The organism is Luteitalea sp. (assembly GCA_009377605.1).
Classification (GTDB): Bacteria; Acidobacteriota; Vicinamibacteria; order Vicinamibacterales; family Vicinamibacteraceae; genus WHTT01.
Map to the genome: position 1 here is coordinate 28,490 of WHTT01000016.1, position 57,671 is coordinate 86,160.

55 protein-coding genes and 1 tRNA gene (1 of these 56 cut by a window edge) are annotated in these 57,671 nt (G+C 64.6%); 26 read left to right on the top strand and 30 right to left on the bottom strand.

The features are described from left to right. Positions 1–212: 212 nt before the first annotated feature. From GEV06_07515 to erpA, 5 genes are all read right to left on the bottom strand, one after another. Positions 213–310: transfer RNA gene (locus tag GEV06_07515), tRNA-Sec, on the bottom strand. A gap of 80 nt (positions 311–390) precedes the next feature. After that, positions 391–1,083 (bottom strand): HAD hydrolase-like protein, encoded by a 693-nt coding sequence (locus tag GEV06_07520; protein MPZ17743.1) that lies wholly within the window; start codon positions 1,081–1,083, stop codon positions 391–393. A gap of 45 nt (positions 1,084–1,128) precedes the next feature. Continuing rightward, positions 1,129–1,953: an ATP-binding cassette domain-containing protein gene (locus GEV06_07525; protein ID MPZ17744.1), complete on the bottom strand. Its 825-nt coding sequence runs from the start codon at positions 1,951–1,953 to the stop codon at positions 1,129–1,131. Further along, positions 1,859–2,833 carry a hypothetical protein gene (locus tag GEV06_07530; GenBank protein ID MPZ17745.1) on the bottom strand — a complete coding sequence of 325 codons (975 nt, stop codon included), beginning with the start codon at positions 2,831–2,833 and terminating at the stop codon, positions 1,859–1,861. Before GEV06_07530 ends, GEV06_07525 begins: the two co-directional genes overlap by 95 nt. Before the next feature lie 119 nt (positions 2,834–2,952). Further along, positions 2,953–3,282, bottom strand: a complete 330-nt coding sequence (gene erpA / locus GEV06_07535) for an iron-sulfur cluster insertion protein ErpA (protein ID MPZ17746.1) — start codon at positions 3,280–3,282, stop codon at positions 2,953–2,955. Between the two features lie 399 nt (positions 3,283–3,681). Here erpA and aspA point away from each other — a divergent pair, with 399 nt between their 5' ends. Then, complete coding sequence (gene aspA, locus GEV06_07540; protein MPZ17747.1) at positions 3,682–5,226, top strand: aspartate ammonia-lyase; 1,545 nt, start codon at positions 3,682–3,684, stop codon at positions 5,224–5,226. Continuing rightward, positions 5,201–5,968, top strand: a complete 768-nt coding sequence (locus GEV06_07545) for a methyltransferase domain-containing protein (GenBank protein ID MPZ17748.1) — start codon at positions 5,201–5,203, stop codon at positions 5,966–5,968. Before aspA ends, GEV06_07545 begins: the two co-directional genes overlap by 26 nt. 37 nt (positions 5,969–6,005) lie before the next feature. On the opposite strand, the gene GEV06_07550 is transcribed toward GEV06_07545, so the two are convergent. Continuing rightward, on the bottom strand, positions 6,006–6,620 hold the full coding sequence (locus tag GEV06_07550) for a biotin transporter BioY (GenBank protein MPZ17749.1): 615 nt from the start codon (positions 6,618–6,620) through the stop codon (positions 6,006–6,008). A gap of 16 nt (positions 6,621–6,636) precedes the next feature. On the opposite strand from GEV06_07550, the gene thiD reads away from it, so the two are divergent. From thiD to GEV06_07620, 14 genes are all read left to right on the top strand, one after another. Continuing rightward, positions 6,637–7,428 carry a bifunctional hydroxymethylpyrimidine kinase/phosphomethylpyrimidine kinase gene (gene thiD, locus GEV06_07555; GenBank protein MPZ17750.1) on the top strand — a complete coding sequence of 264 codons (792 nt, stop codon included), beginning with the start codon at positions 6,637–6,639 and terminating at the stop codon, positions 7,426–7,428. Beyond that, the gene (locus GEV06_07560) at positions 7,376–7,957 is read left to right on the top strand and encodes a hypothetical protein (protein MPZ17751.1); all 582 of its coding nucleotides are present in this window, start codon (positions 7,376–7,378) and stop codon (positions 7,955–7,957) included. The genes thiD and GEV06_07560 overlap by 53 nt, the downstream gene beginning before the upstream one ends. After that, entirely contained in the window at positions 7,936–8,193 is a 258-nt protein-coding gene (gene moaD / locus GEV06_07565; protein ID MPZ17752.1) for a molybdopterin converting factor subunit 1, read from the top strand. The genes GEV06_07560 and moaD overlap by 22 nt, the downstream gene beginning before the upstream one ends. Before the next feature lie 68 nt (positions 8,194–8,261). After that, positions 8,262–9,350: a peptide chain release factor 1 gene (gene prfA / locus GEV06_07570; GenBank protein MPZ17753.1), complete on the top strand. Its 1,089-nt coding sequence runs from the start codon at positions 8,262–8,264 to the stop codon at positions 9,348–9,350. 199 nt (positions 9,351–9,549) lie between these two features. After that, positions 9,550–10,428, top strand: coding sequence for a peptide chain release factor N(5)-glutamine methyltransferase (prmC, locus tag GEV06_07575; GenBank protein ID MPZ17754.1), 879 nt, complete (start codon positions 9,550–9,552; stop codon positions 10,426–10,428). A gap of 104 nt (positions 10,429–10,532) precedes the next feature. After that, positions 10,533–10,877 carry an HIT domain-containing protein gene (locus GEV06_07580; protein ID MPZ17755.1) on the top strand — a complete coding sequence of 115 codons (345 nt, stop codon included), beginning with the start codon at positions 10,533–10,535 and terminating at the stop codon, positions 10,875–10,877. 45 nt (positions 10,878–10,922) lie between these two features. After that, the gene (ileS, locus tag GEV06_07585) at positions 10,923–13,766 is read left to right on the top strand and encodes an isoleucine--tRNA ligase (protein MPZ17756.1); all 2,844 of its coding nucleotides are present in this window, start codon (positions 10,923–10,925) and stop codon (positions 13,764–13,766) included. A gap of 8 nt (positions 13,767–13,774) precedes the next feature. Next, positions 13,775–14,281: a signal peptidase II gene (gene lspA, locus GEV06_07590; GenBank protein ID MPZ17757.1), complete on the top strand. Its 507-nt coding sequence runs from the start codon at positions 13,775–13,777 to the stop codon at positions 14,279–14,281. Continuing rightward, entirely contained in the window at positions 14,262–15,104 is an 843-nt protein-coding gene (gene lgt, locus GEV06_07595; GenBank protein ID MPZ17758.1) for a prolipoprotein diacylglyceryl transferase, read from the top strand. Before lspA ends, lgt begins: the two co-directional genes overlap by 20 nt. A 115-nt stretch (positions 15,105–15,219) precedes the next feature. After that, positions 15,220–16,185, top strand: a complete 966-nt coding sequence (locus tag GEV06_07600; protein MPZ17759.1) for an RluA family pseudouridine synthase — start codon at positions 15,220–15,222, stop codon at positions 16,183–16,185. 75 nt (positions 16,186–16,260) lie between these two features. Further along, positions 16,261–17,532 carry an amidohydrolase family protein gene (locus tag GEV06_07605; protein MPZ17760.1) on the top strand — a complete coding sequence of 424 codons (1,272 nt, stop codon included), beginning with the start codon at positions 16,261–16,263 and terminating at the stop codon, positions 17,530–17,532. A 65-nt stretch (positions 17,533–17,597) separates the two neighbouring features. Further along, complete coding sequence (locus GEV06_07610) at positions 17,598–18,776, top strand: amidohydrolase family protein (protein MPZ17761.1); 1,179 nt, start codon at positions 17,598–17,600, stop codon at positions 18,774–18,776. Positions 18,777–18,782: 6 nt separating this feature from the next. After that, positions 18,783–19,304, top strand: coding sequence for an NUDIX domain-containing protein (locus GEV06_07615; protein ID MPZ17762.1), 522 nt, complete (start codon positions 18,783–18,785; stop codon positions 19,302–19,304). Between the two features lie 258 nt (positions 19,305–19,562). Beyond that, complete coding sequence (locus tag GEV06_07620) at positions 19,563–20,603, top strand: DUF418 domain-containing protein (protein ID MPZ17763.1); 1,041 nt, start codon at positions 19,563–19,565, stop codon at positions 20,601–20,603. Positions 20,604–20,636: 33 nt separating this feature from the next. Here the strand turns inward: GEV06_07620 and lon are convergent, their stop codons facing one another. The 4 genes from lon to GEV06_07640 all read right to left on the bottom strand — a co-directional run bounded on the left by lon (position 20,637) and on the right by GEV06_07640 (position 24,915). Beyond that, on the bottom strand, positions 20,637–23,075 hold the full coding sequence (gene lon / locus GEV06_07625) for an endopeptidase La (protein MPZ17764.1): 2,439 nt from the start codon (positions 23,073–23,075) through the stop codon (positions 20,637–20,639). Positions 23,076–23,183: 108 nt separating this feature from the next. Next, the gene (locus tag GEV06_07630) at positions 23,184–23,642 is read right to left on the bottom strand and encodes a hypothetical protein (protein ID MPZ17765.1); all 459 of its coding nucleotides are present in this window, start codon (positions 23,640–23,642) and stop codon (positions 23,184–23,186) included. Between the two features lie 380 nt (positions 23,643–24,022). Continuing rightward, a complete protein-coding gene (locus GEV06_07635) occupies positions 24,023–24,310 on the bottom strand; it encodes a hypothetical protein (GenBank protein ID MPZ17766.1) in 288 nt (95 codons plus the stop codon). Positions 24,311–24,318: 8 nt separating this feature from the next. After that, positions 24,319–24,915 (bottom strand): hypothetical protein, encoded by a 597-nt coding sequence (locus tag GEV06_07640; GenBank protein MPZ17767.1) that lies wholly within the window; start codon positions 24,913–24,915, stop codon positions 24,319–24,321. A gap of 159 nt (positions 24,916–25,074) precedes the next feature. Between GEV06_07640 and GEV06_07645 the strand changes: the two genes are divergently transcribed. After that, complete coding sequence (locus tag GEV06_07645; protein MPZ17768.1) at positions 25,075–25,773, top strand: hypothetical protein; 699 nt, start codon at positions 25,075–25,077, stop codon at positions 25,771–25,773. Between the two features lie 84 nt (positions 25,774–25,857). Beyond that, positions 25,858–26,049, top strand: coding sequence for a 50S ribosomal protein L28 (rpmB, locus tag GEV06_07650; GenBank protein MPZ17769.1), 192 nt, complete (start codon positions 25,858–25,860; stop codon positions 26,047–26,049). A gap of 491 nt (positions 26,050–26,540) precedes the next feature. On the opposite strand, the gene fabH is transcribed toward rpmB, so the two are convergent. The 8 genes from fabH to GEV06_07690 all read right to left on the bottom strand — a co-directional run bounded on the left by fabH (position 26,541) and on the right by GEV06_07690 (position 36,528). Next, on the bottom strand, positions 26,541–27,581 hold the full coding sequence (fabH, locus tag GEV06_07655; GenBank protein ID MPZ17770.1) for a beta-ketoacyl-ACP synthase III: 1,041 nt from the start codon (positions 27,579–27,581) through the stop codon (positions 26,541–26,543). Continuing rightward, a complete protein-coding gene (ruvB, locus tag GEV06_07660; GenBank protein ID MPZ17771.1) occupies positions 27,581–28,603 on the bottom strand; it encodes a Holliday junction branch migration DNA helicase RuvB in 1,023 nt (340 codons plus the stop codon). The genes fabH and ruvB overlap by 1 nt, the downstream gene beginning before the upstream one ends. A gap of 110 nt (positions 28,604–28,713) precedes the next feature. Then, positions 28,714–29,325 carry a Holliday junction branch migration protein RuvA gene (gene ruvA, locus GEV06_07665; protein MPZ17772.1) on the bottom strand — a complete coding sequence of 204 codons (612 nt, stop codon included), beginning with the start codon at positions 29,323–29,325 and terminating at the stop codon, positions 28,714–28,716. Next, the gene (gene ruvC, locus GEV06_07670) at positions 29,322–29,873 is read right to left on the bottom strand and encodes a crossover junction endodeoxyribonuclease RuvC (GenBank protein MPZ17773.1); all 552 of its coding nucleotides are present in this window, start codon (positions 29,871–29,873) and stop codon (positions 29,322–29,324) included. The genes ruvA and ruvC overlap by 4 nt, the downstream gene beginning before the upstream one ends. Next, a complete protein-coding gene (locus GEV06_07675) occupies positions 29,870–30,619 on the bottom strand; it encodes a YebC/PmpR family DNA-binding transcriptional regulator (GenBank protein ID MPZ17774.1) in 750 nt (249 codons plus the stop codon). Before GEV06_07675 ends, ruvC begins: the two co-directional genes overlap by 4 nt. Before the next feature lie 146 nt (positions 30,620–30,765). After that, positions 30,766–33,537, bottom strand: a complete 2,772-nt coding sequence (locus tag GEV06_07680) for an FtsX-like permease family protein (GenBank protein MPZ17775.1) — start codon at positions 33,535–33,537, stop codon at positions 30,766–30,768. Next, positions 33,489–36,179 carry an FtsX-like permease family protein gene (locus GEV06_07685; protein ID MPZ17776.1) on the bottom strand — a complete coding sequence of 897 codons (2,691 nt, stop codon included), beginning with the start codon at positions 36,177–36,179 and terminating at the stop codon, positions 33,489–33,491. Before GEV06_07685 ends, GEV06_07680 begins: the two co-directional genes overlap by 49 nt. A gap of 16 nt (positions 36,180–36,195) precedes the next feature. Beyond that, the gene (locus GEV06_07690; protein ID MPZ17777.1) at positions 36,196–36,528 is read right to left on the bottom strand and encodes a PadR family transcriptional regulator; all 333 of its coding nucleotides are present in this window, start codon (positions 36,526–36,528) and stop codon (positions 36,196–36,198) included. 46 nt (positions 36,529–36,574) lie between these two features. Between GEV06_07690 and GEV06_07695 the strand changes: the two genes are divergently transcribed. Next, entirely contained in the window at positions 36,575–37,564 is a 990-nt protein-coding gene (locus GEV06_07695) for a hypothetical protein (protein ID MPZ17778.1), read from the top strand. A gap of 25 nt (positions 37,565–37,589) precedes the next feature. Next, positions 37,590–39,986, top strand: a complete 2,397-nt coding sequence (locus GEV06_07700) for a glycoside hydrolase family 95 protein (GenBank protein MPZ17779.1) — start codon at positions 37,590–37,592, stop codon at positions 39,984–39,986. On the opposite strand, the gene GEV06_07705 is transcribed toward GEV06_07700, so the two are convergent. The 4 genes from GEV06_07705 to GEV06_07720 all read right to left on the bottom strand — a co-directional run bounded on the left by GEV06_07705 (position 39,886) and on the right by GEV06_07720 (position 42,729). Next, complete coding sequence (locus GEV06_07705) at positions 39,886–40,143, bottom strand: hypothetical protein (GenBank protein MPZ17780.1); 258 nt, start codon at positions 40,141–40,143, stop codon at positions 39,886–39,888. The two genes, GEV06_07700 and GEV06_07705, sit on opposite strands and share 101 nt — an antisense overlap. 82 nt (positions 40,144–40,225) lie before the next feature. Continuing rightward, on the bottom strand, positions 40,226–41,023 hold the full coding sequence (locus GEV06_07710; protein MPZ17781.1) for a methyltransferase domain-containing protein: 798 nt from the start codon (positions 41,021–41,023) through the stop codon (positions 40,226–40,228). After that, a complete protein-coding gene (locus GEV06_07715; protein MPZ17782.1) occupies positions 41,020–41,904 on the bottom strand; it encodes a methyltransferase domain-containing protein in 885 nt (294 codons plus the stop codon). The genes GEV06_07710 and GEV06_07715 overlap by 4 nt, the downstream gene beginning before the upstream one ends. An 87-nt stretch (positions 41,905–41,991) precedes the next feature. Further along, a complete protein-coding gene (locus GEV06_07720; GenBank protein MPZ17783.1) occupies positions 41,992–42,729 on the bottom strand; it encodes a hypothetical protein in 738 nt (245 codons plus the stop codon). 117 nt (positions 42,730–42,846) lie between these two features. Between GEV06_07720 and GEV06_07725 the strand changes: the two genes are divergently transcribed. Beyond that, positions 42,847–43,038, top strand: coding sequence for a hypothetical protein (locus GEV06_07725; GenBank protein MPZ17784.1), 192 nt, complete (start codon positions 42,847–42,849; stop codon positions 43,036–43,038). Between the two features lie 186 nt (positions 43,039–43,224). Here GEV06_07725 and GEV06_07730 read toward each other — a convergent pair whose 3' ends face one another. Further along, positions 43,225–43,578: an RNA-binding protein gene (locus GEV06_07730; protein MPZ17785.1), complete on the bottom strand. Its 354-nt coding sequence runs from the start codon at positions 43,576–43,578 to the stop codon at positions 43,225–43,227. A gap of 521 nt (positions 43,579–44,099) precedes the next feature. On the opposite strand from GEV06_07730, the gene GEV06_07735 reads away from it, so the two are divergent. The 5 genes from GEV06_07735 to GEV06_07755 all read left to right on the top strand — a co-directional run bounded on the left by GEV06_07735 (position 44,100) and on the right by GEV06_07755 (position 50,958). Then, entirely contained in the window at positions 44,100–46,514 is a 2,415-nt protein-coding gene (locus GEV06_07735) for a hypothetical protein (protein MPZ17786.1), read from the top strand. After that, entirely contained in the window at positions 46,459–47,973 is a 1,515-nt protein-coding gene (locus tag GEV06_07740; GenBank protein MPZ17787.1) for an aminotransferase class I/II-fold pyridoxal phosphate-dependent enzyme, read from the top strand. Before GEV06_07735 ends, GEV06_07740 begins: the two co-directional genes overlap by 56 nt. A 172-nt stretch (positions 47,974–48,145) precedes the next feature. After that, complete coding sequence (locus GEV06_07745; protein ID MPZ17788.1) at positions 48,146–49,420, top strand: methyltransferase domain-containing protein; 1,275 nt, start codon at positions 48,146–48,148, stop codon at positions 49,418–49,420. Further along, positions 49,417–50,595, top strand: a complete 1,179-nt coding sequence (locus GEV06_07750) for an FAD-dependent oxidoreductase (GenBank protein MPZ17789.1) — start codon at positions 49,417–49,419, stop codon at positions 50,593–50,595. The genes GEV06_07745 and GEV06_07750 overlap by 4 nt, the downstream gene beginning before the upstream one ends. A gap of 36 nt (positions 50,596–50,631) precedes the next feature. Next, positions 50,632–50,958, top strand: coding sequence for a hypothetical protein (locus GEV06_07755; protein ID MPZ17790.1), 327 nt, complete (start codon positions 50,632–50,634; stop codon positions 50,956–50,958). Between the two features lie 6 nt (positions 50,959–50,964). On the opposite strand, the gene GEV06_07760 is transcribed toward GEV06_07755, so the two are convergent. The 7 genes from GEV06_07760 to GEV06_07790 all read right to left on the bottom strand — a co-directional run. Beyond that, positions 50,965–51,378 (bottom strand): hypothetical protein, encoded by a 414-nt coding sequence (locus tag GEV06_07760; protein MPZ17791.1) that lies wholly within the window; start codon positions 51,376–51,378, stop codon positions 50,965–50,967. A gap of 126 nt (positions 51,379–51,504) precedes the next feature. Next, a complete protein-coding gene (locus GEV06_07765) occupies positions 51,505–51,828 on the bottom strand; it encodes a hypothetical protein (GenBank protein ID MPZ17792.1) in 324 nt (107 codons plus the stop codon). 80 nt (positions 51,829–51,908) lie between these two features. Further along, complete coding sequence (locus tag GEV06_07770) at positions 51,909–52,919, bottom strand: sugar phosphate isomerase/epimerase (GenBank protein ID MPZ17793.1); 1,011 nt, start codon at positions 52,917–52,919, stop codon at positions 51,909–51,911. A 318-nt stretch (positions 52,920–53,237) separates the two neighbouring features. After that, positions 53,238–54,191 carry a hypothetical protein gene (locus GEV06_07775; protein MPZ17794.1) on the bottom strand — a complete coding sequence of 318 codons (954 nt, stop codon included), beginning with the start codon at positions 54,189–54,191 and terminating at the stop codon, positions 53,238–53,240. After that, positions 54,170–56,596 carry a fimbria/pilus outer membrane usher protein gene (locus tag GEV06_07780; GenBank protein ID MPZ17795.1) on the bottom strand — a complete coding sequence of 809 codons (2,427 nt, stop codon included), beginning with the start codon at positions 56,594–56,596 and terminating at the stop codon, positions 54,170–54,172. The genes GEV06_07775 and GEV06_07780 overlap by 22 nt, the downstream gene beginning before the upstream one ends. Next, positions 56,556–57,383, bottom strand: coding sequence for a fimbria/pilus periplasmic chaperone (locus tag GEV06_07785; GenBank protein ID MPZ17796.1), 828 nt, complete (start codon positions 57,381–57,383; stop codon positions 56,556–56,558). The genes GEV06_07780 and GEV06_07785 overlap by 41 nt, the downstream gene beginning before the upstream one ends. Next, on the bottom strand, positions 57,289–57,671 hold the 3' portion of the coding sequence (locus GEV06_07790) for a spore coat U domain-containing protein (GenBank protein MPZ17797.1). It continues 115 nt past the right edge of the window; only the last 383 of its 498 coding nucleotides appear in the window; its start codon lies off the right edge, out of view; its stop codon occupies positions 57,289–57,291. Before GEV06_07790 ends, GEV06_07785 begins: the two co-directional genes overlap by 95 nt.

The following is a 57,671-nucleotide window of genomic DNA, read 5'->3' on the forward strand; positions in this document are numbered from 1 at the left end:
GGGCAGCGCGTCGAGTTCACGCCGGAGGACTCCCAGAAAGGTCCGCGCGCCGGCGACGTTCGTCTCATCGAGAGCTAACGCCTCTCACCGGGCACCTATCCTCGAGAAACCCGGACATCCACCAACGCCACGTTTCCCAACAGGAGATCGAGAGGGCACTCTCGATCTCCGTTGGCTCAGGCGCGGGCCGGCTATTTTTCTGTTCTCCATAATGGCGGAAGCGCCTGGGAGTCGAACCCAGCCCTCCCGCTCGTGGCAGGAGGCAACCGGTTTTGAAGACCGGGAGAGCCACCGGGCCCCGTTCGCTTCCATTGACTGCGCGCGTGCAGTACAGGCGTAGCGCAGGCCTTCAGGCCTGCCTATGCCACATGGCAGGGCTAAAGCCCTGCGCTACGTACTCTCCAAGTTGGCGAGCGTCAGAAAGCCGGGCGTATCACTGAGATCATCGAGCACCACGTCTGCTCCGCACGCACGCAGGTCGTCAGCCGAGTAGATGCCGGTCGCCACCGAGATGCATCGCGCCCCGCCAGCACGCGCGCAGGCGACGTCGCGCGGCGTGTCGCCAATGATCAGCACGGCGTCCGGCTCAATCGAGGTCGACGTTCGGCGGCGGTACCGCTCGAGCGCCACCGGCAACAGCTCGTTTCGATCATACGCGTCGTCGCCAAACGCTCCCCAGCCGAAGTAGCGCCACAGGTCGTAGAAGCGAAGCTTGATCTCGGCGGCTTCGGGGAAGTTTCCCGTCAACAAGCCCAGCGTGACGTCGTCACGTGTGCCGAGGGCCGCGAGGAGCGACGGGACGCCTGGCAGCACGCCTGGGGCGCCGTCGCTTGCCGAGAGCTCGTCGCGCAAGAACGTGCGGTACGTGTCGCGGATCCGTGCAAGCAGCACGGCATCGAGCCGGCGTGCGGTTGACGACAGGACATCGCGCAAGATGATGCTGTCGGTGCGGCCAGCGAGCGCCACACGATTGATCTGGTCGGGAACCTCGCACACCGTCTGGAGCGCGCGCGTCATGGCGCGTAAGCCCGCGCCGCCGGTGGCGATCAAGGTGCCGTCGATGTCGAAGAGAAGGAGCTTCACGAGTTTGAGTCTTGAGTCGTGAGTCGTGAGTCGTGAGTTCTCAGGTTACCGCCAGAGTCGCCATCCTCGTGACGCCGGCGTTATTCGACCGGTGCTCGGATTGAGCTTCAGTCGCCGCCGCGCAATGGCATTCGCAAACGCGTGGTCCTCGCTCACGGCAACGACGGTGAGGCGACGTTCGGCGGCCCCGGCGACAGTCCGGACGAGGGCCCCAAAGGCAGCGCTGTCGGCTGCTTCGAGCGAAAGCGTCGGGTGCTCGAGCAGCAACAACGACGGCGCGAGCGCCAGGGCTCGTGCCAAGTGCAGGCGCATTCGATCGAATGGCCCGAGCTGAGCGGCTGGACGCTCGAGGGCCTCGCCGCCGAGTCCGACGTCGGCGCCTGCGGCCTCGGCACGTGCCGCATCCGCGGCGCCTAGCGGCTCGATCTGGACCGTGAACGGAAGCGCCAGGTTTTGCCGCACCGACAGGCGCTCGAGCAGCACATTGCGCGGCGTGACCAGGCCGAGTCGATCGAGCGAGGCGAGCCAGGCGTCACCATCGCCGATGTCCCTCGTGGACTGACCGAAGAGACGCACATTGCCGGTGTCCGGGATGACGAAGCCATTCAGGAGGTTGACGAACACTTCACCCGCCGCGGCGTCTAGGCCTGACAGCGCCACGCGCGCACCATGCTCCACCTCCAAGGCTTCGACGCGGAGTGGCCGGAGGCCGTGATAGTCCTTGACGAGATCGCGAATCTCAATGACGAGTGGCGTGTCCACGCGTGAAGTCTGGTCACGCGTTTGCCCGCGCAGCCTGTGTGGTGCGGGATCCACCGGATCGGCGCCCGCGCTTCCCGGTGTAGGCGCGCAGCTCACCGAGGAGCAGATTCAGGTGATCGCGCTCCTCGTCCGCGAACTCGAGGAAGATTCGCTTGCCTTCCGAATCCTCGAAGCGCTCACCGTACTTCTTGAAGAACTCGTACGACCCACGCTCGCAGCGAATGGCGATCTTCAGCGCATCGAGGTCGCTGGACACCTTGGTCAACTCTGTCGCCGCGGCCGAGAAGAGCCCGTTCGCGGCACCCTTGAAGAAGAGGAATGGCGGCCGCGCCTCGAGCTCGGGGTCTTGTTTGAGGAGCTCTTCATAGCGCGACTCGAGCTTGTGGAGATGATCCACCTCTTCGCCGGACAAGCGCTGGAAGATCGTGCGCGCGCGGGCGTTCTTCGTCATCCGCGCCGCGCGGGCGTAGAAGTCGCGGCCGGAGCGCTCGGTGGCAATCGCTATCCGCAAGGCGTCGCGCGCAAAGAGCATCTCGGTCGTCTTCTCGTCTCCCTGGGGGCGGCCGGTCCGGCACGCCTCGCACATGCCGTGGATCTGCAACACCGTCTGGCCCATGTCGAAGCCACGGACCGAGGCAACTTCCTCGACCAGCGACTCGATGTCGGAGCTGAGGAACTCGAACGACCGACCGCAGGACTTGCAGACCAAATGGAAGTGTCGAGGATGCCGATAGGAATGCTCGAAGCGGAATCGTCCCTCACCGAAGTCCACCTTGCGTGCGATGTCGTTCTGCACCATCCATTGCAGCGTGCGGTAGACCGTGGCACGGCTGATGCGGTGATCCTCCCGACGAATCAAGTCGACCAGATCGTCGGCGCTGAGATGCCCCTCCTGGCGCAGGAACACGTTCACGATGAAATCACGCTTGTTGGAGCGCTTGGTTCCCTCCGGACGCACGCGGTCGATTGACGTCTCGGTTCGATGCATGAGAATCGCTGTGGCCCTACCATAGGCGCAGGCCTTGTGACCTGCCACCTGCGGGCCCGGCAGGCCTGAAGGCCTGCGCTACGACTGTTAACTCACGTAAGCTCTGGGCTGAGCCCGCCCTATGCGCTGAACGACGACCCGCAGCCGCAGGTGCTCTTCGCGTTGGGGTTCTTGATCGTGAAGCCGCCGCCAGCGAGATTGTCGACGAAATCCACCTCGGCGTCCTTCAGATACCGTGAGCTGATAGGATCGACGAACAGCTTGATCCCGTTCGACTCGACGATCTGATCCGCATCGGTGGTGCCGTCACCCTCTTCGATCATCAGGCCATACTGGAAGCCAGAGCAGCCACCACCTTGCACGAAGACACGCAGGCCAGCTTCCTGCTTCTGCTCCTCGGTCAACAGCTCTTGGATCTTGGTGGCGGCGCCGGATGTCACGGTAATCATGTGTGCACTCCCTGACACGCGCCTCCCGTGGCGCACTATCACCTCAGTATACCGGCTGGCTTGCGACCGCAGCAAGCACGCATCCGCACCTGCGAGCAGAGAGCATTGGGCCCTCCAATCGCAGGACCTTCTGCTAGTCCACCGAGGTAAGTCCTCATGATGACGCGCTTTCCAGTCTTTCTCGCCGGCAAGTGGCTCGAGACACCGGCAGAGCTTCCGGTCACCAGCCCGTACGTCGCGCCTCGCCGACGAGCGTGAGTCCATCGCGCGCACGATCGCGCAGGAGGCCGGCAAGCCGCTGCGGGACGCGCGCCGTCAGCCCCGAACGCACGCAAACCGGCTGACCACTGGCCACTGACCCCTATTCTGATGCGATAGGATCCCCCTGGAGGTCCGATGATGCCCACCCGTACAGAACGCGACCCGCTCGGCGAGAAGGCAGTGCCCGCCGACGCGTACTATGGCATTCAGACACAACGTGCGATTGAGAACTTCCCGATCAGTGGCTTACGGGCGTCCGCCACGTTCGTCGTCGCGACGATGCTCGTGAAACGTGCGGCGGCGGAGGCCAACGTCGCCATCGGCCAGCTGGATCGGACGATCGGCGACGCCATCATGCGCGCCGCAGACGAAGTGCTCAGCGGCCAGCTCCGAGATCAGTTCGTGGTCGATGTGTATCAGGCGGGCGCCGGCACGTCGCACAACATGAACGCGAACGAGGTGTTGGCAAACCGCGCGTCGGAGCTCCTCGGTGAGAGTCGTGGCACCTACAAGCGCGTGCACCCCAACGATCACGTCAACATGGGCCAGTCGACCAACGACGTGTTTCCCACGGCGACGCGACTCGCGCTGCTGCTTGCCGCCCTGGAGCCTTCCGGCGATCTGGACGTGCCACCGGATGCGCGCACGCTCGAGGGAGCGCTGCCGATCGTCGTTCCAAGAAATGGGCCGGCGCTGTTTCAGCGCCCGACGTTGGTCGGCTCCGCCCGCGCGCTGGTCGGAACACTCGACGAGAAAGCGCGCGCCTTTGCTCACATCATGAAAGCGGGGCGCACACATCTGATGGATGCGGTGCCCATCACGCTCGGCCAGGAATTCAGTGGCTTTGCAGCGTCGGTCGCGCGAGCGGCCGACGAGGTGGAGCATGCGGCGCGCCCGCTCCACGAGCTGAATCTCGGTGCCACGGCCGTTGGCACCGGTCTCAATGCAGACCGCGCGTATACGGAAGGAGCCGCCGCGAATCTGGCGCGGTTGACCGGTCTCGACCTCGTACCTGCGGCAAACGCGTTCCGGGTGACGCAGAGCATGGGCGATGTGGCAGGCTTCTCGGGCGCCGTGCGTCGGTTGGCGATCGAGGTGGGCAAGATTGCGAGTGACCTGCGTCTGCTGGGCATGGGGCCACGTGCGGGTCTCTCCGAGATCCTGCTGCCCGCCGTTCAGCCGGGCTCGTCGATCATGCCGGGCAAGGTGAACCCGTCGGTGCCGGAAATGGTCAATCAGGTGGTGTTCCAGGTGATGGGCTGCGACATGACCGTGGCCGTGTCTGCCGAGCATGGGCAGCTCGAGCTCAATGTGATGATGCCGGTCATCGCGTGGAATGGGCTGCACGCGTGCACGATCCTCGCCAACGCGATGGAGGCGCTGCGCGTCCGTACGATTGAAGGCCTGGTGGCAGATGAAGCACGTTGTCGTGAGCTCCTCGACCGCAGCTCGGCCGCGGCGACCGCGTTGAGCCCATACATTGGCTACGCCGCCACCGCGGAGGTGGCCAAGGAGGCCGTCCGAACTGGTACGCCGATCCACGACATCGTTCGGACGCGCGGCCTCTTGCCCAAGGAAGAGATCGATCGCATTCTGTCGGTAGAGGCGATGACCTCGCCTGGCGTGGTCGGGCGTCAGAGCCCGCCCAAGGATCGGGATGCGACGGCACGTGAGAAGAGCTGAGGGCTATCGTTCGGCGCGCAGCCGCCCCGCGGTCTGGGCAGTCCCCGTCCTGTTGATGGCGTTGTGTGCAGCTGCCGCGGCCTCGGATGCCCAGCGGCAGGCGCATGCAATCCGCGAGCGCGGTCAGGTGCGGCTGTTCCCACCAGAAGAGCTGGGCTTGCTTGAAGGTCCGGACCGTGAGGCGTGGCAAATGCCCGACCAGGTCATGGACGCGCTCGGGCTTGCCGAGGGATCGAGGGTCGCGGATCTTGGTGCCGGCGGCGGCTGGTTCACCCTCCGTCTCGCGCGGCGCGTGGGTCCGAACGGCATTGTCTATGCTGAAGACATTCAGCCGCAGATGATCGACTCGATCAAGCGGCGTATGGACCGTGAAGGGCTGCGCAACGTGACGCTCAAGCTCGGCACGGCCAACGACCCGAAACTGCCGGTCGGTGCGCTCGATGCTGCCCTGATGGTCGACATCTATCACGAAGTCGTGCAGAAGGTGGAGCTACTGCGCAACGTCAAGCAAGCGCTCACGCCGACCGGTCGGCTCGGCATCGTGAACTACAAGACGGATGGGGGTGGACCGGGTCCCGATATTCGCCGAGTGGTGCCACAAGCCGTGATCAACGATGCGCGCGCGGCAGGGCTCCACCTGCTGGCGCACGAGACCTTCCTGCCGTATCAATACCTGCTGATCTTCGGTAAGGGCGAGCACGGCGCGTTCGGCGAACGCGCCCTACCACGGGGCGGAAGGTAGGGGCACCTCGCCGAGGCGTCCGAACGGCGAACGCGCCCTACCGCAAGCGGCCGACGAGCTTCCAGACGGATGGCAGCACGGCGGCCGCAATCACGAGCTTCAGCAGGTCGGCGACGAAGAAGGGGGCGACGCCAACCTCGAGCGCCCGCTCGAGACCCATTGCCGGCGGGACGTAAGCCAACCGCAACAGACCGCCGATGAACAGAATCGCGAGACCCGCCGCCATGGCCATCAGCGAGGTCAGATACCGACGGTCGAAACGGCGCTCGGCGAGCCATCCTGTGGCGAACGCAGCAAAGGGATACGCGAGAAGAAAACCAGCGGTTGGACCAAGAAGTCGCGCCGCACCTTGAGGGAGAAACGGAGACGCGGCAAAGACCGGGAGGCCCACCACGCCCAGCATGAGATAAAGGACCTGGCTGGCGAACCCGAGACGTGCGCCGAGCGCTGCGCCGCCGAGCAGCACGAGCGTCGGCTGCAACGTGAAGGGCACCGGCTGGAAGGGGATCGTCACCTGCGCTGCCGCAGCCGTGAGGGCCGTCACGAACAGCACTGCGCCAAGCTGCAGCGCACGTGAAGAAGCGCGATCGCCGGCCAGTCTGCCCAACAGTGTCGGCACCACAATCGCTCTCGGGGCATAGCCATTCGACATTGGCAAATTCTATAGCATGAAAAAGGCACTGACAATTGCGGGCTCGGACTCCGGCGGCGGGGCTGGCATTCAAGCCGACCTGAAGACCTTTGCGGCGCACGGCGTGTTCGGCACGACCGCGATCACCGCGATCACCGCGCAGAACACACGTGGTGTGACGGCCATGCAAGCGCTCCCTGCCGACCTGGTCACCGCACAGATCGAAGCCGTCGTGGAAGACATCGGTGTCGACGCGGTCAAGACCGGCATGCTGGCGACAGCGGCAATCGTGTCGGCCGTGGCGGCGGCGGCAGAGGCGCTCGAACTGCCATACCTCGTTGTGGACCCAGTGATGGTCGCCAAGAGCGGCGATGCGCTCCTCGAGCAGGAAGCCATCGAAGCCGTCAAGTTCGAGCTCTTGCCGCGTACCTACGTGCTGACACCGAACGCACTGGAAGCGGCATCGTTGACCGGCATGCCGGTGACCAACGTGGCCGAAGCGCACGAAGCGGCGCGCGCGCTGCATCGCCTCGGCGCGCGCGCCTGTGTGATCACCGGGGGCCACATCGACGGGCCACAGGTGATCGACCTGCTCTTCGATGGCCGGCACTTCATCGAGCTGAGCGGGCCACGATTGAGCACGCCACACACGCACGGGACGGGGTGCACGTTTGCAGCCGCGATCGCAGCCAATCTCGCGCTGGGCCGGACGCTCGAGGAGGCGGTCCGTGCCGCCAAAGCCTACGTGACGGGCGCGATCCGCCACGCCCCAGGGATTGGCTCCGGCCACGGCCCCATCAACCACATCTGGCAGCAGTCCAAGCCGTAGGCCGGGCTATACTCGAAAAGTGGCTGCTCCACGGTTTGCCGTCACGCCAGAGGAAATCTGCGTCGGCAGCCTCCTCGAGGCCGTGCTCGAGTTGCACCATGACAATGCCCGCATAACAAGCCGGGCCAGCCCGGGCGCCGCAGCGAGCTTCGTGGGGCTGGTGCGCAACGAGAACGCGGGACGCCGCGTCTTGTACTTAGAGTACGAAGCCTACGAGCCGCTGGCCTTGGCGATGTTCGAGAGGATTGCTGACGAGGTGACAAGGCGCTGGCCAGAAGTCGTCGTCGGTATCCACCACCGCACCGGGCGTCTCGAGATTGGCGAGGCATCGGTGGCCATCGTTGCTTCGTCACCACATCGCGCCGAGGCGTCCGGCGCGTGTCGTTACGTCATCGAGCGTGTGAAGCAGATCGCGCCCATCTGGAAGCGAGAAGTCTTTGAAGGTGGGAGGACCTGGATAGAGGGCGCCGTGGCGGATCCGGACGATCAGGCGGCGGCCGCCGAGGCATGGCGGCGAGCATGCGCGTGACGGTCAGACTGTTTGCGCGGCTGCGGGACGCCGTAGGCGCGGGAGAGCTGGTGCGCGAGGTGCCGCCCGGAGCCACCGTCGACGATGTCTGGCAGACCTTGGCTTCGGAGTGGCCCGCGATTGCCGCCTACCGCGCAAGCCTGTCATGTGCCGTCAACGCCGACTACGCTCGAATGAGTGCGCGTGTGGCGGAGGGTGACGAAATTGCCTTTCTGCCTCCCGTGTCAGGCGGGTAGCGGGTAGGGCGGGACTTGCCTGCTAAAGGGCCAACCTACCAATACCACTCAATAGTGACTCAATAGATATGGCTCTCGTTGATCGTCTCACCACCGTCGAAGCGCAATACGAGCGGCTGCTCGCGCGACTGGCCGACCCCGCCGTGCAGGCGGAGCCGCACGAGTATCGCACCGCAGCCAAGTCGGCCGCCGAGATGCAAGAGCTCGTCGAGCGTTACCGAGAGCTGAAGACGGTCGAGCAACATCTTGCAGAGACGCGCCAGCTCCTCGAAGGGGGCGACGCAGAGCTGGCCAGCTTGGCCCGTGAGGAGCTCGCAACGCTCCAGGCGAGGCAGGAAGCGCTGACGAGAGAGATTCGGCGGCTGCTTCTCCCCAAGGATCCCAACGACGAGAGGAATGTCATTCTGGAGATCCGCGCCGGCACTGGCGGCGAGGAAGCAGCGCTGTTTGCTGCAGATCTGTTTCGGATGTATCTCCGTTTTGCGGAGCGGCAGCGGTGGCGCGTCGAGCTCATGTCCAAGAGCGACGCCGATGCTGGTGGCCTCAAGGAAGCAATCGCACTGATCGAGGGCAAACAGGTGTACAGCCGATTGAAGTACGAGAGCGGCGTCCACCGTGTCCAACGCGTACCGGTGACGGAGGCCAGCGGCCGGATCCACACGTCGACGGCGACGGTTGCCGTACTGCCCGAAGCAGAAGATGTCGACGTGCAGATCGACCCGAAGGATCTCCGCATCGACACGTTCTGCTCGAGCGGCCCAGGCGGCCAGAGCGTCAATACCACGTACTCCGCGGTCCGTATCACTCACATCCCGACCGGCATGGTCGTCTCGCAACAGGACGAGAAGTCGCAGATCAAGAACAGGGCCAAGGCACTCAAGGTGCTGCGCACACGGCTCTACGAGATGGAGATGCAACGTCAGCAGGAGGCGATTGCGAAGGAACGGCGCGGGCAGGTCGGTACAGGCGAGCGCGCGGAAAAGATCCGCACGTACAATGCCCCACAGAATCGCATCACGGATCATCGTATCAACTTCACGACGCATCGCCTCGGCGACGTGCTCGACGGTGATCTCGGCGAGCTCGTAGAACAGGTGGTCACCCACTTCCAAGCGGAGAAGCTCAAGGAAGCAGACTTAGGGCCTGTCAGGGAATAAGTGTGCCGTTCTGGGTGTCGAGGCGCCCGTCTGGCAAGGCGCGAGGAGTGCGCATACCGGGAGTATGTAAGCGACGAGCAACGCTGCCAGACGGGATGCCTCGGCAGCCAGAATGGTGCACTTATTCCCTGACAGGCCCTTAGGTGAGGGGGTGTCCAAGTGACCGGGTGACCGGGTGACCAGGTGACAAGGTGACAAGGTGACAGGGCAGACGCTGCGAAGCTTTCTCCAACACGCGCAAGGCCGGTTCGTGCAAGCCGGCATCGCGCACGATGAAGCCGAGCTCGACACCGAGCTGCTGGCGATGCACGTACTCGGTTGGGATCCTGCGTCGCTCGTCACCCGATGGCGAGAGCCAGCTCCCACAGGATTTGCCGAGCGATACGCCGGGCTGACCGCGCGGCGCGAGGCACGTGAGCCAACGGCCTACATCGTTGGCGCCCGCGAGTTCTACGGCCGGCTCTTCGAAGTCACGTCCGCCTGCCTGGTGCCGCGGCCAGAGACCGAAGAGCTCGTGACCGCGGCGCTCGCGATCGGGGATCGCCTCGAGGCTGCTCCACGTATCGTGGACGTTGGCACTGGCAGCGGCTGCGTCGCGGTCACGTTGGCACTCGAACAGCCGCGCGCACGGATCGTCGCGACCGATGTTTCGGCCGATGCGCTCGCGCTGGCTCGAGTGAACGCCGTCCGTCTCGGTGCGGCTGGCGTCACATTTCTCCGTGGATCACTCGTGGAGGCGATTCGACCGCCCGAGCGATCGAAGGGCGCAGAGATCGGCATCATCGTTTCGAACCCGCCGTACGTCCCTCTTCGCGATCGCGAAGCGCTACAACCGGAGGTGCGCGAGTTCGAGCCGCCGCAGGCTCTCTTTGCCGGAGATGATGGGCTCGCGGTGATTCGACGGCTAGTGCAACAAGCGGCGGCGGTACTCCGGTCAGGCGGCTGGCTGCTGTTCGAGATCGGGGCCGGCCAAGCCGCAGAGGTCGAAGCGCTAGTCGACACTCGTCTATGGGCCTTGCGCGAGCTCCGGCCCGACTTGCAAGGCACCCCGCGCGTCGCCGTGCTCGAACGACAGTAGGAGGTTCAAGGTTCAAGGTTCAAGGTTCGAAGTTCGGAGTAGGAAGTCGGAGGTTGCTCGACACACCTCGAACCTCGAACCTCGAACCTGCTAGACTCGGGCGCATGTCCAGCTGCCTCTTCTGCAAGATCATTGCAGGCGAAATCCCCTCGACGAACGTGTACGAGGACGACCAACTGGTCGCGTTCATGGACATCAATCCACAGGCCCCTCTCCACTGCCTAATCGTGCCTCGCAGGCATGTCCCCACGCTGAACGACCTCACCGAAGGCGACAGCGGCCTGATTGGCGACATGGTTCGCCGAGCGTCGGCCATTGCACGTCAGCGGGGATACGCAGACGAGGGATACCGAACGGTGTTCAATTGCAACGCGGGCGCCGGCCAGTCGGTGTTTCACATCCACCTGCATCTGCTCGCAGGTCGCCCCTTCACCTGGCCGCCCGGCTAGGCGCCAGCCCCCCAGGACGCGTAAGGTACAATGGCAGGAACGTCTATGCCGGATTGGAGTAAGACAGTCAACCTGCCCCGTACGGAGTTCCCGATGCGGGCGAACCTGCAGCGCACAGAGCCGGCGGTGCTCGCCCGCTGGGACGAATCGCGCCTGTACGAGCAGATTCTCGCCGCGCGGCACGGCAAGCCGCGCTTCGTCCTGCACGACGGTCCGCCCTACGCCAACGGACGCATCCACCTTGGCCAGGCCCTCAACAAGATTCTCAAGGACTTCGTCGTCAAGTCGAAGACGATGGCAGGATTCGAAGCGCCGTACGTACCGGGCTGGGACTGCCACGGCCTGCCCATCGAGCTGAAGGTGGATCGCGAGCTCGGATCCAAGAAACGAGAGATGAGCGCGGCTGACTTCCGTCGCGAATGCCGGAAGTACGCCGAGAGCTACGTGAACCTGCAGCGTGAGGACTTTCGGCGGCTGGGCGTCCTCGGTGACTGGTCGAACCCGTACCTCACAATGAGCTACGGCTACCAGGCCGCCATCGTGCGTGCCCTGGGCAAATTCGTCGAGCTCGGGCAGGTCTACAAGGGCAAGAAGCCAGTCAATTGGTGCATTCACTGCCGCACGGCACTGGCCGAAGCCGAGGTCGAGTACGAAGAGCACGCATCGCCATCCATTTACGTCGAGTTTCCGCTGGCCGACGCCTCTGCTCAGGAGCTCGCCGCGCGGGCCCCAGCGCTCAGGGGCCGCGACGTTGCAGCCCTGATCTGGACGACGACGCCTTGGACGATCCCGTCGAATCTCGCCCTGGCGTTCCACCCGGCGCTGACATATGGCGCGTACGAGCTCGACGACCGGGTCTTCATCATCGCGGAAGGGCTCGCAGAAGCCACCTTCGGCAAGCGCGGCCTCACGCCGGGCGAGCCGCTCGCGCGGTTGACCGGGGACGCGCTGGAGCACATCAAGTTTCGCCACCCGCTGTACGAGCGCGACTCGCCGGGTGTGCTCGGGGAATACGTGACGCTCGAACAGGGCACGGGCGTCGTCCACACGGCACCCGGCCACGGCGCAGACGACTTTCACACGGGCGTGAAGTACGGCCTCGAGATCTACGCGCCGGTCGGACCAAGCGGCCACTTCCACGATGACGTCGGCCTCTTCGGCGGCGAGCGTGTCTTCGATGCCAATCCACACGTGGAGGCGGCGCTGGCCGAGCGAGGCCGACTGTGGTTCCGCGAGCCGTACCACCACCAATATCCCCACTGCTGGCGGTGCCACAATCCGGTCATCTTCTTGGCGACGCCGCAATGGTTCATTGCCATGGACCACGACGGCTTCCGGCAGCGGGCGCTCGACGCCATCAAGGGGGCGACGTGGCTGCCGGCTTGGGGTGAGGAGCGGATCCACAACATGGTCGCGCATCGGCCAGATTGGTGTATCTCGCGCCAGCGTGTCTGGGGTGTGCCGATCCCCGCGGTCTATTGCAACGGCTGCCGCGACGCCGTGCTCACGAAGCCGCTCATCGACCACGCGGCGGCCGTGTTCGAACAGCACGGCGCCGATGTCTGGTACGAGTGGCCGGTCGAGCAACTGGTGCCGGCGGGCTTCACCTGTCCAGCCTGCGGTGGAGCACAGTTCGAACCGGAGCGCGACATCCTCGACGTGTGGTTCGATTCGGGATCGAGCCACGAAGCGGTGCTCGACCGACGGCCAGAGCTCGGTTGGCCAGCCGACGTCTATCTGGAGGGAAACGACCAGTACCGCGGCTGGTTCCAGAGCTCATTGCTGGTGGGTCTCGGCACGCGCGGCCGGTCGCCGTACCATCAGGTCATCATGCACGGCTTCATCGTGGACGAAGATGGCCGCAAGATGTCGAAGTCGCGCGGCAACGACGTCACGCCCCAGCAAGTGATCGAGCAAAGCGGCGCGGAGATCCTCCGGCTCTGGGCCGCCATGGTCGATTACCGGGAGGAGCAGCGCTTCGGCAAGGAAATCCTCGCGCGCACGGTCGAGGCGTATCGGAAGCTGCGCAACACGCTGCGCTACCTCGTGGCGAACCTGTACGACTTCGACCCCTCCACAGACCGCGTGTCGCCGGAGCGCATGTTGGAAGTCGACCGCTACGCGCTGGCACAATACGCTGCGGCGAGCCTCGAGGTCTTGCGCGCGTACAATGCGTACGACTTCCAATCGATCTTCCACAAGGTGAACCAGCTCGTGACCGTCGATTTGAGCGCGTTCTACATCGACGTGTCGAAGGACCGTCTCTACACCCACGGTGCCAAGTGGGAATCACGGCGCTCCGCACAGACAGCGATGTACGTCATGGCCGACGGCCTCGCGCGGCTGCTCGCGCCCCTGCTGCCGTTCACGATGGACGAAGTGTGGCGCTCCTTACCAGGCACCCGCGAACCGTCGGTACATGCGGCGCTGTTCCCGGACAATGTCGACGAGCTCCACGACCCAGCGCTCACCGTCGAGTGGCGCAGCCTGTTGGCGCTCCGGGATGCCATCAACGCGGCGCTGGAAGCCCAGCGGCAGAGCAAAGTCATTGGTAGCCCGCTCGAGGCACACGTACAGGTCGGTGCGTCGGATCAAGAGTTGGCGCTCCTGCAGCGCCACGAGGCCGATCTACCGATGCTGTTCCTCACCTCCAGCGTAACCATACGAGATACGCGCTCACCCTCGCGTGCAGGTACGACGAGCGTGGCGGTCGACGTGCAGCGCGCATCTGGGACCAAGTGCCCGCGGTGTTGGCGGTATGTCGAGTCGATCTCGGATGAACCGGCGTTCGAGGGGCTGTGTGATCGCTGCGTTCAGGCACTGTCCGATCCGGAGCGCGATCCCGTCGGTGTCGGTGCTCCGACGGCTCCGACTCGGAGCGCGTCCTAAGTTTACGTATGCCGACCTGGATGTTCTCACCACGACGCCGCGAGCCTTGGGTCGCGGCGATCGTGCTCCTGGCCGACCAACTGACGAAGGGGCTCGTCCACGGGACGATTCACCTGCACGACAGCGTTCCGGTGATTCCGGGCTTGCTCAACTTCACGCACGTCCTCAACGAGGGCGCAGCGTTCGGCCTGCTGAATGCCGCGCAGTTCCGCTTCAAGCCGGTGATCGTGGCCACCATGGCGCTCATCGCGCTCGTGGCGATCATCGTCTATGCCGGCCGCTTCGCCACGGAGACGGCAAGCGCGCGCTACGGCTTGGCGCTGGTGCTGGCCGGCGCCGTCGGGAACCTGATCGATCGGGCCACCCGAGGCCACGTGTTGGACTTCGTCGACCTCTACTGGGAATCGTGGCACTTCTGGGCCTTCAACGTCGCCGACGCTGCCATCACCACAGGCGCCGCGCTCATCGTGGTCGACATGCTCTTTGCGAAACGCGATGTATCCACAGCTGTTTGAGATCCCACTGCCCGATTGGCTGCCGTGGCTCGGCGGCGAGCTGACCATCTACACGTACGGCCTGCTGCTAGCGGCGGCTTACCTTGCGGGGCTGCAGCTGGCGCTGGTCAGGGCGCGTCATCGCGGCCTCGACGCCAACCGGGTGATGGACCTCGGGCTCTGGATCATCATCGCCGCGCTCGTCGGCGCGAAGCTGCTCCTCGTCATCACGGACTTCGAATACTTCGTCGCCAACCCGCGCGACCTCGTCTCCATCGTCCGCTCCGGCGGCGTCTTCTACGGGGGCCTCATCCTCGCGGTGATCGTGGGGCTGTGGTACATGCGGCGGCATCAGCTCCCCACCTGGACGACATGCGATGTCATGGCACCGGGCATCGCACTGGGACACGTCGTCGGTCGCCTCGGGTGTTTCTTGGCCGGCTGTTGCTACGGCAAGCCGACGAGCGCTCCCTGGGGCGTCATGTTCACCGATCCGTTCGCGCACGACAACGTGGGCACGCCGCTCGGCGTGCATCTACATCCCACGCAGCTCTACGAGGCAGGGGCAGAGCTGATCATCCTCGTCGTCCTGCTCGCGACCGAGCGGCGACGCCGGCCGTTTGCTGGTCGTACTTTCTGGCTCTACATGCTGCTCTACGGCGTCTCGCGGTTCATCATCGAGTTCTTCCGGGGCGATCCTCGAGGCATGGTCGCGGGTCTCTCGACGTCGCAGTTCATTTCCGTCATCCTGGTGCCCCTGTCGGTCGTCATGCTCGTGCGGCTCTCGCGCCGCGGCCCTGCCCCGCAGCCCTCCCGCCGGCGGACGCAGGCGAAAGCGGCGTAAACAGGAACCGGGAAACGGGGACAGCCCCCGTTTTCGGTCTTGATGTTCGTAGAAACGAGCCGCGTCATCACCCGAAAACGGGGGCTGTCCCCGTTTCCTGTTCCTTTTTCTCCCCATGGCCAGTGAAATCATCACAGTCGAGGTTCCGCCGGAGCAGGCGGACGAGCGGTTGGACCGAACCCTGGCCGCGGTGGTGCCTGGCCGATCTCGCTCGCAGCTTCAGCGACTGGTGCGCGACGGCTGTGTCCGTGTGGACGATGTGGTCACCGCGCGGGTGAGCGAGCGGGTGCGTGCCGGCAGCCGCATCGAGGTGACCGTGCCAGCCGTGGCGCCGGCCCAGGCGGTGCCGGAGGAGCTGCCTCTCGACATCCTCTACCAGGATGAGGACCTGATCGTCGTCGACAAGCCGCCGGGCATGGTGGTCCACCCCGCCGCTGGCCATGCGACGGGAACACTCGTCAACGCGTTACTGCACGCCGTCAGCGATCTGAGCGGCGTCGGAGGCGAGCTTCGTCCTGGTATCGTCCATCGCCTGGACAAGGGAACGTCGGGAGTGATGGTCGTGGCGAAGAACGACCGCACGCACATGGCTCTGGCGCGGCAGTTTCACGATCGAGAAGTCGAGAAGGAATACGTGACGCTCGTCTGGGGCGTCGTCCAGGCAGGCCGCCGGATCGATGCGCCAATCGGCCGCCATGCCACCAATCGTCAGAAGATGTCGACGCGCGCCCGGCGCGCCCGAGCCGCTGTCACGCGTGTGGTGGCTGCCTCGCCGCTCGCGGGCGTGACGCTGCTGCACGTGGCAATTGCGACCGGACGGACACATCAGGTTCGAGTACACTTGTCGGCCATTGGCCACCCCGTTGTGGGGGATGCCACTTACGGCGGTATTCGGCGTCGATGGCCCGCGCATCTGCGTTCGTTGAGCGCCCTGGAGCGCCCCTTCCTACACGCCGAGCGGCTGGTCATCACGCATCCAGCCGATGAGCGCCGCATGGAGTTCAGAGCGCCGCTGGCCAGGGATCTAGACCAAGTGCTCGACGGCTTGCGTGCAGATCTGCAGCGCTTCGGTGAGGTGTGACAAAAGGTGAAAGGAGCTTCAATGCCCGTGACGAGCTACGCCAGAGCGCAACGAGCTGGGGTTGCGCTCGCTCCGATGTTGCTCATCGGCTCGATGAGCCTGGCGCAGGAGGCGCCGCAGGCGTTCTTGAACGCCCGCATCATCCCCATTTCGGGCCCCGTCATCGAGCGCGGCGTGCTCGTCGTTCAAGACGCGAAGATCCTGGCCGTGGGCCCGGCCTCCTCTGTGCAGGTGCCGAGTGGCGCGAAGCGCCACGACCTCGACGGCAAGACGATCATGCCGGGTCTGGTCGACACGCATAGTCACATCGGGGGCGGCTCTGGCGGCGATCGCTCCGCGCCAATTCAGCCGGACGTGCGCATCCTGGACGCGATCGACGTGAGGAACACGGGAATTCGGCGCGCACAAGCTGGCGGGATCACGACGGTCAACGTGATGCCAGGCTCCGGGCATCTGCTGAGCGGCCAGACCGTGTACCTCAAGCTGCGGCGCGGGCGCACGATCGACGATCTGCTGATTCGCGACGGGGAGGAACGCATTGCCGGCGGTCTGAAGATGGCCAACGGCACGAACTCCATTGACGAGCCGCCTTTTCCGGGAACGCGAGCGAAATCAGTAGCTCTCGCGCGCAAAGCGTTCGTCGAGGCGATCGATTACCGCGACAAGCTGAAGCGCGCTGGAGACGACCCGGAGAAGCGTCCCGCACGCGACCTCGGCCTCGAGACGCTCCTCGAGGTGCTCGACGGCCGGCGGGTCGTCCACTTCCACACGCATCGCCACGACGACATCCTCACCGTCATACGGCTGTCCAAGGAATTTGGATTCAGACCGGTTCTGCAGCACGTTTCCGAAGGGTGGAAAGTGGCCGACGAGATCGCCAAGGCAGGCCTTGCGTGCTCGGTGATCGTGCTCGATTCCCCCGGCGGAAAGATCGAAGCCAAGGATGTATCGCTGACCACCGGTGCGGTGCTGGACAAGGCGGGCGTGCTCGTCGGCTTTCATACCGATGACTACATCACCGATTCACGCCTCTTCCTTCGGTCTGCGGCCCTTGCCGTCCGCGCCGGCATGGCGCGCGACAGCGCTCTCGCAGCGCTCACAACGGCTGGTGCGCAGATGCTTGGCCTCGAGCCGCGGATCGGATCGCTCGAGGCAGGCAAGGATGCAGACTTCATCGTGCTCTCAGGCGATCCGCTGAGCGTCTACACACACGTCGAGCAGACGTGGATCGAGGGGCAAAAGGTCTTCGATCGCTCAAATGCCGAGGACCGTCTCTACGCCGTCGGCGGCTACGGCGCCAGCCGCGACAACGATGTTCACGTCGAGCTGGGCGAGGAGGCACGGTAATGGGAGTCGGGAATCACGATTCAGGGAGGGGGACAAGGCGGGGAATCTCGGCCTTGTTGGCAGTGATGGGAGTGCTCTTTGCGAGCACTGCCCACGCGCAGGTCGCCGTACGGGCAAAGACTGTCCACACGATGGCCGGCGCGGCGATCGAGAACGGCGTCGTGCTCGTGCGCGACGGCAAGATCGAGCGTGTCGGAGCGGCCTCAGGAATCTCCGTGCCGTCCGATTATCGTGTGCTCGAAGCGGAGGTGGTCACGCCGGGCCTCATCGATGCGCACTCGGTGGTGGGCTTGGCCGGGTATCTGAATCAACCGCAAGACTCCGACCAACTCGAGACTTCCGCGCCCATCCAACCGGAGCTGCGGGCCATTGACGCGTTCAATGCTCGGGAGCGCCTCGTCGAGTGGCTGCGCGGCTTGGGTGTGACAACCATCCATACGGGCCACGCACCGGGAGCGCTCGTCTCCGGTCAGACGATGATCGTCAAGACGACCGGCGCGGACACAGACGAGTCAGTGGTCGTCCCGACGGCGATGATTGCGGCCGCCCTAGGAAGCGCGGCCCTCGCCGAGGACGACAAGTCGCCAGGCACACGCGCAAAGGCTGTGGCGCTGCTGCGCGCGGAGCTCATCAAGGCGCAGGAGTACCTGGCGAAACGGAAAGATGCGGATGAACCACCAGAGCGCGACCTGACGCTCGAAGTGCTGGGGCAGGTGCTGCAAAGAGAGCGTCCATTGCTGGTGACAGCGCAGCGGGCAACCGACATCACCGCCGCGCTGCGCATCGCGGAGGAGTTCGACATCCGCCTGGTGCTCGACGGCGCAGCTGAAGCCTACCTCGTCACCGACGCCATCAAGGCTGCGGGCGTACCGGTGATCCTGCATCCCACCATGGCGCGTGCCAGTGGAGACCTCGAGAATCTCAGCATGGAGACAGCGGCCACGCTGCGAAAGGCGAGCATCCCGCTGGCCCTTCAGGCCGGTTACGAGGGCTACGTGCCCAAGACGCGCGTCGTGCTCTTCGAGGCCGCTGTCGCGTCGGCCAATGGTCTCACACGCGAGGAATCGCTCGCAGCCGTTACCATCGACGCAGCGCGCATCCTCGGGATAGACAAGCGGCTCGGCTCGCTGGAAGCTGGCAAGGACGCGGATCTGGTGCTCTTCGACGGAGATCCGCTCGAGTACACGTCGCACGTGGTGGGCGTGCTCATCGACGGACAGGTGGTGAGCTCGGAGCCGCAATAGCTTGCCATGACAAAAGTCCTGTCGTCGAAGAACGTTTACGAAGGCCATATCATTCGCGTCGACGTCGACCGCGTCCTGTTGCCCCATGGTCATGAGGCGACTCTGGAGGTAGTCCGCCATCGCGGCTCGGTCGTGCTCATCCCGATGCCGGATGCGGATCATGTGACGCTGGTGCGCCAGTACCGCTATGCGATCGACCGATCCGTCTGGGAGCTGCCAGCAGGCAGTCTCGATCCAGGTGAAGAGCTCGATCAGGCCGCCAGACGAGAGTGTCACGAAGAAGTGGGATTGGTGCCGGGACGGATCGAACGCCTCGCCGTCTTCTACCCGACGCCCGGTTACTGCGATGAGATGATGGTGTTCTACCGCCTGACGGATCTGCAGACGCCCACAACCGCTGCGGCGCACGACGAAGATGAAGTGCTCGAGCCGCGGACGTTCACCCTCGCGGAGCTCAGCGAGATGCTGACGCGCGGGGAGATCGTTGATATGAAGACCGCCGTCGGAATTGGGTTGGTTACCACGTAATTCACGCGCGTCGACCACGTGAGCGCTCTACGAGATGGGTGTTGACGTCACCTTATCAAAAGCGGGAAATGGTCCACGAACCGGTACGGTGTCGTCCAGCAAGGAGACGAACGCCGCGCCGGTGGCTACGGCTTCACGGATTGAAGACATCGACGTGATCCGAGGAGCGGCACTCTTCGGCGTCCTGATAATGAACCTGGTCTACGGCTTCCGCGTCCCCTTCCCCTTCCGCCCGATCCCGCGCCCATCGACCGTATCGTGGGTGAAGTGCTCACGGTCGTGCTTGGCGGCAAAGCCATGACGCTCTTTTCGATGCTGTTTGGCATCGGCTTGTGCATCTTTTTCGAGCGTGCCAGCGCGCGCGGTCCCGGCGCGATGACGTTGCTCACGCGCCGCCTTCTGGTGTTGATGGCGTTCGGATTCGCGCACGTCATTTTCTTGTGGCACGCCGACATCTTGGCGTCGTACGCCGTCTCAGGGCTGATTGCGCTGTTGCTCATTCGGAAACGGGCGGCGATCTTGCTGACCGTAGCCATCGCTCTGCTCGGTGGTCGCGCGTTGATCGTTTGGATGTGGCCTACGGTGCTTCCGCCATCAAATGCGGCAATGGTGGCGCAGCATTATCAGGACGCGTTGGCCACGTACGGAGGTGGCAGCTATCTCGATGTCCTGGTATTCCGCGCAACAGAGGTGCGCGATATCTTCCTTCGCTTCTCGTTCACGCATATGCCGACGGAGCTGAGTCACTTTCTCATCGGCATCTGCATCTGGCGTGCTGGCGTGTTGCGTCACGCCGCGCGTTACCGTCGCGTGTTGGCTTGGGGGGCGTTTGTCGGCATCGCAGCCGGTGCAAGCTTCGCCATCGTTCGTCTCGTCCCAGAGGCAATGGCTCGGATTCCGTACGCCCAAGGAGAGCTGTTCTACGCTATCCACAGCGTCTTCTTGCGGATGTTTGCGCTCGGATACGGCGCGCTCTTGCTGCTGCTGTTGCAACGCCCCAGCACCCGTGCCAAGCTCTTGCGACTCGCACCGCTCGGGCAAATGGCGTTTACGAATTACCTGACCCAGTCTATGGTCTTTTCCACGATCTTTTATGGATATGGATTCGGGTTGCTTACGAAGCTCGGGACGGCGGCGGCGGTATTGCTCGGCATCGCGTTCTACGTCGTCCAAGCGGTCGTGAGCATTCTGTGGTTACGCCGATTCGTCTTCGGGCCCTTCGAGTGGGCTTGGCGCTGTCTCACTTATGGAAAACTGCAGCCCATGAGGCGGCTCCCACGGCCGATTCAATCAATTTAAGCCAAGAAGAACACGAAGCCGTGTCCTTGGTGGTTAGGCTCCGACCGACGCTTCGGCAGGTGTGCTCGTCGTCTTGATCGGCTCTTCGACGCGCACCGTGGTAAGGACATGCGCCAGCACTTCGTCAATCGTCGTGACGAAGTGAAACTTGAGCTCGCGCCGCAGCTCTTCTTCGATGTCCTCGTTCACGTTCTTCTCGTTCTGCCGCGGGAGGACGATCTCGGTGATGCCATGGCGACGCGCCGCGAGGACCTTCTCCTTGATACCACCGACAGGGAGCACGCGACCGGATAGGGTAATCTCGCCCGTCATGGCAATGTCGCCGCGCACCGGCCGTGCGGCCAGCACCGAGACCAGCGCCGCCACCATCGTCACACCGGCGGATGGCCCATCCTTGGGGATGGCTCCGGATGGCACGTGTAAGTGGATTTCCGTCTCGCGGTAGAAGTTCGAATCCAGCCCGAACTCGTCCGCGTGCCGGCGCACCCAGGAAAGCGCCGCGCGCGCCGATTCCTTCATCACGTCACCGAGATGCCCCGTGAGGGTCAGCGTCCCGGGGCCGGGCATCCGCGACGCCTCCACGAAGAGAATCTCGCCACCGGCCGGCGTCCAAGCCACGCCAATGGCCACGCCTGGCTTGCTCGTCCGTTCTTCCGTTTCCTCTTCCTCGAACTTCGGTGCACCGAGGAACTCCTGAACGGCCTGCGGCGTCAGCACCACCGGGGACTCGTCTCCTTCCGCGCGGCGGCGAGCGACCTTCCGGCAAAGCGCGCCAATCTCACGCTCCAGGTTGCGCACGCCTGCCTCACGCGTGTACCCGCGGATGACAACGTGCAGCGCGTCATCGGTAAACGAGATCTGCTCGTCGGTGAGACCGTGGTTCTTCACCTGTTTCGCGACCAGGTGCTCTCGTGCGATTTTGAGCTTCTCTTCCTCGGTGTACCCGGGCAGCTCGAGGACCTCCATCCGGTCACGCAGTGCCGGCGGTACCGGGTCGAGGACGTTCGCCGTCGTGATGAACAGCACCTCCGACAGATCGAACGGCACGTCGAGATAGTGGTCGCGGAACGTGAAGTTCTGCTCGGGATCCAGCACCTCGAGCAAGGCGGAGGCTGGATCGCCCCGGAAGTCCGCGCCGAGCTTGTCGATCTCGTCCAGGATGAACACGGGGTTCTTGGACTCGGCGCGGCGCAGGCCCTGAATGACCTGGCCGGGCAACGCGCCGATGTACGTACGCCGGTGGCCGCGAATCTCCGCCTCGTCGCGCATACCGCCCAGTGAGACGCGCACGAACTTACGTCCCAATGACTCGGCGATCGACCGCGCCAGCGACGTCTTCCCAACACCGGGTGGCCCCACGAAGCACAGAATCGGGCCCTTGAGCTCAGGGTTGAGCTTGCGAACGGCAAGGTACTCGAGAATCCGCTCCTTGGCTTTCTCCAGATCCGAGTGGTCATGATCGAGCTGCGCCTTCGCGCGCGCCAGATCAATCAGATCGTCAGTGCGTTTGGTCCAGGGAAGCGCGACGAGCCAATCCAAGTAGGTCCGAGAGACGGTGTATTCGGCGGCGGCCACGGGCATGCGCGCCAGGCGGTCGAGCTCACGCGACGCCTCCTTCATGACCGCCTCCGGCATCCCGGCCGCCTCGAGCTTCTGGCGCAGCTCCTCGATGTCCTTGGTGTGCTCGTCTTCGTCACCCAGCTCGCGCTGGATGGCCTTGAGCTGCTCGCGCAGGAAATACTCCCGCTGATTCTTGCCCACCTCCGACTGAACCTGCGACTGGATCTTCGACCCGAGCTCGAGCACCTCGAGCTCCTTGATGAGAATGCGATTCAGCAAGTCGAGCCGCGTCCGCACGTCAATCGCCTCCAGCACCTCCTGCCGTGTGGCGGTCGTGAGCGAGTTGAGGCTCGACGCAATGAAATCGGTGATCTTGCCGGCTTCTTCGATGTTTTGCGCGAGCGTTTGCAAATCGTCGGAGAGCAGCGGTGAGAGCGAGACGATTCGCTGAAAGTTCGTGCGGATGTTCCGCTGCAGGGCGTCGATCTCGAGCCGGTCCTCGGGCCGCTCGATCTCCGGCGCAATGTCGACCGCCGCGCGCAGGTATGGCTCGCCCAGGATGAGCTGCTGGAGCGAGAGCCGCGTCAGCCCCTGCACGATGAGGCGGAGGCTGCCATCCGGCAGGCGAAACATCTTGTGGATACGGGTTGCCGTGCCGATTCGATAGAGCTCGCCATCGCTCGGCATCTCGACCGCGGCGTCTCGCTGGGTGAACACCCCGATGAGACGCGGGCCGGTCATGGCATCGGTGACCAGGCGGACCGACATCTCGCGCGCCACGGCGAGTGGCATGAAGGAATGAGGAAAGAGGACCGTATCTCGCAGAGGCAGCACCGGTAGCTCGGGCGGGACCACGAGCGTCGCTTCGCCGGAACTGACGTCTTCGAGCTCGACCCGATCACGAGTGGCCATAGTGATCAAAGCACGACCACCGTACGTAGAGAGGGGTCTTTCAACCCCTCTCTACGTACGGAAGACGTTTAGCTTACAGTGCTGGGCTGAGGACGCGTCCGCGAATCCTTAGCTCGGCAGGTCCAGGAAGAGCGCAGGCGCCCCACGTCGCTGTTGGAGCGAGCGCTGGCGCTCGGCTGCCGCCTCGCGCGCCTCCTCGCAATCCTTACAGCGCACCGCGAACGGCAATGCCCGCAGTCGCTGCTCGGAGATTTCTTCACCACACTCGTAACAATTACCGAAGCTTCCCTCCTCGAGGCGACGCAGCGCCTCGTTGATGCGTGCCAGAGTCTCCGCCTTCATCTGGATAAGGGCAAACTCGATGTCCTCTTGGATGTCCACTTCCGAGGTCTCGACGTCGTCGACGACGCCGACACCTGGGGAGCCACTGTTGGCGCCTTCGGTGCGGACATCGCGCATTTTATGATGTACTTCCGCCAGCAACGCACGTCGTCGGTCCTCGAGGATTTTCTTCAGCTCGCGGTACCGCTCGCTGAGCATCGCCCTTTTGGTGTGTTGCTTCTTCATGAATCCGACGCTCCTTTCGGGGACCGCCCTCGCGCCTAAGCCCACGAAAACAAGAACTATAGCAAAGATAATGCCAGCCCGAGGACGACAGGCGTCAGGAAGCCCTGCCGAGCGCTGGTATGTATCTGACGTCGCCGAAAATCGGGGGAAAGGCCGGGGTGGGGGTGAGATGCGGTCAATCTGTCAGTCTCGCCCCGGACCAGCCCGGCTCCCCGCCCAGCTCCCTGGGGGACGCTTCAAATTACTCATTTACAGCGCTTTATACTTCCGACGTCCTTCGCCGAGCGACCCACCGCTCGGCACTGCATTACCTTAGACGCCGCCTGACGCAGTTCGGTTCGACGTGCTTGAACCCTCCCAAGCACATCATTGATCGAGTGTCAATGTACTGAACGCTTGAGGTTCGGCGACCGGACACCCTCGGCGAGAGACCCGCGGTCGGGCAACTGCTCCAGCAACCGTTCGAACCGCGGCGCGTAGAGCAATTCGTAGGTCGCCTCGGAGCCCGGGAACAGGCGGAGCACGGCCGCTCGCGTGGCAGCGACCAACCGCTCCCCCTCGATTCGGTCCAGCTGACCCCGTGCCAAGAGCTGTGCCGCTAGGTCGACGAGCAACCGCACTCTCCGAACTCGTCTGTCTTCCTCGCGCACCGCTTCCGCGCGTGTCATGGCATTCCTCACTGAACGAACCGGCTACCGACCGCCACCGGTGCAATGCCACGTTCGGTGAGCAGCTGTCTGCTGAGGCCACTGCCGGTCAGCAGCCAGCGCTCGTACAACTTCAGCAGATCGCTGTCCGACGTCAGCCCACTTCGCTGGCTGACTTCCTGGAGCACGTCGACGTAGGTGATGAAGCGCTGGGCGAGCTCAGCAAAGACGGGCGCGAGAACATCCGCGCCGCACTGGCTGAGCGAGCCGTACGCGTACTCGCCTAGTGACATGTAGTAGTCCGGCTCGACGATTTTGCGATGGAGGCTGTCACCGAAGAAGCCCACCAGGAACAACGAGGAGTCGCCGATCTCACGAAGCTGGCTTCGCTGCTCGCGCCCGCTGTTCTCGAGCGCGCGCCCCAGGCGCAGGGCCAGCGGCTCGGGATCCCAGCAGGCCTGCCCCTGTTCGTCTGCACGTGCGAAGACCGTGAGGAGTCGAACGACGTAGAACGTGGTGGGCGAGGTAGAGTGCGTCGGTTCGACACGCTGGTTTGCGAGCGCGCCTTCGACCATTTCTTTGAAGTACTCCACCAATGTCTCGTCCCGACGGAGCGCATTCGTCATTGGTCTCCCTCCTACGATGCCCCTTTCTTCGCTCGAGCCCCCTCCTCGCCGACTGAATGTTGCAAACGCCGTACCTCCCCCGGGAGCGTGGATTCTCCACAATGTGGCACCCGGCGCATCGGCAATTCATCCCGTCTTGTTTTGCATTAAGCTCGTTTCATGGTCTGCCCGCTGTGCCGTGCCCGCAAGTCCCGCCGCAGTTGTCCCGCGCTGGGCCAACAAATTTGTCCCCTTTGCTGCGGTACCAAGCGCCGTGTCGAGATTGCGTGTCCCGAGACCTGCGGCTGGCTCCGCGCCGCCGAGACACATCCGGCCGCCGTAGAGCAGCGCCGCAGGGAGCGCGATCTAGAAGCCGCGGCGCCGCTGGGTGAAGCGCGCTCGCGGGAGCAGCGGCTCATCTTGACGGCGGTCCTGGACGCCACGACGCGATACGCGGACGCAGCGGTTCCCCATCTCACGGATCGCGACGTCGCCGAAGCTGCCGAGGCCCTCGCGGCGACCTACGAGACCTCGGCGAGAGGGATCATCTACGATCACCAGCCTGCATCGCTTCCGGCGCAGCGCTTGCTCACCGCGTATCGCGAGGCGCTCGAGACACCCACGCCGCGTCAGCGGCCGGCCTCTTTCGAGCGGGCTGCCGCCCTCGCGCTGCGCAGGGTCCGCGACGCCGCGCGGAACTTTGGGGCACGAGAAGAAACGACAGAGACGGCCTTCCTGGACTGGCTCCGGCGGGTCGGCGCGAAGCAGGGGGGGACGCCCGCCAGCCTCGTGATAGATCCCGGCTCGGCTGCGTTTCCCCCAGCGGGCGAGCCGTCAGAGTCCGATTCCGAGGACACGGGCCGCATCATCGTGCCTTAGTGTGATAAACTCGTGTGTTCTTCCGTGCGGGCGGAGGACGATAATCCAGCTTCCTGTGGCGGAAGCAGTCCACGGTAGATGCTTATGTCGAAACGGTGTGAAATCTGCGGGAAGGGGCCGGCATTCGGTCGTAACATCAGCCATGCCCACAACGTGACGTCGCGGCGGTTCCACCCGAACCTGCAGAGCGTCCGGGCGGTCATCGCGGGTGCGACACGGCGCATCCGCGTCTGCACGCGCTGTCTGCGCTCCAACAAGGTGGTCAAAGCAGCGTAGGCGCGTTTGACGCCCGCTCCTTCCCTGATCCCCTGATCCGTCCCCCTGCTCTCAGCGACCGCCAAGGGGCGTAGTCCACAGCGCGAGCACCTCCTCAACCACCAGCTCCGGCATTTCCTCCGGGAAAGAAGAGCATCGCGTCGTCGACGCACTGCCACCAAGGGCCCTCAGAGGCGCAGTCCCACGTATCCTGCCACCGCCGCGACGCCCAGCTTGTCGTCCGCTCGCTCCACGATCATGCGGATTCGGCCTGGCGAGCCTATTGGCGCGGTGTCCCCCCCTCGGAGAAATTGAGCCTGGTGTGGAATATGGTGTTGGAGTATCAGGCCTGGCGTCATCCCGATGTCCCTCAACCAGGACTTCAGCGATCTCTTTGCCGAATTGAACGCCGCGGGCGCTAGGTACCTGCGATAACGTCGGGCTCGTGGCCCCGGACGAGCTTCCTTCGAGACACTGAAGGAAACGTTTCTATCAGATCGGATGATCGTTCCTTAGCATGTCCATCGTAGGAGTACGGACCCCACGGTGAAGCCGGCACCAACCGAGGCCAAGAGGACGAGGTCGCCCCTCTTCAGCCGCCGTGCCTTCACGGCGTCATCTAGCGCTAGCGGAATGGTCGCCCCGGTCGTGTTGCCATATTTGTCGATGTTGATGACCACCTTTTCCTCGGGCAGTCCAAGCTTATGGGCGGCAGACTCGATGATGCGGCGGTTCGCCTGATGTGAGACGAAGAGGGCGATGTCGGCAGTTGTGAGACGGTTTCGCTCGAGGAGGCGGCGGAAGATCTCCTCGGTCTTCCGCACCGCGAACCTGAAGACCGAAGGTCCGTCCTGTTTCACGTAGTGCAGCCGCCGATCGACCGTCTCATGAGAGGGAGGCAAGCGGCTGCCGCCAGCAGGCATACACAGCGCCGGCCCGCCGCTACCGTCGATCTCGTGAGCGAAGTCGATGATCCCGACGCCGTTCTCGCGCGCCGGTGACACGACCACCGCGCCGGCGCCGTCACCGAAGAGCACACAGGTCGTTCGATCGGTGTAGTCGATGATGCTCGACATCACATCGGCGCCAATGACCAGCGCGTGCCGAGACCCGCCCGTGGCCACCATCGTCGCCGCCGTGGTGAGCGCGTAGGTAAAGCCGGAGCAAGCCGCTCCGAGATCGAAGCCCCATGCGCGCTTCGCACCTATACGGTTCTGTACGAGACATGCCGTGCTGGGGAAAATCGTGTCCGGCGTCGTGGTGCCAACGACGATGAAATCGATGTCGGCCGGCGTGAGCCCCGCCCTTTCAATGGCTTGACGACCGGCAACGGCGGCGAGATCCGACGTCGCGACGTCGTTGTCAACGATGTGTCGCTCTCGGATGCCGGTCCGTTGCACGATCCACTCATCGGAGGTGTCGACCATCTTCTCGAGGTCTGCATTGGTGAGGACTCTGGGCGGCACGTGCGTGGCGAGCGACGCGATTGCTGCCGTGCGCAATACGCCTTGCGGCGCTCCGACGAGCGTCCGCGCGTTCTCGGCCGACTCCATTACCACAGTGTCTGATCCTTTCCCGGGGCGGTGATCCCGAAATAGTCGTAGGCGCGAGGCGTGGCCACGCGACCCCGCGGCGTACGATCGAGGAATCCAATTTGAATGAGAAACGGCTCGTAGATCTCTTCGATGGCGTCGCGCTCTTCGCCGACCGCAACCGCCAGCGTGTTCAAGCCCACGGGGCCACCGCCAAACTTGTCGATAATCACCAGCAGCAGCCGCCGATCGATCTCGTCGAAGCCGTGCTGGTCCACTTCCAGCAGCTCCAGACCACCCTGCGCGACCTCCATCGAGACGATTCCATCGGCGCGGACCTGCGCGAAGTCGCGAACGCGGCGGAGGAGGCGATTGGCAATGCGCGGCGTGCCGCGGGCGCGACGTGCAATCTCGTGCGCTGCTTCCTGGGCAATTTCCACGCTCAAAATGCGGGCCGAGCGACGGACAATCTCCTCCATGTCCGGTAGGCGGTAGAAGTCGAGCCGGTGGACGATGCCGAAGCGACTCCGGAGTGGTGCGGTCAGCAAGCCGGTCCTGGTGGTGGCGCCCACGAGCGTAAACGGCTGGACCGGCACCTTCACCGACCGTGCTGCTGGTCCCTGGCCGATCACGATATCCAGCTCGTAATCCTCCATCGCTGGGTAGAGGATTTCCTCGATTGCGGCCGGCATGCGGTGGATTTCGTCCACGAACAGTACGTCGCGCGGCTTGAGATTGGTGAGGATCGCCGCGAGATCACCAGGCTTCTCCAAGACGGGACCGGATGTGGCGCGCATCGGGACGCCCAGCTCGTTGGCAACCACGTGCGCCAGCGTCGTCTTGCCGAGGCCTGGCGGTCCCGACAGCAGCACGTGGTCGAGTGCTTCGCCGCGTTGCCGCGCCGCGGCAATCGACACGCTCAGATTCTCACGGACGCGGTCCTGGCCGATGTACTCGTCGAGCGTGCGAGGTCGCAGCCCGGCCTCGTACTGGGCGTCATCGTCAACCCGAACTGCCGTGACGAGCCGTTCCTTTTCCACCATGATCACAGGCGACGCCAACTAGCGCTCTGCATCCTCGACCGGCCCCTGCTGACCCCTTGCCCCTTGCCCCTCGCCCCCTACTGATCCCTGGCCTCTGATCCCTGATCCCTTTACCGCGCAAGCTCGCGCAACGCCCGCTTGAGCGCTTGTTCGAAGCTCGGTGCGGCGTCTCCATCTTCCAACGTGCGCGTAATGGCCTTCTCCACGAGCGGGCGATGGTAGCCGAGGTTGGTGAGTGCCGACAGCAGATCGGTGCGAAGACTTCTGTCACCAACCGTGTCGGTTGCCGCCTCTTCCGCCTCGGCCGAGGCAGTGATGCCAATCGGCAGACGATCACGCAACTCTAGGGCAATACGCTCTGCCGTCTTGCGGCCAATGCCTGGAATGCTCGTCAAGCGCGCCAGATCGCCCCGCTCGATGGCCTGCACGAGCTCGACTGGATCGAGGCCCGACAGCACCGCAAGCGCGAGCTTTGGTCCGACGCCGCTGATGCCAATGAGTCGTTCGAAGATCTGCTGCTCGAGCGACGTCGCAAAGCCGAACAGCGTGATCTGATCCTCGCGCACGTACGTGTACACGCGGAGCACGACGTCGCTTCCCTCGTCTCCTATCCGTGTGAACGTCGCCAGGGGCACGTGCACATCGTAGCCCACGCCTTGCACGTCGACGAGCACGCGGTTCGGGTGCTTATCGAGAAGACGCCCGCGAAGCCGCGCAATCATGGCAAGCCGACGCCCCCCGGGCGGAAATGACGCCAGCTCCCGCCACGGCGGGCACGTGTGGTCGCCGCCGGCACTGACGCGGACTGATGATGCACATGGCACAAGGCGACAGCCAGCGCGTCGGCGGCGTCGAGCGGCGACGGACGCACGCGAAGGCCCAGCAGCATCCGCACCATCTCCTGGACCTGGATCTTTTCAGCCCGTCCGTAGCCGGTGACCGTCTGCTTCACCCGCGCCGGCGTGTACTCGACGATGGGGAGGCCGGCTTGGCGCGCGGCGAGCAGGGCGACGCCACGCGCGTGGCCCAGTTGGAGCGCGCTCCGCGCGTTCACCGCGTGGAATAAGCTCTCGACCGCGACACAGTCGGGCCTGTGTGCGGTGAGCAGCTCGTCGAGCCGCGCGTGGATCCTCAGCAGCTTGTCCGGAAAAGGAGCCCGTGCGGGCAGGGTGATGGCGCCGCAGGCAATGAGACGGCTCCGGCTGCCGTCGGTCTCGATGCAGCCAAAGCCGGTGCGCACGGAGCCGGGGTCGATCCCGAAGATCCTCACGCCAGGGAAGCCTCGATCTCCTTCTCCTCGATATCGAAGTTCGACCACACCTGCTTGACGTCGTCTTGCTCGTCGAGCGCATCCATCAGCTTGACCACTTGCTGCGCCGTCTTCCCTTCCAGCTTCACGTAGTTCTGGGGAACCATGGCGACCTTGGCGACGTCCGGCTCGATGCCGAGTGTCTTCACGGCCTCGAGCACGGGTTGGAACTGATCGGGCGCGCTCACGATCTCCCAGTTGTCTTCATCGTCGCGCATGTCATCCGCCCCAGCGTCGACGACCGCCGCCATCAGGGCTTCCTCGTTTGCCTTCTGTTTGTCGACGACGATATAGCCCTTCTTGTCGAACATCCAGGCCACGCTATTGGTCTCGCCGAGGTTACCGCCGTGCTTCGAGAAGAGGTGGCGAACCTCGCTCACCGTGCGGTTTCTGTTATCGGTGACGGTCTCGACGATGACTGCGGCACCGCCCGCGCCATAGCCCTCGTAGGTGACTTCTTCGTACGCCACGCCCGGCTCTTCGCCGGTGCCACGCCGAATGGCCCGCTGGATGTTGTCCGCGGGCATGTTGGCGGCCTTGGCGTCGGCAACGACGGTTCGCAAGCGCGGATTGGTGGCTGGATCGCCACCGCCGAGGCGGGCGGCAACCGTCAACTCTTTGATGATGCGCGTGAAGGCCTTGCCGCGTTTGGCGTCAGCCGCGCCCTTCTTGTGTTTGATTGAGTGCCACTTCGAATGGCCTGACATCGTGGTTCTCCGTAAAACCTGCAAATTTTACCATGCCCCTCGCTCCACAGGGTGTCCGGCAATGGGACGACTACTGGCGCCGGACGCCCCAAAAAGGAACCGGGTACCTTTTCGCTCCCGGAAAGGTACCCGGTTCCATTTTCCCCTCACTCGTGGCGCAAGGCGACCGTTGGGTCGATTCTCGCGGCGCGACGTGCGGGGATGTATGCTGCAACCGTCGCGACGACAATGAGCACGGATGCGGACACCGAGAGTGTCGCGGCGTCTGTCGGCTGGACACCGTAGAGCAGGCTGGCGGCGGCGCGAGCCGCCAGGAGGCTCAACGGTAGGCCGACGGCGACTCCGACGCATGCCATGATCAGAGCCTCGCGCACGATCTGCCAGCTCACGGCGGAGGCAGACGCGCCGAGCGCCATGCGGATGCCGATCTCGCTCGTGCGCCGAACAATGCTGTACGCCATGACACCGTGCAGGCCAATCGCGGCAAGCAGGAGTCCGACAACACCAAATCCGCCAGACAGGATCGCAACCAACCGTTCCCGAACGAAGACCTGGTCGACCTGCTCCTGCATCATACCGACCTTTGTCACGATGATATCCGGACCGACCTCGCGAATCTCGCGCTGGACCGGCTCGATGAGCGAAGCGGCGTCACTGGTTGCCCGGACCGCAAGTGTCAGCGGTCCGAGCGTCGTGACCGGCTGAAGCAGCGGCACGTAGAGAAATCGTGGCGCGTTGTCGTGGAAGTTCTGGTGTTTCGAATCTCCAACCACACCAACGACTTCGTACACCCCTCCATAACCACCTTCCGACGTCTCCGACTGTGCGGTCTGGATGCGTGCTCCCAACGGGCTGCGATCGCCAAAATAGGAGCGGGCTGCCGTTTCGTTCAGAATCGCCACCCGAGGCGCTGTCGATCGGTCGCGCGCCGTGAATGTACGGCCGAGCCGGAGGGGGATCCCCATGGTTTCGAAGTACTGCGCGGATACCTCGTTGAACGCCGTATGTTGATCCCCTTCGACGGCGGTCACATTGACCGTCATTCCATAATGGGTCCCGCTCAACGGCGTATAGCGCGACAGACTCGCTGAGTGCACGCCAGGCAGTGCCCGAATGCGACCCAGGATGTTCGTCCAGCGAGCGGCGCGGCGCTGGAACGAGGGGTCGGAGTCGGGTGTGTCGATGTCGAGCCTGAGCACCTTCGCTGGCCGAAACCCGAGGTCGATCGCCCGCAGGTTGCCGAGCGTGCGGATGAACAAGCCGGCTCCGACCAAGAGCACAAGCGATAGGGTTACCTGAAAGACGACGAGCGCGCGCCCCACGGGCAGGCGCAGTCGAGCAGCGCTCGCGGGACTCGCTCCGGCCTTGATGTCCGTATGGGCCTCGACTCGCGCTGCGCGAACCGCTGGCACGAGGCCGAAGAGTAAGCCAATGATTAGGCACAGTGCCGCCGTAAAGAGCAGGACTCGCAGATCGAGCTGCAGGTCGGGAAGTTCAACGGTGAAGAACCGAGCAAGTGCTCCGGCACCCCAACCGGCGAAGAACAAGCCCACGAGCGAGCCCATCATGAACAGCAGCAGCGACTCGGCGAGCAATTGACGCACGACGCGGAACCGGCTGGCGCCAATCGCCATCCGCACGGCGAACTCCCGCCGGCGAGCTGTCGCTCGGGCCAACAACAGATTCGCAATGTTGGAGCAGGCGATGAGCAAGACGAGGCTCACGATCCCCATCAAGAAGAGGAGCGGCTTCGAAAGCGGGTTGCGGAGGCCGCCCGCAAGCCCGTGCGATGCCGGCGTGAGCTCGATCTGGTCGAAGCGGCGCTCACGGTCTTCTCTTGAAAAGCCCGCGTCACGCATGAAACTCTGCCAGATTGGGTCAATCTCGACACGAGCTCGCTCTCGCGAGATGCCAGGTCTGAGACGCGCCACGGCATGGAACCACCAACTGAAGCTGTCGCCGAGGCGCTCGCCCGGATCGAGCGTAATGGGAATCGTGACGTCGACCGGATAGCCAGGAGAGAGCCCGACGAATCCGGGTGGCGTGACACCAACGATGGTCAGCGTGCGATCTGGTGCTCGACGACGGGCGCCGCTCGTAGCCCGTTCCCCGCTGCGCACGATCGTCTTGCCGATGACATCCGGGTTACCAGCAAATCGGCGCTGCCAGTACTGGTAGCTCAACACCGCTACCGGTCGGTCGAGCCGCTCGTCCGCCGCCTCGAACGTCCTGCCGAGTATTGCGCTCACGCCGAGCATGTCGAAGTAGCTTGCCGAGGCCACCTGGACAGCGGCCTGCTCCGCTTGCCCATCTATCGTGAGCCTCCCGCTCACGAAGGAAAACGCTGCCATGCCGGAGAACGACCGACTGTGATCACGCAGTCGCTCGAAGCCGGGATACGGAGGTGCGCCCTGGTTACCTCCGTCGGATCCCACAATCTCCACGAAGAACAGTTGGCCGGGCTCGCGCACCGGGATGGTCTTCAAGAGAACGGCATCGACAATGGTGAAGATGGCCGTGTTGGCACCCATCCCGAGGGCGATCGTGAGCACGGCGACCGCCGCGAAGCCTGGGGCTCGGCGTAACACCCGGAGGGCATATCGCAGGTCCGCGATCAGATCCTCGATGAGCCGTGTGCCCCGTGCATCACGGCTCTCCTCTTTCAACGCCTCGACGTTACCGAAGCCGCGAGCGACGGTAGATCGCGCTTCCTCTGGGCTCATGCCGGCGGCGATGTGTCGTTCGATATCCTTCGCGACGTGGTAGGACAGCTCTTCATCGAGCTCCTGCTCCACCCGACTTCTTCGGAACAGCGCCCGTAGCCGCACCATCGCCCGGTTCAGCATGTCGCTCTCCACTCTGTTCACACCTACTCGGCGCGCAGCGCCACCAGCGGATCGACCGTGGCCGCTCGCCATGCCGGAATGAGGCTCGCTATCAACGCGATGCCTCCGAGGACGAGCGCCACGATTGTGAAGGTCACCGGATCGGTCGCGCTGACGCCGTAGAGCTGCGCTTCCAACACGCGAGTGAGGGCAAGGGCGCCCCCAATGCCGAGGGCGAGACCAATGACGACGAGCACCAAAGCCTCGCGGACAACGGTTTCGACAAGAGTGCGCGGCGATGCGCCGAGTGCGATCCGAATCCCAATCTCGTGCGTCCGCTGCGCGACGGCGAAGCTGAGGAGCCCGAAGATGCCGACTGCTGCGAGGGTCAACGCCACCGCCGAAAAGAGCGTCACAAGCGTCGCAACAAAGCGGGGACGGGAGACCGAATCTGCTATGACCTGCTCGAATGTCCGAAACTCGGGGACGGGAAGGCTAGGATCGAGGGCCTTGAGCTCACGCCGAATCGGCCCGGTCAGGGTGAGCGGGTCACCGGCCGCGCGAACGGTCACCCACATCGACGAGAGCGGCACCTGCGCGTGGGCGAAGTAGACTTCGGGCGCAGGCGCCCGATCCAGGCGACGGCTGCGCATGTCACCAACGACACCGACGATCGTGAAGGCGTCAGCAACCTCCGCGATCTGGTCGTCCCAAAAGTCACGGAGCCGTCGCCCGAGGGGATCCTCACCTGCGAAGAATCGTTTCGCTGCCGCGTGATTGATCACAACCGTTGGAAGGCTGCCAGCGGCGTCCTGCTCCCTAATGCCACGGCCTCGCAGGAGAGGCACACCCATGGTTTCGAAGAATGCTGGGCTGACGATGCGTAAATCGATGAACAGCTGTTCCTCACCGGGCGAAGGAGCACGCTGTCCGCGAACGCCACGGAGCGTTCGCCCTTCCGCACGGAAGCCGCTATTGTCAGGCCCCTGCTCGATCGGAAGGCGAGAGATCGTGGCGGCCGACCGCACACCAGGTTGCTGCCTGACGCGCTCCAAGAACTGGTTGTAGAACGCGCGGACCTGTCCAAGCGATCCGTACCCTGTGTCGGGCAGGCCGATCTGGAACGAGAGAATCCGTTCGGTGCGAAAGCCCGTGTCCACGGTGGTGAGTCGGGCGAAGCTCTCCAGAAGGAGGCCGGCTCCGACGAGGAGCACAACCGCTAGCGCGAGCTGCCCGACGACGAGCACGCTCCGGGTGCGCTGTCCTCGCTGCGAGCCGAGACCGCTCCTCCCGCCTGACTGGAGGGTAGCGCTCCGCCCACCAGCCGAGGCCCGAAACGCAGGGACGACTCCTGCCAGCAGGCTCGCACCGATCGCGATGCCGAACGTGAACGCCAGAACGGTTCCATCCACACGGATCGCGTCGAGGCCTGGCAGCTCCTCGGGCCACATCGTGACGAGCCTGTCCGTGGCCCAGAAGGCGAGCCCAAGGCCGAGCAGGCCGCCGCCGAGGCCGAGCACCAGGGATTCGGTCACGAGCTGTCGAACGATTCGGCCGCGCTGAGCCCCAAGCGCCGCTCGCACCGCGATCTCGTCGCGTCGCCCCGCTGCCCTCGCCAGCAGCAGGCTGGCCACGTTGGCGCAGGCGATGACGAGCACGAGTCCGACAGCACCGAAGAGCAGGAGCAGTGGCGTCCGCACATCCTCGACGATCTCCTCATGAAGCGGTCTGGTCGTGAAGCTTGTCCCTCTGTTTGTTTCGGGGAAACGCTCTTCGAGACGGCGGCCGAGCAGACGCAGCTCGGCTCGAGCCGCCTCCAAGCTCACGCCCGGACGGAGGCGCGCGAGCACCGGAACCACCGAGTGTAGATAGCGGTGCGCGGTGGTCGTTGCCGAGAACTCCCCCCCATATTCCAGGGGCACCCAGAGAGCGCACTCCGACGGGAAGTCAAAGCGCGGCGGCATGACGCCAACCACGGTGTGCGGCTTCCGATCGAGCGTGATCGCTCGGCCGATGATGTCGCGATCGCCGCCGAACTGCTGCTGCCAGAGCGCGTGACCGAGCACGACCGCACGCACTTCGCCAGGCTCGCTCTCCTCCGGCCGAAACGTACGGCCCAGAAACGGGCGCACGCGGAGCGCCTCGAAGAAACCTGCGCTCACGCCTGCGCCCTCCAATCGCTGCGCCTCGCCGACACCCACCAGCGTCGGCGAAGTGTGACGGACCGCCGCAATTTCGGCAAAGGAGCGCCTCGGCTCTGCTTGCAGGCTCATGAAGTTCGGCGGCGAGAGCAAGCGTTCATACTCTCCTTCACCCTCCATGACCGTGTAGAGCAATACCAACCGGTCCGGCTCCTTGAACGGAAGGGACCGCAGGAGCACGCCATGGATCATGGTGAAGATCGCGGTCGTCATGCCGATCCCGAGCGCAAGGGTCAGCACGACGGCCGTCGTGAACCCGGGGCTCTTCCGGAGCGTCCGGATCACGTACCGAACATCCTGCACGAAATCGTCGAACAGCCGAGTGCCGCGCGCGTCACGACTTTCTTCCTTGAACAGCTCCACGTTGCCGAAGCCTCGCCGCACGGCCAATCTTGCTTCCTCCAGGCTCATACCCTGTGCGATGTGCCGTTGAACATCCTTCTCCAGGTGGTAGGAGAGCTCCTCGTCGAGCTCCTGTTCGACTTTGGCTCTGCGGAACAGGGCACGAAGCCTCGGCTTCAGTCGGTTCAGCATGTCGGCCTCTGTTCTCTCACCTCGTCTGGAGAATCAGCTCGAGGGCCGTGGAGAACCGCTCCCATGTCTGGCGCTCGGCGGCCAATTGCCGTCGTCCTGCCGCGGTCAACGTGTAGAACTTCGCCCGCCGGTTGTTCTCGGACGCTCCCCATTCCGAGCTTATCCACCCACGCGCCTCGAGCCGGTGCAACGCGGGATACAACGACCCGTAGTTGATGCTCAGGATGTCCCTGGACAGGACATGGATGCGCTGCGTGATGTCCCAGCCGTTGGCCGGCCCGCTCTGGAGCAGCTTGAGCACGATGAGATCGAGCGTCCCTGCCAGAAGGTCAGTCTTGTTCTTGCCCACGTGTCTCCTCTTGTTGATCTATATGTCTGATTGTATCGAGGAAATCGTGGCCAGGCTGCAACCGCGCCCAGATGTTCCGAGCACGGTGCGAAAGCTGCCGGCACCGAAGTCACCCGCACCGGAGGCGTTGCTGGCGTGCACGACGGCGGCTTCGGTGAAGACCGCCGACACGACAGGTCCCTCGACGCTAGATGCGTCCGCCACGCCCGGAACGTACTCCGTCGGCCCACCGTTAGGGCAGGCCTCGACCGAGAACCCGTCACCAGGAATCGTCACACCGCTCGCGCCCGCGCGCTACAAGCTGACGGTCACGATTTCCGCTGAGACTTACGAGAAGCTCCGCACGGCGCAAGACCTCCTGCGCCACAGCATCCCGAGTGGCGATCTGGCGGTCCTCGTCGATCGCGCCCTGACGGTGCTGCTACGCGACGCGGCCAAGACGAAGCTGGCCGCCACCGCGAACCCCCGGACGAGCGCCGCCTCCGCAGCGCGGTCGCGCCGAATTCCTGCTGCCGTCAGGCGCACCGTGTGGGAACGTGACGAGGGGGAATGTGCCTTCGTTAGCGCAAGCGGGCATCGCTGTACCGAATACGGGCAGCTCGAATTTCATCACGTGGTGCCCTACGCCAGGGGAGGTGAGGCCTCAGTCGCAAATGTCCAGCTGAAGTGCCGTCATCACAACACACATGAGGCGGAGCGGGACTTCGGCCCTTGGACGGCCATGCATGTCCGGGAAGATCGTCCGCGTTATGCATCGGACGGCGTACCGGTCCGTGAAGCATCGGCCGGTAGCGTGGAAGATGGCGGCGGTGGTACGTCGCGGGTCGAGCCGATGGCTTGCAGGTATGCAGCTCGCCCCGGGCGAGCTCGATGTGGCACGAATACTGTGCCGAACTCGTTTCGAAACGACCCTTGGCCGTCGCTCAGCGTCGCCCCGAGCGGGGTCGAGGGACGAACCGCCTGCAGCACGCTGAAGGCAGGGGCCGTTGCAGGCGAACAGTGTGGCCGGTTGCCTGCCGAGGCCTTAATCGCATAGCGTGAGCCACCGGACACGAGAACAAATGAAGAACACTCGAATCGCGCGATGGGCTTTCTTTGGCGCGGTGCTGATCAGCGCCGGCACGGCATGGCCCCATCGAGCGCAGGTGCAGCCGGCAGCGGATGGCGCAACGCGACTGTGGTACCGACAGCCCGCGAAGACGTGGGTCGAAGCCCTGCCCGTTGGCAACGGCCGGCTGGGTGCCATGGTATTCGGCGATCCGGCTCACGAGCGGCTTCAATTGAACGAGGATTCGCTCTGGTCGGGCGGCCCTCAGGATGCCGATAATCCGGCGGCACGCGACGCGCTTCCGAAGATCCGTGCGCTGCTCTGGAAGGGTCGATATGCGGACGCCGAAGAGCTCGCCAACCGCACGTTGATCTGCCGCGGGCCCGGAAGCGGACGAGCCAAGGGTGCGCGGCTCGCCTATGGCTCGTATCAAACCCTCGGCGATCTGTCGCTCACCTTTGCCGGCCACGACAACGCCACCGACTACAGGCGTGAGCTGGATCTCGACAGCGCCGTCGCGCGGGTGAGCTACCGGCTCGGTACTGCGTCTTGCACGCGAGAGGTGTTCGCAAGCCATCCAGACGAGGTGCTGGTGGTCCGCGCGGCATGCGATGCGCCCGGTCTCATCAACGTCGACGTGGCGCTTACGCGATCGGAGGCAGCCACCACCGCCGTCGATGAGACCAACGAGTTGGTCATGCGCGGTCGGATGTTCAACGGCGACACGCAGACGGGCTTGCGCTTCGCCGCGCAAGTCCGCGCCCTGGCCGAAGGAGGCGAGAGCACGGTCGCCGACAACAACCTTCGCGTCCGGAAGGCTGACAGCCTGGTGCTGCTGCTGTCGGCCGCGACGGACTATGCGCTCGAACCGCCCTCGTATCGCGGCGTGTCTCCTGATGGGCCAACTGCCAACCGGATCGACGCGGCCGCATCCAGACCATACGATGACCTGCGCGCCCGTCACATTACGGATCATCGAGCGCTGTTTCGGCGAGTGAAGCTCGACCTCGGCCAGCCTTCGCTCGCCTCCGGCGAGCTACGGCTAGGCGAGGCCACTGGCTCGGCCGATCCCGCGCTCGCTGCGCTCGCCTTCAACTACGGCAGATATCTTCTCATTGCCAGCTCCCGTCCAGGCTCGTTACCCGCCAACCTGCAGGGCCTCTGGGCCGATACGACCGACACGCCATGGAACGGCGACTATCACACCAACATCAACCTGCAGATGAACTACTGGCCAGCGGAGGTGACCAATCTCGCAGAGACCGTCGAGCCATTGACCCGGCTGATCGAAGCCATGCAGGCGCCTGGAACGAGAACGGCGCGCGTTCACTACGGTGCGCGCGGATGGACGGTGCACGCCATTCACAACGTGTGGGGCTTCACCTCGCCGGGTGAGCATCCCGGCTGGGGCCTGCTGCCAACCGCCGGCGCGTGGATGACGCAGCATCTGTGGGAACACTACGCGTTCAGCCTCGACCGCGAGTACCTTCGCGGCGTGTATCCGATCATGGCGGGAGCTGCGCGCTTCGTCTTGGACTGGCTCGTCGAAGATCCATCGACCGGTGAGCTGATCTCCGGTCCCGCCAACTCACCAGAGAACCGCTTCGTTGCTCCAGACGACTCGAAGGCAAGCCTCAGCATGGGACCCACCATGGACCACGAGATTGCGTGGGATCTCTTCACGAACCTTGTCGAAGCCGCCCGCGTGCTCGAAGTGGACGACGAGCTCACGCGCGACGTCGCCAACGCCCGTGCGCGGCTTCGTCGTCCACGCGTCGGCGCAGACGGTCGGTTGATGGAATGGGCGCAGCCCTTCGAGGAGGTGGAACCCCACCATCGCCATGTTTCCCACCTGTTCGCGTTGCACCCCGGACGGCTGATCACGCACGCGACGCCAGAGCTCTTGGCGGCGGCCCGCCGGTCGTTGCTGGCGCGTGGAGACGAAGGAACCGGCTGGTCGATGGCGTGGAAGGTGAGCTTCTGGGCGCGCCTGCGCGACGGAGACCACGCCCACGGGCTCATTCAACGTTTTCTGCGGCTGCTTCCAGCAGATCAAGAGGAACGCGGCGTCCTCTCAGGAGGCGGCGTCTATCCCAACCTGTTCAGCGGTCATCCGCCGTTCCAGATCGATGGCAACTTCGGCATCACGGCTGGGATCGCCGAGATGCTGCTCCAGAGCCACGCGGGCGAGCTGCACCTGCTTCCCGCGCTGCCCCGCGCCTGGCGCCGAGGATCGGTGAGCGGCCTGCGCGCACGCGGCGGGTTCGAGGTCGACATCACTTGGGCCGACGGAGCGCTCACCGAAGCCACTATTCGATCGACGCGGGGCGGTACATGTCGAGTGCGTGTGGGCCACCGCGTCCATCGCATCGAGACGGAGGCGGGTGGAGCGTACCGGGTGACGGGGTGACGGGGTGACGGGGTGACGGGGGGGTGACCGGGTGACGGGGTGACGGGGTGACAGGGTGAGGGGGTGACAAGGTGACCGGGTGACGGGGTGACAAGGTGACAGGGTGACGGGGTGACCGGGTGAAGGGGTGACCGGGGCAACTCGACACTGGGGTCACGTGCTTGTGGTGCTTCTCCGTCGTTCGATGTGGGCCGACGGCGTTCCGAACCGCCCGTTCACCTTGTCACCTTGTCACTTTGTCACCTGGTCACCCCCTCACCCATCCGCCGACGCGCCAGGATCAGCCATGTGTCCGAACGCGGATCCCACGGAGTGCCGTTGTAATCGCCGAGCAGCGCGTCGATGCGGAAGCCGGCACGCTCGAGGCGCTTTGCCATATCCGGCACGCTGAGGGTGCGGAACGCCACCGAGAAGCGGGTGACACGACGCCCAGCCCCCTTGCCCTCGATGTACTCCTGGTCGAAGATCGTGAGCTTGCGGACGCGGTCCTGCCGCACCGACTCGACGAGCGCCACCGGCAACCCATGCGGTCCTGATCGTCCACGCAAGGTGAGCCGCCGGTCGTACTGCTCCCAGCGGGGCACGTCCGCGACGAGATCCACACCAAATAGCCCGCCCGGACGCACGACACGCGCGACGTCGTCGAGCGTCCGTTTGAGCAATCGATCGCTGAGCAGCGACTGAAGGACTCCGTACGGCGCGATGACCAGCGGAAAGGTGTGCGGCTCGAACGGGAGGCTGGTGATGTCGCCTCGGACGAGGAGCAGCCCGTCCGGCGATCGGCGCAGGCGCTGCCGTGCTCGGGCCAGCATGGCCTCGGATCGATCGACACCGACCATGGAGACGCGCGCCCTCACGAGCGGTACCGCCACGCGTCCCGTGCCGCAGCCGAGCTCGAGCACGGGACCACCCGCCTGGCGCGCGAGATTGCGCCAGAACGCTACGTCACGCCGCCCAACGGTTCGGGCATTCTCCCAGTCGTAGAACGCCGCGTATTCGTTCCACCCCTCCCATCCTGCACGGGCGCTACCAGTCATACCGGCAAGGGTCGGTCGGCTGACTCTGCAGCGTTCTGGCCGATCGCGGCAAACAAAATTGTGTGTTGGATCTCGACGAACGCAGGACCCGCTGCGGTTGCTTGGTCACGATAGCGGGCGACCGCCTTCAAATAGTCGCGGCCGAGCCGCTTCAGCGCCTCACTCGGCGCGCGCGCAACGGCATCGCCAATGCTCTCTTCGCGCGCAGCCCAGACGCTCGGCGCGGGCGCCCCGACGCGTACCTGGGGAACCGGAAAGAGCTGTACGGTCACCGGCTCGATGCCCACTTCGAGAAAGAGGGACGGCAGCTTCGGCCCGATCACCGGGTCGGCCGGATCACCGGCGGACGTTGCGAGCGCCGCGAAGAACTCCGTGCCAAGCTCGAACGCGCGTCGGCCGCTCTCGAGCGATGTGTAGAAATATCGAGCGCCATTGTCCGGCTCGACGATGACGATGCGGCCGCCGGGCTTGGTGACGCGGGCACACTCGTGGAGAACACGGATCGGGTACGGGACGTACTGGAGCACGGCGACAGCAAAGGTCGCATCGAACGATCCTGGCGCGAACGGCAACTGAAGGGCGTCAGCTGTCGCGACGGGCAGTGTCAGGCCGCGGTCCTGGGCGGCGGCGCGCGCCTCGCGCACGCGGCTCTCCACGATGTCGATCGCGACCAGCAGCGGCGATGCCGACTGCCCACCGCCATTCTGGCGCTCGAGGAAAGCGAGCTCCGCGGTGCCACGTCCACAACCGACGTCGAGAATGCGCTTGTCCGGCCGCGGCTGAAGCGTGTCTTCCAAGAACGTTGTGAAGGCGTCCGGCCACCAGCGATCCCGCAGATGCTTGAGCGTATTCGAGGTGAGCAGGTCGATGTCTCGAGGCATAAGGCAAAGCGCAGGGTTCAGGGTGCCGGGTTCATGGTGGCGCGTGCTGGGTGCATTGGCCAGCTCCGGACCAGTGCCGTTGAACGGTCAGTCGAGCGCTGCCAATTCGCCGGGCACGATTGGCCGCGTGCGCGGCAGACGGCCGCGATACGCGAGCCAGCCCACGCCTGCGAGTATGGCGACGAATACGATTAGCTTGACGAGGTCCGCGGCGCGCGTGTGCGGCAGGCCAATCCACATAAGCCCGAGTAACGGCTGCGCAATGCTCACTGCCCAAACCGTGCCGTAGAAGTACCGCCGCTCATGCCCCTCACCCTGTGTCGACGACTTGACACGCGGCAAGTAACCGAGCAACCCTGCCAGCCAGATCGCACCAGCGATCGGAAAATAGCTGGTTCGATAAATCTGCTCGAGCATCCAGGTGCCCGTTGTGACAGCGATGACAAGGCCGGCGATGTTGAGCAGGGCAAAGGTGATGGCTGCGCCCCATGCAAACGAATAGCAGATGCGCCGATAGATCGGGTTCGGCCGATCCTCGGTGAAGCGAATGATGTAGGGTGCCGGCTCGCACCCAGGCAGCCGCCCACCGAGACCCGCGAGAGCAGTGCCCAAAACGACGAGCGATAGCCAGGCACCCATGCGCCAGTCGAAGCCGCGGTCGAAGAGGGCGAAGGTCAGCGGTCCCGGGGCGATGAAGAACACGAACACCCAGATCGGCCAGTGGAGGACACGATAATAGGGCTTGTTTCGCGTCCGGAGTGTTCGCTGAGTGTCGTACTCCACCAGGAGGAACGAGGAATCGCGGCGATAGGCGGGGCTGGTCATGGGTGCAGGTGAGACGGCCTACGCACATGATTCTAGCGAAGAAGCGTCACCGGCGCGCTCCCGCTGGGGTCGTATCGAGCGTGGTGGAGGCATCCCGAGAGCAAAGGAAGGAACGCAATGAAGGATAAGTTGCCGCTTACCGTGGAGCTCGAGCAGTCGAAGATCGACTTTCTCGAAGAGATGGCTCAGACCTACAATTTGCCGGACACCGGCAAGGCGATTCGGTGCCTCATCGACTACGCCCGGGAAAACGCCGACCTGCGGCAGACAATCTTCGACGAGATCCGCTGCGTCGACTGCGACGCGTAAAGGGCTAGTGGGCTGTGACGCCTGCATTTCGTGCGGTTGAGCACACACGAACAACCGCCACGGGCCAGCCCGTGCGGTTCTCTGAAACGGATGGACGCACCGAGGCGGTGCGCCCCTCCACGTTAGGACGCGTCGGCGAGGCGTCCCTCCCTTTCGGCTGGCAGGGCGTGCTCGCCGAACGCACCGTTACCAGCGCGGCTCGCGTCGACGACCGCCCCGGCCGCCGCCACCGCCACCGCCACCACCGTTCCGACGGCCCTCGCCAAAAGGCCGCGGTCCGCCGCCAAAGGCCGGCTTCGGACGCGCTTCGTTGACCGTGAGCGTCCGGCCGCCGACCTGCGTCTCATGCAGCTCACGGATGGCGTTCTGCGCCTCCTCGTCAGTCGCCATTTCGACGAAGGCGAAGCCACGCGCACGCCCAGTGACCATATCCCGCATCACCTGGACCGTGTCGACAGTACCCACGCGACCGAACAACGCCTCGAGATCTGCTTCGCTGGTTTCGAACGGCAGGTTGCCCACATACAGTTTCCGACTCATGGACCTACTCCTCTGCTCCTGAACGGCAAGACCGGGGCCTTGCATACTCACGGGTATTCGTACCCAGACACTTGTGGACGTCTAAAGGGCACCTCACGGAAGGTCGCTTGCGCGGACGGCCCACGCTGCAGGACAGACACGATCTGAGCGAAGCAAATCAGGAGCGGCTCCACTGGCTCGCGTGGTGACTGAGGCGGGCAAACTTCCAAACCCCCCCGTAATATACCGCGTTCGCCGCCCTCGCGCAACTGTAGGCTAGTTCACTCCAGCATGCCTCTGGACCACTCGCCCCGTCCAAAGAATCTGACAGCGCCGCCCACGGAGAATTGCCGACAATCGCGAGTGTGAAGCCTCGCGCTGCCTGCCCGAGCTCAAATCGCGACTTGTCCCTGGATCGATGGCGTTCGTCACGAGACCGACACGCTTCATCCCGACGCGCTTCTCGTTGCCAGCGCCTCACGGGACACTCGTCGCCGTATTCCTCCCGTATTCGTAGCTCTTCCCCTACCAGGAGAAAACGGATGAGGCAGATTACTCTTTTGAGCGGCGCTCTGGCGATATTCCTCATTTCCGCAACAGCCAGCGCTGCGCAGGATGCGAACATCAGTGATTCCCGCGTCGAGCAGGCGCTGGTCTCGCGACTGTCCTTCGGCCAATCCGTCGCCATCGACGGCGACACGGCGGTTGTCGGCGCGCCCGGGGACACCCTTATTGGCGGAAGCCAAACTAGCTTGGGCGCCGCGTACGTCTTTACGCGGACAGACGCTGGCTGGACCGAAACGGCCAAGCTCGTCGCAACGGGCGGCGCACCGGGCGATGGGTTCGGTCAGTCTGTCGTACTCATGGGCGACACACTGGTGGTTGGCGCACCATCTGCACGGTTGGCCTATGTCTTCACACGCGCGAACGGCACATGGTCGCAAACGGCGACGCTGACGCCGAGCGATGAGGTCGGGAACTTTGGTACGCCGATGGCTCTCGACGACAGCACCCTGGTCAGCGGTTGGTACGTCTTCACCCGCGCAGACGACGGCACCTGGAGCGAGACGGCCAAGCTCACCTTCGGCGATGGACAACGCTTCGCCTCGTCTGTCGACATCGACGGAGACACCATCGTCGTCGGCACGCCTGCCGCCAATTTCGAGCAAGGTTCGGCGTATGTGTTGACGCGGAACGGTGACACCTGGGTGGAGGCGGCAGAGCTGGTCGCGTCGGACGGAAGAGGAGCCGATTGGTTCGGCTCCTCCGTGACCGTTGTGGGCAACACCATTGTCGTCGGCGCTCATGCCCTCGACGCCGCATACGTGTTCGTGGACAGCGGAGATACATGGACGGAAACCGCCAAGCTCACGCCGTCCGGCGACGCGGAACAGGTGGATCTCGTCGGCGAGACACTCTTCATTCGGACCCCCGACGCCGTGCACGTGTTTACCGGGGCTGGCGATACCTGGACCGAGACAGCGACGCTCACGGCAGAGGGCGGCCAGAGCGATATAACAGCCCCGCCGCAGCAGACGGCGCTCGACGGCGACACGCTGATTGTCGGCGCACTGCACTTCCCTGACTCGAGGGGGGCGGCGTACTTCTTCACTGGAGCCGGCGAGACCTGGACGGAAACAGCGACCGTCACGGTGCCGTTCGAGCAACATTTCGCCGAGGGCGCCACCGGCGTCTTCCAAACTGACCTGGGCCTCTTCAACCCCAGCGACACCGAAGCTGCCGAGGGCGTCATCACTCTAAATCCGGAAACGTCAGCCGAGCCAACGGCAGTGCCGTTCACTCTGGAGCCCGGCAAGCGACAAACGATCAACGTGAACGAGGTAATGAGCACGCACCAGGGCGGTGTCTCGATCCACGTCGAGTCGGATCAACCCGTGGTGGCGACGCGCCAGATGCACTGGGATGCCGCCCGTGCCTACGGCAGCACGCTGGAAAGCGGGACACCCGAGACCGCGGCGACGTGGTATTTCGCCGAGGGCGCGACGTATTTCACCAATCTCTTTTATCTGATCGCGAACCCGAACGACGCCGAGACACAGGTCACAATCCAATATTTGCGCGGCAGCGGCGACCCCGTCACACAAGAGGTCGTCGTGCCCGCGCAGGGACGACGCACCGTCTGGGCCAACGAGGTGCCGGGTCTCGAGTTCGCCGAAGTTGCAGCCGTCATCTCGGCAGACCGCCCCATTGTCGCCGAACGGGCCATGTATTTCGGCGAGCGGTTCGACGCGGGCACAACGTCGCGGGGCACCCCGCTGCTCAGCCGGGAATGGTCCTTCGCCGAAGGCGAAACGTCGTTCTTCGACACGTTCGTCGTCGTGGGCAATCCGGGTGACGAGACAGCGGAGGTCTCCATCGGCTATCTGCTCCCGGAGGGTGGCGTGCCCTTTGGAACCGGGCCGTACGAAGTACCCCCACGCTCTCGACGGACCATTCTGGTCGACCGGGAGGATCCGCGACTGGCCGCCACCTCGATGGCGATGCAGGTGTTCTCGTCGGTACCGATCGTCGCCGAGCGTGTCATGTGGTGGGGGCCAACGCCCGCCTCGTGGTACGAAGGCCACGTGACGTTGGGAGCAACGGAAACGGGAACGAAGTGGGCAATTGGCGAGGCGGCCTCCGGCGGGCCGGCCGCTGACGATACCTACGTGCTCGTAGGGAATCTCCTCTCGGAGGGTGTGGGCGTGCGACTGACCGTCGTTTTGGACGATGGCGCAACTGCTCACCGCGATTTCTCAATCGCGTCGCTTGGACGGCTGACGGTACGCATCCAGGACCACTTTCCCGAAGTTGACGGGCGGCGGTTCAGTATTCTCGTCGAGCACTTCGGTGTTGAGCGCGGACCGCTCGTCGTGGAATACGCCCGGTACAAATCGACCGATGGCCGGTTTGGCAATGCTGGTGGCGTCGCCCTCGCGACCAGAATTCCGGATTGATAGCAGCCCGAAAGCCATCAACCGTCGTGTTTGCACTTCCGCCTCCGCTACGGTGACGGCCCCTTCGTCCGTCGCCGTGGCGGAGGTAAGCACACGGGAACCCCTCGAGCCCTTCATTTTCTCCAAGACATCGGACAGCGCCGTTCACTGGATCAGACATCGGCCCGCGATGGTAAGCTGGTGTCCGCCCCCCGCACGTCGGCCCTGCTCCGGTACAAGAAGGAGAGATGACATGAGCAGGCAGGCTCCTCACGCTCTCGCAACGGAAGTCGGCCGAGGCCTCTCGCGGCGGGCGGTTACCCGCTCGCTCGCTGCAGCCACGCTTGGCGCTTCCCTGTGGCCCCGTACAGCATTCGGCACAGCCCGAGCGATATCCAGCGCCCCAGGGGAGGACGGTGGGCCGCTCAGGCTCAGCAGCAACGAGAACTCCTACGGTCTCGGTCCAGCCGCGCTCGAGGCACTCCGCGCAAGCTTGAGCGAGGCCAATCGCTATCCGTCCAAGCACACCTCCGCGCTCGGAGCGGCGCTCGCGGCGCTGCACGAGGTCGGGGAGGAGCAGGTTGCGCTCGCTCCGGGCTCTGGCGAGATCCTCCGTGCCACCACCCTTGCATTCACCTCCTCGTCACACGGGCTCGTCACGGCGGCGCCAACGTTCGAGGCGCCGAGCCGCACGGCCGCCCTGATTGGCACACCAATCGACGCAGTACCAGTACAACCGTCCGGCGCCCTGGATTTGACGGCCATGGCGGCCCGAGGGCAAGGCGCTGGACTCTTCTTCGTCTGCAATCCCAACAACCCGACCGGCGGGGTCAACTCCTCCGATGCGATCACCGACTTCGTCGCGCGGGTCCGGCGAACCACACCGGACGCCGTGATCCTGGTGGATGAAGCGTATTACGAGTACGTGGAGGACCGCTCGTACGCCACGGCCCTCCCGCTCACACGCACTGACCCGCGCATCATCGTCTCACGCACGTTCTCCAAGATTCATGGGATGGCCGGCTTGCGCGTGGGCTACGCGATCGGTCACCCGGACACACTGTCGGCCATGCAGCAACAGCTCGCACGAAACGGGCTCAGCAGCGCCAGCGCCGCGGCTGCCCTCGCCTCTCTCGGCGATGAGAAGCATCTTGCGCAGCAACGCACCCTCAACCACGAGGCACGCGCGTTCACACGCGAGGCCTACGAACGGGCCGGCTATCGCGTGCTTCCTTCCGAAGCGAACTTCCTGATGGTGGATGTGCGGCGCGATGCGGGCAGCTTCCAGCATCTGTGTCGCGAAGCCGGCCTCGCAGTCGCTCGTCCGTTTCCTCCACTCACCACCCACGCCCGCATCACGATTGGGACGATGGATGAGATGCGGCGGGCGATGCGCATCATGTTGCCAATCCTCTCGGCTCCCTCGTCCGCGCGATATGGGCGATCGGTTGGCGCCGTTGAGTGGCAGGGCGAGTGTTGAAGGAGGGGATCAAGGGGTCTAGGGATCAAGGGATCACCTGATTTCGCGGCCCTCGTGCATCCAACCATCGGCGAATTCTGCCGGCGCGTATAATCGGCGTGCCGATGTGCCCCTGCCCGGTATCGGGATCTACCACTGACGGGGTGCTTCTGCATCTACTTCTGGAGGCTGCATGGCTTCGCAACCCAACAGCGCTTCACTGGGTATGACCTCGTCGGGCCAGCCGGAATCGGATCAGGGAGCGATTGCTCGCGCCGCGCCGGTTGGCACGGCGGGAGACCGAATGCTCCTTGGTCTTCTTCGCCGATACATCGAGGACGCGCCGGTCAACCTGGCCCTCGGCGATCTGGTGTACGGCCCAGCATCGAGCGAGCCCATCGCGACGATTCAGATACGCAATCGCGCGACGCTGATCCGCTTGCTCACCCGTCCCTCTCTCGAGTTCGGCGAGGCGTACATGTGGGGCAACCTCGAGGTCGCCGGCGACCTCGTCACGGCACTCGAAGCGCTCTACCGGGTCACCTCCGGCGCCAAGCGGTGGCGGGATCACCTCGCGCCCTGGCTGGACCGATCGCACGGCCTCAATACGGCGCGCCACAACATCCACCACCACTACGACATCGGCAACGACTTCTACCGGCTGTGGTTGGATGATCAGCTCGTCTACACCTGCGCGTACTTTCCCCATGCTCGCGCCTCGCTCGAAGAGGCGCAACGGGTCAAGATGGAGTACATCTGCCGGAAGCTGCGGCTGCAACCGGGAGAAACGGTCGTGGAGGCCGGCTGCGGTTGGGGAGCGTTGGCCCGGCACATGGCACGCCACCATGGTGCGCGTGTGCGGGCGTTCAACATCTCACACGAGCAAATTGCGTACGCGCGCGCGCAGGCGCGGGCCGAAGGCTTGGCCAATCGGGTCGAGTTCATCGAAGACGACTACCGGCACATCACCGGTCGCTACGATGCCTTCGTCTCGGTCGGAATGCTCGAGCACGTGGGTCTCGAGTGCTACCAAATGCTCGGCCAGACGATCGATCGCGTGCTCGATCCGAATGGCCGCGGCTTCCTGCACTTCATCGGGCGCAATCATCCGGCGCCGCTCAACGCCTGGATCCGCAAGCGCATCTTCCCAGGCGGATACCCGCCCACGTTGCCGCAGGTCGTCGGACGCATCCTCGCGCCGTTCGACTTATCGGTCCTCGATATCGAGAACCTGCGCTTGCACTACGCTCGTACGCTGCACCATTGGCGACGCCGGTTCGAAGCGGCGACCGACCGGGTCAAGACGATGTTCGATGAGCCCTTTGCGCGGGCGTGGCAGTTGTATTTGGCCGGGTCGGAGGCCGCGTTCACGACGGGCACGATGCAGCTCTTTCAGGTGCTCTTCGCGCGCGGCGCGACGAACCGGGTGCCTTTGACGCGCAATCACCTGTACGAGGGGCCGCTGTGACGTCGGCAGATGTGCTGGTCATCGGCGGTGGCCCGGCGGGCTCGAGCTGTGCCTGGAAGCTGCGTCAGGCGGGCGTCGACGTGCTGGTGCTGGACCGTGCAGTGTTCCCTCGCGACAAAGTCTGCGCCGGCTGGATCACACCGGCGGTGGCGGACGCGCTGGATCTCGACGTCCGGGACTATCGGCGCTCGCGGACGTTTCAACCGATTACCGCCTTTCGAACGGGGCTCATGGGCGGTGCGCTCGTCGACACCTCGTACGATGCCCCGGTCAGCTTCGGCATCCTCAGACGAGAGTTCGATCACTATCTGCTCGAGCGATCGGGAGCACGTCTGGCGCTCGACGTCCATGTGAATCGGATCGAGCACACGGCAGCAGGCTGGGTCGTGAACGACGAATACGCCGCACCGATGCTCGTCGGCGCCGGCGGCCATTTTTGTCCAGTGGCTCGTCGCTTGAACGGCCCACGCCGCGAGGAGCCGGTAGTCGTGGCCAACGAGGTGGAGTTCCTGCTATCAGCGGCCCAGATGAGCGTCTGCCGCATCGCACCCGAGGCTCCCGAGCTCTACTTTTGCTCGGACCTCGCCGGCTATGGCTGGTGTTTTCGAAAGGAACGAGTCCTGAACGTGGGCATCGGGCGGCAGGATCGCCGCCGGCTCTCCGAGCATCTGCAGCGGTTCGTCGCGCAATTGCAGCACGCGGGCCGCCTGCCGGGGGATCTGCCAGATGGGTGGCGGGGTCACGCCTACCTGCTCTACGACTCCTCACCCCGCACGATAGTCGCCGATAACGCCCTCTTGATCGGCGATGCCGCCGGTCTTGCCTACACACAAAGCGGGGAGGGCATTCGCCCGGCCGTCGAATCCGGTCTGCTGGCGGCGCAGGCCATTGCGGGCAATCGGCGATCGGACGGGCTCGCCGCATATCAAGCCGCCGTGCAGGCACGCTTTGGGCGCCGCGGGCCGACAGGCAATCACACGACGTCGATAGGTGGTCTGCTGCCGCGTGCCGCGATCACGGCAGCGGGACGCCGACTACTCGGGACCCGCTGGTTCTCGCGTCACGTCGTCCTCGACCGGTGGTTTCTCCACAGGAACGAATCCTCCCTTCGGTTCACGGCGAACGCTTCGCGCGCTGCTGCGGTCGAAGCCGCATCGACGATGGACCCGATGTAACTCGCCGCGCCGGAGCCGTGCGAAGGCGGGTTGCGATTGCCTTCACTAGCATTCGACGTCGTCGTCGATGTTTCGGGACGCGCGGAGGGTCTGACACTCGCCCTCGGGCTCGTACGACCACGGGGCACGGTCGTGCTCAAGTCCACGTTTCACGGCACGACACCTCTGGAGGCTTGGCCCATCGTCGTCGACGAGGTGACACTCGTTGGATCTCGGTGCGGGCCATTCACAGCAGCGCTGGACCTGCTGACCCGCACTGTCGTGCAGACCGCGCCCCTCGTTGCTGCTGAATATCCCCTCAACGCGCATCGCGCAGCCTTCGAAGCTGCGAAGACCCGCCTGAAGGTTTTGTTTCGTATGTAAGCGCTCCTACTTGGCACCGAGGACCTTCGCGGCTTTCCTGACGTCGCGCGGCGCGACCCAGAGAATCACGCCAAACTGACCGGCACGGGTGGCGACCGCATCACTCGCGATGACGTTGATCCCGGCATCCGCGAGACGTCCCAACAGATCGGCCATGGCACCAACGCGGTCCTCGTCGGCGATCAAGAACGCCTTCTTGGGACCGACCAGCTTCCATTTGGCTCGACGAGCCAGCCGCTTGAGCGCGGCCGGATCCTCTGGCACGAAGTCGAGCTGTGCCCGACGTCCCTCGGGGAATCCAGAGAACGCCAGGAGGTTGACATTCGCATCCTTGAGTTGCTGCAGGATGCGACTTCCCGCACCCGGCTTGTCAGGGACGAACACGTAGAAGTAGTCGACGAGACGGACTTCCTCCGCCATGGGCGTCCTCCTTTGGTGTCCTGTCACTAGAACCCTTGAGGACCCGAAACTTGACGCATTTGGTCAAGTTTCGGGGCTCGCAAGTGAGCGTCGTGGGGCGCGACCGAAGGCCGCGGCCCGCTAGAACTAGACCGTCGCCGCGTGGAGACGGCGCTTGAGACGATGAATCCGCCGCCGAACGTGCTTGAGCTGTGTGTGGTCATGGTCGGCAAGGGCTCGGTCGCGTTCCTTCTTGAGCGAACGGATCGCTTGCTTGATCGATGATTTATCGACCCCCACGACCACGTGATGTGCGTGCATCTCGATGCCGAGCGCTTCGCAGAGCGCGGGCAGTAGATGCTCCTTGTTCATCTGCGTGTGCCCTTGAACGGCCTCATGGTCGACGTCCTTGGCGATCTCACGCAGCTCGGCAATCGTCTTTTCGTGCAGTTCGTCGTATGTGTACGCCATGAGTGCTTCTCCACGAGATGCCATACCATAAAGGTGAGCAACCTCGATTCACCCTGTCACCTGGTCACCCGGTCACCTGTTCACCTGTCACCGCCGCGCGCACCCGATGCGTGCAGCTCACCCTTGCCCGTCTCCCGCACCGCTTCATTCCACAGTCGCTCCGCGAGGTCACGAATGACGAGCGCCTGCGCCCAGCGGTCGGAAATCTCGCGGCCCGAGAGATCCCGGATCGCGTAGTCCGGCGGTCCGAGCTCCACCCGGAAGATGAAGAGGTCGCCTGGCACCGCGCTTTGCAGCCAGGCAATCATCGCTTGCTTCCACAGTGCGGCAAACCGCTTCGCGTGCGGCGTGTCGCCGCCCGAGCCGATGTCGATCTGTACCTGTTCGCCGTTCGATACGCGGCCGTCGAGCATCGCCGTACGCCTCACGAGCACGTCGAACGCGCCGCGCGCCTCCGGTGACAGCTCACCGGTGAGCTCGCCGGCAACCACATAGTGCGACACGTCCAACGCGAAGCGAAGATCCGGAATTGCGTTGGCGTAGCGCACCGTGCGCAGCAGATCTTGCGTGACGCGGCCGCGATGCGTTTGTGTCATCATGGGGATGCCCTCACTCTTGCAGCGCTCGACGAGGCTGCGCAGGAGCGCTTCGGCATCACCCTCGGCCATGAAGTAACCACCAACATGGAGGTCGACGTACGGCGCCTGGACACCCTTGATGAAAGGGAGAGCCGCATCGAGATCCTCCACGCGCTCGGGAAACGCCTCAACGCCGATGCCGAGGCCATACTTCGCCGCCAGGGCACGCCAGTGGGCAATGACACCCGGCTCTGCCGCGTCGTCTGGGAGGGCGACGTCGAAAGCGTCGAACTCGGTCTGCCGAAGCTTTTCGAGCTGCTCGTCGACGGACCACTCCTGCTCGACCGCCGGCCACTGCCGAAAGCCCCATAGGTTCTGAACCAACCACAACCGCGGTGCCTGATCGGATCCGTCACGCGCGTTCAGCGACTGCGCGGCGATGACACCGGGCCACCCTGCCAGCCCTGCAATGAGCACTGCCAACAACCGCACGAAGCACCAAGAATCACGCACCCAGGACCTACCTTTGATCGTCGAAGAAGAAGCACTGTAGATACCACAGCATCCTGAAAAGTCAAGCGATTGAGTTGCGGCGGCCGCCAGCCTGCTTCGTCTCGCCTGAGGCTGGGCCAACGGCAACAGCGACTACGCAGCTCCTGACAGCACATGCGTAATGACAGACCGTGCACTTGACACCTTGACGCACTGGTCAACACACCCCACTTCGGGTTTCCAAATGCGTCCATCGGCTCCCCGACGGTGGGCCGCATCACCAGCACGGTCGGCGACAACCGGATCATGCAGTTCGCATTGAAGGTAGAGTTCTGAATGTCAGAAGGTAATGGTGGCGGTAATGGTGTCCTGGTACAAGCCTGGCGGCTTGGGGCCTTGCGCCGGCACCGAGCCGTATACCGGGATGGACTGGGCACTGCCCGTGCCGCTGCCGGTCACGCCGGTAGCCTGCGTATCGCCCCACACCTGCGTGCGTCCGCTGTCACGATACAACTGGTAGTCGACCGTGTCGGGACCAGGACCCAAGCGCATCTGACGCTCATTGACATTGCCGCTAACCGAGCCGCCGTTCAGCGTAATGGTGTAAGCGGCGTTTGGCGTGCAGGTGGCCGAGAGATTACTGGTAGCCTCATGGCCAGTGATCCCGGTGACCGTGCCGAAGCTCAGCGGGTTGGCGGTGATGGTGCAGTTCGGGTCGATGACGAGCTGACTGGTCAGGGTGGGCAGCGTGCTCAGATTGCTCGTGACGTTTTGGCAGGGCGGCGTGAGAATGAAGTCCCGCCAGCGCGCCTGGGGCGCGAGATTGGAGAGATAGGTGCCAACAGCTTTGCTCATCTGACCGGCGAAGACCCGACCATAGATTGTCACCGTTATCGTCCTCGAGCCAACCAGCAACAGGAAATCAACCGCGACCGCTGGGGAGCTGCCGCCGAGCGCGCCCCAAACATCGGTACGACCCGCGTTCGTGTAGAGCTGATATTGGACGAAATCGCCACCCGGGCCCGCCATGCGCCGATCGGCGATCGAGAGGCCGCCGCTGCCGGCGGGAAGGCTCAAGCACACCCGGCGATTCACAGAGAGCAGGGTGGAACAGGTCACCGAGATCGTGGTGGTGACATCGATCTGTGGAGTCGGCAGACCCGTGATACGGCCGAACTCCATGACCGGGCTGACGGTATAGGTGCAACCCTGCGCCTGCGCATCGAGTGGCCACAAGCCAAGCATCAGGATCATGCCGGACAAGATGCGCTTCACGGATCGATCCTCTCGCATGCCAGCGGCTCTCGTCGCAAGCCCGCGGACCGCGCCGTGTCGGCTGTAACAGGCACGCGATAGCGGCAGCCGACACCGGACACCTCGAGCTCGATCACGGTCTCCTCCGTGACGTCCTCCAAGTAAGCCTCGCCACCGAATCCCACCAGGATCTCGCGCCCCGTGCGAACCAGGCGCCCACGGCTGCCCGCGGGCACCGGCTCACCATTCGGACCCAGCAGCACCACGATCGCCGGGTTGACTTCTGTGACGTCGAACTCCACCAGCACACCACTCTGATCAGCAGGCGTCGCCATTTGTTCCACCGCGCCCACGCGGTAGTTTGGTCCCAGATTGCTCGGGTCGATGGCGAGACGGTTCCGCTGCCATCCGCGCAACTCCGGGATGAGCAGATAGCCGTCGCCGTTGGTGCGGCCGAACAGCCGATTCTCGCTGTGGATCGGCACATCGGTCACGGCTTGCGTGGAGACCACAGCGAAAGCGTCGTGGATCCGACGGCTCAGAAACAGCTGTCCGTCCATCAGCGCCATGCTGCCAGCCCCCTGGAAGAAGATGCCTGTGCGCTCATCCGTGCGGTCGACACCAAACCATGCCTCGCCATAGCGGCCGCGCACCTCCGCCGCTGCCTGCGCATAACCGCCAGGCCGGTCACCGCCCTCGACCCGCCAACCCCAGCCACCCTCGTATGGAGCACTACGACGCAGGGTTGCAGACAGCGAAGTGCGGTCCTCGCTGCGCCGGACGCTGGCGCTGGCATGCAGCTGATCGCCGAGCGGGATGCTCAGCGACAATCCGCCGCCGCGACCGCCCTCGCTGTCATCGAACAGGCTCGCGGACAGAGACAGACGCGCACCAAGGTTCTGCGTCCAGGACAGACTACGCGTATCGCGATCGCGCCCGTCGCTGTCGCGCCAGCGCAGCCAGGTCACGGCGAGACTGCCGCGCGGGACGGCCAGCCAGAACGTCGCGCGGTCCTGCGCCCGCAATGACGGCACCGCCATTATCGAGTCGACTCGCACATCGCCGAGGTCGCGGAAGCCGCGGCTACGCCGCAGTGCCAGCACGTCGAGACCATAGCGGACGTCGTACCATTGATAACCCAGCGTGTACTGGTTGCCGGAAGGATCGCCGTCGCTGACGGCGATCGATGCCGTGGCGAGCCCCCAGCGGCTCCATGGCGACCAGACCGCGCCCACACCGGCCAGTCGCACGCCGGGGCCTGCCTCGCCGTGTCCCTCTAGCGTGACTGCGTCCGTGAGGCCGCGGCGCCAACTGCCACTGACCACCGGATCGTCTCCGTAGTCATCCCCGTCGGCTGTGGCAAAACCGTGTCGCAAGAGGCCAGCCTCCACACTGAAATCGCTCAGGCCCGGCGCCAGGCGCTCATGATCTATGTAGAGGGGCAGCGTGGTCTCGGTCACACGGCCGAGCGCGTCGGTCACAATTAGCGACGCCTGGCCAGCGCCGCTGATCCGCGGCAAGGCATCGAGCACGAACGGACCGTCCTGCACTTCCGTACCGAAGTGCCTGATGTTGTTGACGAACAGCTCCACCGTGGAAGGCACGGTCGTTTGAGCCGAGAAGCGGGGCATCGGAAGCGTGATCAGATCCGGACGCGTCGCGAAGTTTCGCCGCCACTGAAAGCCCGCCATACGAACTGGCCGGCTCCAGGAGAGACCGCCGCTGATCAGGTCGCCTGCGGTCCAGCTCCACAGCCGCCTGGGATCGCTGTAAGTCCAGCGCGTGTCCAGGCGCTGGTAACCGATCGCGTTGTCGCCGGCGCGACTGACCCCAGTGAGCTCGATCGCCCCGGCGGGGCCGAACCGCCGCAACGAGCTGGCAACTGCAAATGTCTGATCGCCATTGAGCGCGCGGCTGTACGCGTCATATCCCAACAGCCAGCCTGGATCGCGACGAACGTCGACAACGGCAGGTGTTTGGTACCCCAGTCGCTGCACCGGGCGCAGGTCTGGAGGTATCTGCAAGACCAGGCGCTGGCTCGCCGGCTCATACCGATAGACCAGGCCCGGCAGCGCGTCGAGGGAGATCAAGCCCTCGGAATCGAGCTCGGTCTCATCGGGCACGATCAAGCCGACGGCTCGGAGGTCGGCGCGGGCGGCCCGAAGTTGGCCGTCGCGCAGACGCAGGCGTACGACGAGGCCGGTGGAACGCGCTCCATGGAACACCTCCAGATACAAATCGTCGGTCCGAGATTGTCCGGCGAGCTCCAAGTTGTCCGCGCTGATACTGGGCGGCGCCACGCCTTGGGGAGACGTCTCACCTCTGGCTGACGGTGACTGCGCGCTTGCAGCGACCGCGCTGACCGCGAACAGACAAGCTGCCACCGTCGCGAGCACCAAGTGGTTAGGGCGCCCGATCCACGGCGAGCTTCGCGGGATGGCCATTGAGACGGGTTTCCAGCCGCAGCGTCTGGCCCTTCAACGCTGGGCGGTGTGCGGCAAGGCTCCAGACCCTGCGGCTGCCAGGCAGAACGTAACCAAACAGGCCCTCGCTCAGGTTCAGGACCTGCGTTTCATCGTCGAGCAGACGAGAAGCACCAAGCTGGGCGGCGCGGCCGCCGCTGTTCTCGCACATAAGTAGGACGCCTCCCGCGTCGATCGTGCAGGTGAGAGCCGGAGTGCTCGCCTCCGCGGCGCGGACAAACAGCGGTAACACATAGCGCATTCGCAGCTTGACCCTGTTGCCCTCGGCGCGCTCCGCGCGCGGCAACTCATCGACGATGATGCGGTAGCAGTGATCGCGACCGGATGCAGGCGGTCCCAGACGCACGACCCGCACCACCTGCTCGCGACCAGCCGGTAACTCCACGATCGGCGGGCTCACCACCACCTGATCGCTGGGGACCAACCGGTCCTCACCGTCCGACTGGCGCCAAGCGTACACGCGCACTTGCGCGGCGACCGGCGCATCACCCGTGTTTCCCAACAGGAGCCGAGTCGCGGCGACTTTCGGGCCGATCTCCAGCAGCGTGGGCCCAGCCTGCAGCTGACCACCGCTCTGGCCGGCAGAATAGGCGAGCGGTACCAGCCCAAGGAGCATGATCAGCCCACCGGCAGCGGATCGGCCTGGGCCCATATCAAAAAGTGACAGTTGCGGTAATCGTTGACGTATAGGTGCCGGCCGGCTTTGGGTTCTGCGCGGCTGCCGTCTGACCGAACACATCGAACCCATCGTCACCACCGGTGCTGGTGAAGTCGATGGTCACCGTGCCAGTCGTGCCATCGCCCAGGATCTCTGTGTGGGCTGCGTCGGCGTAGAGGTTGTAGTCGATCGTGTCCGAGCCAAGTGCCATTTCGCGTGTGGCGAACGTGCTCGCGCCTCCCGTTCCCGGATCGAAGGAGACGCTGACGGGAGAGATTCCAGTACACGCTACGGTCCCCGTGGTGGTGGCCGCAATCTCTGGCGTGAGGTCCGCCACGGTACCAAAGCTCAAGTCGTCGACCGTGATTGTGCAGTCAG

Bases quoted from the DNA above. Each gene is read 5' to 3' on its own strand.
- GEV06_07530 (MPZ17745.1), bottom strand. From the start codon at position 2,833: ATGCATCGAACCGAGACGTCAATCGACCGCGTGCGTCCGGAGGGAACC.
- erpA (MPZ17746.1), bottom strand. From the start codon at position 3,282: ATGATTACCGTGACATCCGGCGCCGCCACCAAGATCCAAGAGCTGTTG.
- aspA (MPZ17747.1), top strand. From the start codon at position 3,682: ATGCCCACCCGTACAGAACGCGACCCGCTCGGCGAGAAGGCAGTGCCC.
- GEV06_07545 (MPZ17748.1), top strand. From the start codon at position 5,201: ATGCGACGGCACGTGAGAAGAGCTGAGGGCTATCGTTCGGCGCGCAGC.
- GEV06_07550 (MPZ17749.1), bottom strand. From the start codon at position 6,620: ATGTCGAATGGCTATGCCCCGAGAGCGATTGTGGTGCCGACACTGTTG.
- thiD (MPZ17750.1), top strand. From the start codon at position 6,637: ATGAAAAAGGCACTGACAATTGCGGGCTCGGACTCCGGCGGCGGGGCT.
- moaD (MPZ17752.1), top strand. From the start codon at position 7,936: ATGGCGGCGAGCATGCGCGTGACGGTCAGACTGTTTGCGCGGCTGCGG.
- prfA (MPZ17753.1), top strand. From the start codon at position 8,262: ATGGCTCTCGTTGATCGTCTCACCACCGTCGAAGCGCAATACGAGCGG.
- GEV06_07580 (MPZ17755.1), top strand. From the start codon at position 10,533: ATGTCCAGCTGCCTCTTCTGCAAGATCATTGCAGGCGAAATCCCCTCG.
- ileS (MPZ17756.1), top strand. From the start codon at position 10,923: ATGCCGGATTGGAGTAAGACAGTCAACCTGCCCCGTACGGAGTTCCCG.
- lspA (MPZ17757.1), top strand. From the start codon at position 13,775: ATGCCGACCTGGATGTTCTCACCACGACGCCGCGAGCCTTGGGTCGCG.
- lgt (MPZ17758.1), top strand. From the start codon at position 14,262: ATGTATCCACAGCTGTTTGAGATCCCACTGCCCGATTGGCTGCCGTGG.
- GEV06_07600 (MPZ17759.1), top strand. From the start codon at position 15,220: ATGGCCAGTGAAATCATCACAGTCGAGGTTCCGCCGGAGCAGGCGGAC.
- GEV06_07605 (MPZ17760.1), top strand. From the start codon at position 16,261: ATGTTGCTCATCGGCTCGATGAGCCTGGCGCAGGAGGCGCCGCAGGCG.
- GEV06_07610 (MPZ17761.1), top strand. From the start codon at position 17,598: ATGGGAGTGCTCTTTGCGAGCACTGCCCACGCGCAGGTCGCCGTACGG.
- GEV06_07615 (MPZ17762.1), top strand. From the start codon at position 18,783: ATGACAAAAGTCCTGTCGTCGAAGAACGTTTACGAAGGCCATATCATT.
- lon (MPZ17764.1), bottom strand. From the start codon at position 23,075: ATGGCCACTCGTGATCGGGTCGAGCTCGAAGACGTCAGTTCCGGCGAA.
- GEV06_07630 (MPZ17765.1), bottom strand. From the start codon at position 23,642: ATGAAGAAGCAACACACCAAAAGGGCGATGCTCAGCGAGCGGTACCGC.
- GEV06_07635 (MPZ17766.1), bottom strand. From the start codon at position 24,310: ATGACACGCGCGGAAGCGGTGCGCGAGGAAGACAGACGAGTTCGGAGA.
- GEV06_07640 (MPZ17767.1), bottom strand. From the start codon at position 24,915: ATGACGAATGCGCTCCGTCGGGACGAGACATTGGTGGAGTACTTCAAA.
- GEV06_07645 (MPZ17768.1), top strand. From the start codon at position 25,075: ATGGTCTGCCCGCTGTGCCGTGCCCGCAAGTCCCGCCGCAGTTGTCCC.
- rpmB (MPZ17769.1), top strand. From the start codon at position 25,858: ATGTCGAAACGGTGTGAAATCTGCGGGAAGGGGCCGGCATTCGGTCGT.
- fabH (MPZ17770.1), bottom strand. From the start codon at position 27,581: ATGGAGTCGGCCGAGAACGCGCGGACGCTCGTCGGAGCGCCGCAAGGC.
- ruvB (MPZ17771.1), bottom strand. From the start codon at position 28,603: ATGGTGGAAAAGGAACGGCTCGTCACGGCAGTTCGGGTTGACGATGAC.
- ruvA (MPZ17772.1), bottom strand. From the start codon at position 29,325: ATGATTGCGCGGCTTCGCGGGCGTCTTCTCGATAAGCACCCGAACCGC.
- GEV06_07675 (MPZ17774.1), bottom strand. From the start codon at position 30,619: ATGTCAGGCCATTCGAAGTGGCACTCAATCAAACACAAGAAGGGCGCG.
- GEV06_07680 (MPZ17775.1), bottom strand. From the start codon at position 33,537: ATGGCGAGCGGCCACGGTCGATCCGCTGGTGGCGCTGCGCGCCGAGTA.
- GEV06_07685 (MPZ17776.1), bottom strand. From the start codon at position 36,179: ATGCTGAACCGACTGAAGCCGAGGCTTCGTGCCCTGTTCCGCAGAGCC.
- GEV06_07700 (MPZ17779.1), top strand. From the start codon at position 37,590: ATGAAGAACACTCGAATCGCGCGATGGGCTTTCTTTGGCGCGGTGCTG.
- GEV06_07710 (MPZ17781.1), bottom strand. From the start codon at position 41,023: ATGACTGGTAGCGCCCGTGCAGGATGGGAGGGGTGGAACGAATACGCG.
- GEV06_07715 (MPZ17782.1), bottom strand. From the start codon at position 41,904: ATGCCTCGAGACATCGACCTGCTCACCTCGAATACGCTCAAGCATCTG.
- GEV06_07720 (MPZ17783.1), bottom strand. From the start codon at position 42,729: ATGACCAGCCCCGCCTATCGCCGCGATTCCTCGTTCCTCCTGGTGGAG.
- GEV06_07725 (MPZ17784.1), top strand. From the start codon at position 42,847: ATGAAGGATAAGTTGCCGCTTACCGTGGAGCTCGAGCAGTCGAAGATC.
- GEV06_07730 (MPZ17785.1), bottom strand. From the start codon at position 43,578: ATGAGTCGGAAACTGTATGTGGGCAACCTGCCGTTCGAAACCAGCGAA.
- GEV06_07735 (MPZ17786.1), top strand. From the start codon at position 44,100: ATGAGGCAGATTACTCTTTTGAGCGGCGCTCTGGCGATATTCCTCATT.
- GEV06_07740 (MPZ17787.1), top strand. From the start codon at position 46,459: ATGGCCGGTTTGGCAATGCTGGTGGCGTCGCCCTCGCGACCAGAATTC.
- GEV06_07745 (MPZ17788.1), top strand. From the start codon at position 48,146: ATGGCTTCGCAACCCAACAGCGCTTCACTGGGTATGACCTCGTCGGGC.
- GEV06_07760 (MPZ17791.1), bottom strand. From the start codon at position 51,378: ATGGCGGAGGAAGTCCGTCTCGTCGACTACTTCTACGTGTTCGTCCCT.
- GEV06_07765 (MPZ17792.1), bottom strand. From the start codon at position 51,828: ATGGCGTACACATACGACGAACTGCACGAAAAGACGATTGCCGAGCTG.
- GEV06_07775 (MPZ17794.1), bottom strand. From the start codon at position 54,191: ATGCGAGAGGATCGATCCGTGAAGCGCATCTTGTCCGGCATGATCCTG.
- GEV06_07780 (MPZ17795.1), bottom strand. From the start codon at position 56,596: ATGGCCATCCCGCGAAGCTCGCCGTGGATCGGGCGCCCTAACCACTTG.
- GEV06_07785 (MPZ17796.1), bottom strand. From the start codon at position 57,383: ATGGGTTCGATGTGTTCGGTCAGACGGCAGCCGCGCAGAACCCAAAGC.